A 57,671-nucleotide genomic window follows, 5' to 3' on the forward strand; every position below is an offset into this window, starting at 1 on the left:
ACAGGCAGTTTGGAGTACAAGTTCACAATACCGACTTCTTCAGTTTCACAAACAACCACTTCATAATGGTCTTTTTGCCATTGCATACACGTTTTTTTTGGTAAAAACCAATATGCGAAACCACCTAGGATTAAAATCAGAAGCATTGCGGGAATAATTTGCTGTGTCTGTAAAAATCGCATTCGTTTTTTCACCAAGAATGATGGTTGAATTATTCCATTATTCTCCATGTTGTCATTTATAGCCATTTTATCTTCTACGGTAACTTGGTGCACAACTGTGCTTTTAGGACTACCAATAAGACTAAACTCTTTTTTCAAAGATTCTGTTTTTGAAAATTTAAGGTAAGGTCTTGGATTAAAACTAACCAATATTGCCGCAATATTCACCGCTTCAATATCAGTTAAATCCGTTTCTCCTTTAAAAAAGGTTTCAATAGGCCTAAATCTATCTGTTTGATCTTTTAATTTGGTGGAGCAATTTGGCACAAAATCAAATTGAAAAAAAGCAGAAAAGTTTTTTAAATCATCAACATTTACATCATTTTTAAATAACTCGGCACACAATTTCCTCAATTTAGCGCGAGAAGGATTTAGCAAAAAACTGGAATGCCTTCCCATTTTTTCTATCTCGTACTTCAATTGAATAGCTGCTTTATAATCTTCTAAAGTATTTTTCACCATAAGCTTAAAGGAATTTTTAGGAATTTTCAGGAATCCTTCTTCATACTGGGAATCATAGGAATTCCGTATCAATTTTACTTCAGAAGCACCATTACTTTGCCTCAGAATTAGTTGTTGTTCTATTTCGCGATACGAACAAATGTACAAAACTACTTCTATAAAAGTGACGCTATACAGAACAGAATTTTTATTCCGGGAAGTATAATTAAACGGTTCTGTACCAGCTCACTTTACTTCCCGAAACAAAAACAAACTGTTCTCATTTTAATGGTTTAGCCAATACTAATTATTCGATTAAAGATATCGAACGGCCAAACCTATGTCCAATTTTTAACAATTACAATCATGAAAAAAATATTTTTTATAGCTGCTTTTGCAGTATCGGGCTTGGTTATAGTATCCTGTGATGCGGATGCTATTGATAGTACAACAGCTCAATCAAAGGAATTTGCAATTCAAAAAGAAAACCTAAAATCAATGGAAAATGACAGTATTTCTATTGTTAACACAAGCACGGTTAATGCGAGTAAAGGCCCTGGTGATGAAATAATTATTATAACACCTCCAAAAAATCCACAATAAAGAGCATTAATTTACAATTAAATACTAATTTCGGGGAAAGAAACTTTATATGTTGCGTTCCCCGTTTTTTATTTTACTGCTTTTGCTTTCAATTGTATCTTGTCAAAAGAGTGTAAATACAGTTATTGATACTTCTAAAAAACAAGAAAGCCTAAAATACACCCAAGCTAAGAGATTGTCGGAATTAGGTGATTCCTATAACAGGGATAGTAAATTAGATAGTGCTTTCTATTATTATAATAAGTCCAAAGAATTATTTGAAGCTGAGGGGAACAGTTCTTACATTGCCTATAATCTAATTGGAATGGCTCATATCCAACAAACCTATGGCGATTATTATAGCAGTGAAGAAACTTTAACCGAGGCTTTACCTTACATAAATAATGATTTACAATATCAGGTAGCCGCAAATAATTTATTCGGAATTGCAGCAAAAGAAGTAAAAAATTACGATGACGCCGTTCGCTATTATGCTACAATTTTAAAAACGGTTAACGATTCTGTAGCTAGAGTGGCATTATTCAATAATATCGCCACGGTTTATACGGAACAAAAAAAGTACAGAAAAGCCATTGCCCTTTTAGAGCCAATTTTAAAAACTGATATTTTAGATACACTACAGCATAAAAAAGCTAGAATTATTGACAATCTGGGATTTGCTTATTATAAAGACAATCATATTCAAAAGGGACTAGCATTAATGAACCAGGCTTTAGTAATCAGAACTAGCATTAATGATTCCTATGGAAGTATTGAAAGCTATTTGCATTTAGCTGATTTCTATCAAAATAGAGACTATCAAAAATCGAAGGAGAATGCATTGCAGGCTTATAAGGTAGCCACAAAGTATCAAAGTATCGATGAACGATTGGAGGCATTGGAATTCTTAATGTCTTACAATCTGGAAAAAGGGGTAAATAGTTATGCCGCATTGTTTGTAAATCTTAATGATAGCATTAAAACAGTACGAAACAATGCTAAAAATCAGTTTGCTAAAATTAAGTATGATTCCAGAGAAGCGACTTTGGAAAATATAAAATACAAGGGACAAAGAGCAGAAACCCTTTTGCAACTTGAAACGCAAAAAAACGAAAAGTATTTGCTCAGTTTTGGATTCGTTGTACTACTTGGAGGAATCGGTTTCCTTATCCACTATTTTAGAAATAAAAGTAAACGAGAGTTATTAGTAGCACGTTACAATACCGAAACTCGAATTTCTAAAAAACTTCATGATGAACTCGCTAATGATGTTTTTTATGCTATGACTTTTGCCGAAACGCAAGATTTGCAAAACCCTATAAAAAAAGAAACGCTGGTAGACAATCTTGATAAAATATATGTTAGAACACGAGATTTCTCTAAGGAGAATAGTACTATAGAAACGGGAGAAAGTTTTGAACACAACCTAAAACAGATGCTCAGCAACTATAAAAGTGACAGTGTCGAAGTCATTATAAAAAACGGAAATATAATAGATTGGTCAAAAATCGAAAACGAAAAAAAGATAGCATTGCAAAGAGTATTGCAAGAGCTCATGGTTAATATGAAAAAATACAGCCAAGCCAATTTTGTGATCATTGGGTTTGACAGCGATCAGAATAATGTGAAAATTGACTATTCCGATAATGGGGTGGGCTTCACGGAAAAACTAATTTTAAAAAATGGACTCCAAAATGCGGAAAACCGCATTCAGGCAGTAAAAGGAATACTTACATTTGATTCTCAAATCAATAAAGGTTTCAAAGCTAAAATTTTACTTCCAAAATAATACAACAAAAACATATTCACAAAAGTTTTAATTGCAGATGATATCGATTTTAATGATGTGGGTGAGGCTCAAACACTCAAGGAACTTGATGTTCCCGAAATTCAATATGCAAAATAGTGTGATGAAGCTTTGTTAAAAATAAAAAAGCACATATTGATGGCACTCCTTTTCAACTGCTTATTTCAGATTTATCTTTTAAAGAGGATCATCAGGTGAAGAAACTCAATTCAGGTGAAGAAATAATAGCTGCAGTAAAACAGCTGTTCCCTAACATTAAAATAATTGTGTTTTCGATTGAAAACCGAGCACACCGTATCAAAGTATTATTTGACGAGCTTAACATAAATGGTTATGTATTAAAAGGGAGAAACACCATATATCACCTCAAAAGAGCCATTCAAAAAACCTAAAAGAATGCGTCGGAAACTATTTCCCCGGAATTGTCATACCTGCTTCAAGACAAGACTACAAGTGAAATAGACCACTATGACGTGCAGTTGATTAAGCATCTCTCCATTGGACTATCACAAGAGAAGATAGAAACGGTATTGAAACAAGAGGGCACTACCCCCCAACAGTATAAGTTCTATTGAAAAGCGCATCAATAAGCTGAAAATTTATTTTAAGGCAAACAATACGGTACATCTTATCGCTATAGGTAAGGATTTAGGGATTATTTAATGAGCAAAACCGAGCTATTATCGGACTGGTTGTCATCATCAAATCCTTTTTATTATTTGCTAAGTTAGTATAAGATCCTCGCAAGAATGCTAGTTTTGCTTTTAAAGTACTATTTAGATCGAGCGTAGAACTAGTACTTACATTCTTATTTTACTGTTTAACAATTCTTCTATTTCAACAGCTGTAACGCAATATATTTGAAGTAGCTCCTTTTTTTTATAATCGTAGCTTTTGAGATTTCTCTTGCTTGCTATAGTTGATATTCTAGACCGTTAAAGTCAATTTATTCTGCGGCAAAACCACGGTTTTCTAATTGTAATATATGATACCCTAATTAATTTAAGGATGAACCAATACTTCTTAAAATGCGGTCTGCTTCAAAAAAAGTAGATTGACATTTGCATGAAGTTACTCCTATTTTAAAGGTACCATCCATTGTAATACATTCTATTTTTAAATCATACCAAGTTTGTAAATGTTCTTGATTCTTATAAAAAAATTCTCCGAAGTATCAACCTAAAAGGGAATTACTAGGATAACACGGTAGCGAAAAGCTTCTTTAAATCTTTAAAAACTGATTTTATTTATGGAAATAAACTCATTTCTAAAGAACAACTAAAACTAGAAATCTTTGAATATAATGAGATTTGGTGCAATAGAAAAAAAAGGCACTCAGCTGCGAACTGTGCAACTGTCGAAGAATTTAACTATCAAATTAATTATATAAATGGAGCTTAAATTAATGTGCCGTTTTTATTTGCCTATCCACTTTATATATACAAACAGTAAGAAGAACCTAAAAAACATACCCTTCCCATCCTATTCGTTTTCTTTGTCCCACCCCGTCCTTTGAAATCTAACTTTATTAGCCTGAAATCATAAAACCAAAGAGTTGTCCCTTCTAGATTAATTTAAGTTTAAATAGGTGTGCTAAGGCACAGGTTTAAGAAAGAGGGTTGTTTTTTGGTGGACATACAAAAAAAAAGACCTAAAAACTGATTGTCAGTTATTTAAGTCTTAGTGTTTGTGCGGATAATAGGACTCGAACCTACACGCCTTGCGGCACCAGATCCTAAGTCTGGCATGTCTACCAATTTCACCATATCCGCGCAATTAATTCACTTTGCTCTTATTAAAAAAGCGGTGTTCATTGAACTAGTGTTTGTGGGTGCAAAGATACACTTAACTTCCAATTTTCAAAACAATTTAGACAAAAAATATTCATACTCTTTTTTGTACTTTTGAAATATAAACAAAATTCAAATAATGGAAAATATTAAAGCATACGTTCAAGAACACAAAGATCGCTTTATCAATGAGTTAATCGAATTATTAAAAATCCCATCGGTAAGTGCCGACACCGCTTATTCGCATGATGTTTTTGAAACTGCTGATGCCGTAAAGGCCAGTTTAGAAAAAGCAGGCTGCGATTTTGTTGAAATTTGCGACACGCCAGGCTACCCAATCGTATATGGCGAGAAAATTATAGATCCTTCCTTGCCTACCGTTTTGGTATACGGGCATTATGATGTACAACCACCAGACCCTTTAGAACTTTGGACTTCGCCACCATTTGAACCCGTAATCAAAAAAACGGATATTCACCCGGAAGGCGCTATTTTTGCTCGTGGTGCTTGTGATGACAAAGGCCAAATGTACATGCACGTGAAAGCATTGGAGTATATGGTACAATCCAACACGCTACCTTGCAACGTAAAATTTATGATTGAAGGCGAAGAAGAAATTGGCTCCAAAAGTTTGAGTTGGTTTGTAGAACGCAACCAGGAAAAATTAAAAAATGATGTCATTTTAATTTCTGACACGGGAATGATCTCAAATCAGCAACCATCCATTACAACTGGATTACGAGGATTAAGTTATGTAGAAGTGGAAGTTACGGGTCCAAACCGCGACTTGCATTCTGGATTATATGGTGGTGCAGTTGCTAACCCGATAAACGTTTTGGCAAAAATGATTGCCTCGCTTCACGACGAAAACAACCACATTACCATTCCCGGTTTCTATGATAATGTCGAAGAATTGTCACTCGAAGAAAGAGCCGAAATGGCGAAAGCGCCTTTCAATCTTGAAAATTATAAAAAAGCAATCGACTTAAATGACGTATATGGCGAAAGCGGCTATGTCACTAACGAAAGAAACTCCATTCGTCCTACACTAGATGTAAATGGAATTTGGGGCGGATATACTGGAGAAGGTGCTAAAACCGTTATTGCGAGTAAGGCTTTCGCCAAAATCTCGATGCGACTAGTTCCAAATCAAGACTGGGAACACATCACGGAGCTTTTTACAAAACACTTCACTAGCATCGCTCCTGCCGGCGTAACGGTACTTGTAAAACCACATCATGGCGGGCAAGGATATGTAACCCCAATAGACAGCATTGGCTACAAAGCCGCCAACATGGCGTACACCGAAACCTTTGGCGTACCAGCCATTCCAGTGCGCTCCGGCGGAAGTATTCCTATTGTGGCGCTATTCGAAAAGGAGTTGAAAAGCAAAACAATTTTGATGGGATTTGGATTGGATAGCGATGCTATTCACTCTCCAAATGAGCACTTCGGAATATTCAATTACTTAAAAGGAATTGAAACTATTCCGTTGTTTTACAAATATTTTGTTGAATTATCTAAATAATTAGCATCGCTACCGTCAGTTCAAGTTTTTTTGTAAAGAGAAACGGAACAAAAAAGTATCGAGAACCTACCCCTACAATTTCCGTTCAGCAATGAGCGGATTTTTTTTTGGGCGTTCCCTTGTTGCAACAAAAACAACCACTATTCACGACCTTTCTAGCAACAAGGGCGGGCTTTCCGTTGCAATCTTTTTCTTTTTTAAAGAAAAAAGAAAAAGGATTTTCACTACTATCCCTAACGCAACTCACTGACAACCATACTATTTTTCAAAAAAGACTTGTTTATTTACATTTATACTCTACATTTGTAGAGTAATGTTTTATTCTGTAGAGTATGTTCAGTAACTATAAATTCAAAATACTTTTTCTTCTAATGTGTATAAGTATGCTTAGTTGCAAAATTAACCAAACGAAAAACGGTCTAAAAACAGGAAAATGGATCGAAGAAGAGGAATTTATGAAAATTAAATCAAGTGCAAATGGTCGTTACAATAAAGGGAAGAAAACTGGAACTTGGAAAGAATTCGTGAGTGATAAAATCACCACAAAAGAAAAGTACAAGAAAAACCGTTGCCACATCATTAAGTATCACAACACAGGGGAAATTCAACAAATAGGATATTCAAAAAAAGTGACAGTTGCTTCAAAAACAGAGTGGCTACCTACTGGCGAATGGAAATTCTATGATTCCGAGGGAATTTTACTTGGAACAAAAATTTACGAGAACGGCATACCGCTACAAGAATTTTATACCAACTAAAAGATAAAAATGCAACAACTTACAAACTCCGAAGAACAATTAATGCAACACCTTTGGAAACTAGAGAAAGCTTTCATGAAAGATTTATTGGAAGCGTTTCCGGAACCAAAACCGGCTACAACAACGGTTGCAACTTTGCTAAAAAGAATGATTGACAAACAATTTGTGGCTTACACTGAATTCGGAAACTCGCGAGAGTACTATCCCTTAGTTAAGAAAACCGATTATTTCTCAAAACACGTAAACGGACTGATCAGTAATTTTTTTAACAATTCGGCATCCCAATTTGCTTCTTTCTTTACCACCGAAACCAATTTGTCTCAAGTGGAACTGGAAGAACTCAAGAAAATAATAGACAGTGAAATTTTAAAAAAGAAAAAATGAGCGACTTTTTAATCAAATCAACCATTTCATTATTCGTATTATTGGCGGTGTATTATTTGTTTCTAGAAAAAGAAAAAATACACAGCTTCAATCGGTTTTACTTGCTTTTCAGCCTTGTTTTTTCGATGACGCTTCCCTTTATAACCATCGAAGTGATTCAGGAAATAACCTCGCGTCCAGTCAACCTAGGAAACATGCAATTGATGCAAGGAAGTGCTGTAGTGGCAGAAGAAACAAACTATACAGTTATAGGATTATGGAGTGTATATGCCGTGACAACGCTAATTCTGGCCCTCCGTTTTGCCTACAACATCATCAAGATTTCGGGCAAAATGAAGTCAAATTCTCCAATTACTTTTAAGAACGCCAAATTAATTCTAGTCCCTGAAAAAACACTACCGCACACGTTCCTAAATACTATTTTCATCAACGAAACTGAATACAAAAACCGCAAAATTGAAGCCGAACTCTATACGCATGAACTAACCCATGTACTCCAAAAACACACATTAGACATTCTATTTATCGAAATCTTAAAAACTGTTTTTTGGTTTAACCCGATCTTTATTTTTTATAAAAAAGCAATACAACTCAATCACGAATTTCTTGCTGACGAGAATGTAGTAAAATCTTATAATAACGTTCCGTTCTATCAATCTTTATTACTATCGAAAGCAAACGAGAACCACACTTTTTACTTGGCCAGTAATTTGAATTATTTTATAACTAAAAAACGATTACTCATGATGACAAAAACCACATCAAAAACGCTTTCACTTGTCAAGAAAATGACAATTATTCCTGTTCTATCGGTACTTTTATTTGCCTTTTGCATCAAAACGGTTGCCAAAGAAAAAAACAATCCTATCCTTGAACAGCAACCAATTTTAAATGAGAAGATTGCAACTGCCAAAAGTGTTTTACAACACATTGAAAAGTCGGTCAAGCAAAACGATACTGTAAAAAGAAAAAAACTAGCCGTCGTAAAAATTAAAAACGAAGAGTATACTAAAATTGGTAGTCTCTATTTTAATGATAAAGGTTCCATAGACATTTCCGGCAATCCTGCAAAAGAGGGATATATTTTTATCAACAATGAAGTTCATTTTTATGTAACAAAAGATAAAGAAAGAGAATACTACGATAGATCTGGATTAAGAGTAAACAGTAGTGGAGAAAAAATAAATAATAAATCCATAACTATTTTAGAAAAAGACTATCAGGCTGAAGCTTCAAAATTAACAGCCAGCGATGAATTTGGGGATATTTACAATACAGCTGGACTAACAGAAAAACCAGATTTTCCGGGAGGAATTATGGAATTTTACAAATTTGTCGGCAACAATTTTAAAACTCCAGAACAACCTAATTTAAAAGGAAAAATATACATCACGTTTATCATTGAAAAAGACGGCAGTATTAGCGACGTAAAAAACATTCGCGATATTGGCTACGGAACTGGTGATGAAGCCGTACGTGTTTTGAAATTATGTCCAAAATGGATACCAGGTAAAATGGACGGTGTTCCTGTTAGAGTGTTATACAGTTTACCAATAACGATACAATCTGGCAAGTCCTAATAAAACCAAAATCCGCTTCAAAAGAAGCGGATTTGGTTTTAAACTAACAATATGACTCTTTGAGATGGTATATGGTTTGTAACTATTTAATTTTAGGATTTGCAAAAAAAAGAGGCGTGATAACCTCCTAAAACTCCTTCTGATAATTTTACGATAACTCCATAGTGTTAGCGGACTCTTAACTGGTTCCAACCTGTCCGCCGTGGAGGATTCAACCGCGGCTTCATTGTTCGTGCTGCGCACGCAACGAAGCCTTTACTATTAGTGAAAGGTTATTTCGACGTTTCTACTGGAAGCTTAACTTTTTCAAGCATTTTATTAGCCAATTCAAGTTTTTCAGGAAACAATATTTTTCCTCTAAATTCTTCCAATTTCTTATTAATTTTCACTACAGGTATTTTTGCTTTATTTAAATCTTCAACTTTCATAATTTTTAATTTTTTCGTGTTATTAAAAAGCCTAAATAATCTTCTCCAACACTAAATGATTCAAATGATTCGTCAACTTTAAATCTATAAACATAAAAGTCATTTTTTAATTCTTCTAAATTATTTGTAATACCCATTCGGTATAATCTTGTTCTCGCTTCACTACTTCCTGTCGCAAAAATATGAGCGTCTGGATATCTTCCTGTAAAAGCGTAAACTGTAGAAACTACCGTTGCTAAAACTTTTGTTGCATCTCCATTATTAGTTATTACACCATCATTTATTTCTCTTGTTTTTAGATCTAAATCTCCAAAAGCTACATTGAAATAACCTTTAATATTCATTTCTTAATATTGTACTAATTTGAATATTTTACCTTTCGGTCCAATGCTTTCAAATTCAAAAATGTTTAATTCAGCTTCCGTTGAATATTCGTATCTTGGATATTTCATCAATTAATAAATGTTTCTATACAAAATGAATGGAATTCTTAGGTTAAAGGTCTTTTGTGCAGTTTTTTTAACTTTCTACGGACGTCAATCTGTGAAAAAACATCTGTTTTATTTGTATTAAATATAGTGCCTTATTTTTGATATAAAGAAGAATTATTGTACATTTAAAGATGCAACAGATCATACATATTTCGCGTGAACAATTGCAAATAAGTAGTTTAGAAGATAAAATTGCTTCCGACAATCCCGTACGTTTTATTGATGCATTTGTAGCCCACATATCCCTGAAAGCATTTGATTTTACGGCACAAACTATAAAATCCGAAGGATTTCCAAGTCTTGATACTAAACTGTTTCTTAAAATCTATTTGTACGGATACTTAAATGGACTGCTATTTTAGGGTTTCAATTTCTGTTTCCATTATATTTTCCCAATTTTTTCCGTTTCTTTTGTCTAAATATGGTTTTACAGTTTCTTTATATTTTTCTTGGGCTTGTATTTCTGTCAAATCTACTACACATCCAGTATTAACATATTTAACACCATATTTTTTTTGAATACTGTCAATTTTATTTTCATTTTCTTTTGTAAACAGTGGAAGTTTTAGTCCTCCCGCAAATTTATAAGTTACATTATCCTCTTTAATATCTTTCTTTGCTATTTCTATTAATTCATTTTCTCTTTTCGTTAATTCAGTTTTTGTATTCAAATAAAATTTTGTGAACTGAAAAACTAAAAACAATACTATTAGAGAATTAATAAAAAATAAAACTCTACTAATTTTAATTTTATAATTTAAATGTTTGATTTTTTTCAAACTTATTACAGCAGATAATATTGGAGACACTATGAAAATCATTACTAGAATTTCCCATTCAAAATTTTTAGTATTCCACCAATATTGAAATTTCATTTCAATAGGAGAGAAGTAATCACCAAAGATAAAAACAAGAATTATTAGTACTATTATTGTTGTATTTAAATATATGAATTTTTTATCCATCCGATTTTTTTTGGAGATTTCCGCCAACATTAATATACTCGCTGCGACGTAGCGTGTATACACACAAATTTAGGTAGATAAGCGCTACTGCTGGTCTCTTTTTATATTTTCAAATATATTAAAATTTTCTTACAATTTAGCAGAAAAAACATCTTACTTATCGCGGGTTGCGTGAGGGATAGCAGCGAAAATCCTTTGTGTTTTTTCTTTAAAAACACAAAGATTGCAGCGCATAGCCCGACCCGAAGTTTTTACGGAGGGACACGCCCAAAAGCATTCAAAAACAAAAGCGTCCTTAAAAACAAAATCCGCTCTGAAAACAGGAGCGGATTTGGCAAACTAAAATCTAAAAAAACTAATAACTAAACTCTTTATCGGGATTGTACCCTAAATACGGCATGGCGATTTCCTTGAAAACTACGCCATACTCCTCTAATTCTTTTAAAATAGGCTCGTACACTTCCTTACGAATCGGCAACTGCACTCCTGGGGTGGTAATTTTACCGTTCAAGATCAATAATGTTGCCATTGCAACGGGCAGTCCTACTGTTTTTGCCATAGCGGTATACGTTTGGTCATCACCAATGCAAACCATTTTGGAATCTATTTGTTCTTTTTTGCCTTTACGTTCATACCCAAATTTGTGGTACATGACGATCATATCTTTGTCATCTTCTTGCAGGGTCCAACTGTCTGTTAATATTTTTTCTAAAATTTGTGCGGGTGTTGCCTGCTTTAAACCTACAATTTTATTGCGATTGAATAAATCTAATTCTAATAACTTGTCCCACATGATGTCATCTTGGTCGATTTTTAGAATCAAACGGGTCTTGATTTCAACTGAATCTGTGGGGTGATAGGGCAAAAACGAATTCACAAACTCACGGTAACTCATGGTTTCAGAATTTTCCATGACGTAACTATCATCGGTCATCCCTAATTGAACAAACATGGTCCATGCTTTAGAAAATCCCACTCTTCTAATCGTTCCTCTATATAAAGTAAGCACATTGTCTAGACCATATACGCTGCGGTATTTTAACGAATCCCGATTCGAATATGCTTCAAAACGGCCATATCCTTCCACTTGTAAAAACTCAGTCCTGCGGAATAAATTGCAATACGGAATGTATTTATAAGTCCCTTCCTGAATAAACTTGGCAGCACCACCCTGACCAGCGAGCACTACATTTCGCGGCGCCCAAGTAAATTTATAATTCCAAAGATTGGTGTCTGATTCAGGAGCAACCAATCCACCACAAAAGGATTCAAAAAGGAGCATTTCTCCGCCTTTTTCTTTTATGGCATCAATTACTTTCATTGCACTCATGTGGTCAATGCCCGGATCTAGTCCAATTTCGTTCATGAAAATCAGATTATTTTCTGTAGCAGCTGCATCTAATTCCTGCATGGCCACGCTCACGTAAGAAGCAGTAACCAAATGTTTTTTGTAAATAATACAATCTTTAGCCACTTCAATATGCAAATGAGCGGGCAACATCGATATCACAATAGTGGCATTCTGAATCGCTGCTTTTCTTTGATTTTCATCAAAAATATCCAAAGCAATTGCCGTCGCATTCGTGTGATTGTTTGTTTTTTTTTGGGCTAATGCCAATGACAAATCACCAATAACAAGATGTAAGTTTTCTTTTTCAGATTTACTTAAAAGATACTGAATTAAAGAGGATGCTGATCTTCCTGCCCCAATGATTAAAATTGTTCTCATTTTTATACATTTATAACACAAACATACAAAAATGTTGTATTTATAACAAAATAACTGCAGCTAATTTAGAAATTAAAAAATAGGAAAGGGGTACTTTCGCGTTTCTACCGCTCAAATTGAAAGTATCTGTCCAATTACTTTTAAATTGAAGTGGTATGAAATACTTTTGCACTAAAATCACCAACTTCATGGACAAAAAGATACTTTCAACAGGAACAATTTTAGGAATAATTGCTATAATTCTGGGTGCTTTTGGCGCACATGCTCTAAAAAAAGTACTGACTATTGAACAATTAGCCACTTTTGAAACCGGCGTACGCTATCAGATGTACCACGCCATCTTTTTATTATTTCTTGGTCTAACGCAAGACCTCTCCCTAAAAACTAAAAAAGCAATCTACTTATTGATCGTTTTTGGTGTTCTATTATTCTCTGGCTCTATTTATTTATTAGCCACAAATGACCTGTCCGCTTTTGATTTTAAAATTATTGGATTCTTAACTCCCATTGGCGGACTGCTGCTAATTGTGGCTTGGGGCATTTTGTTACTACGTATCTTAAATAAAAAATCACAAAACTAGCAGAATCAAACGCTAACTGAAATATAATTTCTACTTTTGCAATCTATAAAAAGAAACCACACAACAATAGATTTATGGACAATAACACACTTTTCTCGCAATCGATTTCGTTAAAAGAATTAGGAATTGAAAATGCAAAAATTCATTACCAGTTATCCCCTGAAGAATTACACGACATTACAATACAATCAGGTCAAGGAATAGAGGTTTCATCAGAATCATTAGCGGTAAATACTGGCGAATACACGGGACGCTCTCCAAAGGATCGTTTTATCGTAAAAGACAGTATTACTGAAGATAAAGTTTGGTGGGGAAATGTAAATATTCCTTTTGCTCCAGAGGATTTTGATGCTTTGTATAACAAAGTGACCGCTTACTTATCGAATAAAGAGGTTTTCGTTAGAGATTCTTATGCATGTGCAGATCCCAATTACAGATTAAATATTAGAGCTGTTACAGAAAACGCATGGTCTAATTTATTTTGCTACAACATGTTTTTAAGACCTGAAGTAGAAGAATTAGCCACTTTCACTCCAGAATGGACTTTAGTATCTGCACCAGGTTTCTTCGCAGACCCTGAATTAGACGGAACACGTCAAAGCAATTTTGCGATTTTAAATTTTACTAGAAAAATAGTTCTTATTGGCGGCACTGGATATACTGGAGAAATGAAAAAAGGAATTTTTTCTGCTTTGAACTTTATAATGCCAGTTTTTAAAAATACAATGCCAATGCATTGCAGCGCAAACGTAGGGGAAAATGACGATGCAGCCATTTTCTTTGGTTTATCAGGAACTGGAAAAACCACTTTATCTGCAGATCCTAACCGTAAACTAATAGGAGATGATGAACACGGATGGACAAATGAAAATACTATCTTTAATTTTGAGGGAGGATGTTATGCTAAAGTGATCAATCTTACGGAAGAAAATGAACCGGATATTTTCAGAGCAATAAAAAAAGGATCGCTTTTAGAAAACGTCATTGTCAATCCAGACACCAAAGAAGTTGATTTTGAAGATGTCTCTATAACAGAAAACACTAGAGTAAGTTATCCAATATTCCATATAGACAACATCCAGCCAGGATCTATTGGAAAAAATCCAAAAAATATCTTTTTCCTAACAGCCGATTCTTTTGGTATTTTGCCCCCAATTTCTAAACTAACTCCTGGACAGGCTGCTTATCACTTTATTTCTGGATATACCGCTAAAGTAGCAGGAACCGAAGCAGGAATTACAGAACCACAACCTAATTTCTCTGCCTGTTTTGGTGCTCCTTTTATGCCTTTGCATCCAACAAAATATGCTGAGATGTTGAGTAAAAAAATCAAAGATGCTAACGTAAAAGTTTGGCTAGTCAATACCGGATGGACTGGCGGTCCTTACGGAATAGGAAGTAGAATGAAATTAAAGTACACGCGTGCTATGATTACAGCTGCTCTCAATGGAGAATTAGACGAAGTGGGGTATGAGAATCATGAAGTTTTTGGAATAGCAAAACCACAAACCTGTCCCAACGTACCTAGTGAAATATTAAATCCTAGAAATACTTGGGAAGATCCTGAGTTGTACGATAAAAAAGCCATTGAATTAGCTCAAAAATTTAAAGCAAACTTCGCCAAATTTGAAGAATTTGCAAATGACGAAATTATGGCGGGAGCTCCAAAAGCCTAAGCCACTACTACTCTAAAAACTATAGGGCCGTTCGTAAAGAGCGGCTCTTTTTTTGTATATAAAAAACAGTAATCAAAAACAAATCAACTATTTATACCAAGATTCATTTTTTGGCGTTAAATTTGAATCAATCAATCACCCGAGCTAGAATAGCGAACTGGCGAAGCAATCCAAAAATCAATCATGTTAAAACAATTTTTCATCCTTTGTTCTGGAGCAGACAAGGACCTTCTTGCAGGATGTTCCGAAGGCGAACAAACTAAATATGTGGGTATTGGCGCCACCGTTTTCTTTACCGCCGTAATGGCTTTTATTGCCAGTTCTTATGCGCTGTTCACGGTATTTGATAATGTGTATCCCGCACTACTCTTTGGACTAGTCTGGAGTTTACTTATTTTTAATTTAGATCGTTTTATTGTTTCTACCATCCGAAAAAGAGACCGCTTTGGGAGTGAATTTCTACAAGCAACACCTCGAATTATTTTGGCAGTAATTATCGCTATAGTAATTTCAAAACCATTGGAAATTAAAATCTTCGAGAAAGAGATAAATACCGTTTTACTAAAGGAGAAAAACGCCATGGCTTTGAACAACAAAAAGGAGGTAGCTACTTATTTTAAATCGGATTTGGATAAAAATAAAACTGAAATCGATACTTTGAGATCAGAGATCATGCAGAAAGAGAAAGAGGTAAATGCGCTATACGAAACTTATATTACCGAAGCAGAAGGAACAGCTGGCACCAAAAAGTTAGGTAAAGGCCCCGTTTTTAAGGAAAAAATAGCCAAACATAATTTGGCTTCCGCCCAATTGGATTCTATCAAAAAAGCCAACCTAGCTAAAATTATCACAATTGAAAAAAATTCACAAACACTTCAAACCGATTTAGACAAGAAAGTTACCGCAAGCCAACCTATAATAGATAGTTTTGATGGTTTGATGGCTCGAATCAACGCACTAGATAAGTTACCTTGGCTCCCTTCCTTTTTTATCATGCTTTTATTTCTAGCCATTGAGACGTCTCCAATTATCGCTAAATTGTTGTCCCCAAAAGGCGAATATGATTTTAAATTAGAAGATTTAGAAACCGCGCTAAAGGCAACTTTAGAGCAAGACAAATACCTACGTGGTTTATTGGTAAGCACAAGTGCTACTATGCACGACAAAGTTTATCAAGACATTACGCAGGATAAAAATTTGTATGACTTACAACGAAAAAACGCGGCTAATTTACTAGAGCTACAATCGAATAATTTTGTAGAAAAACAGAAAAGAACACTTTAGTATGGTAGTTTTAAAGTCAAAATTCTTAAAATAAGTACAAAATTTGCGTTCCTAAGACTTTTGACTCTAAGACTTTCGAATAAGTTACATATAACTCAAAATTTCTTTTTTGAAAGCATCGTATTCTCCCTGCAAAATCAAACCATTATCTAGTAATTTTTTATAATTCTGTAATTTTTCAAAAAGTGCATCCTGCGACAAATTCTGTAAACCATTTTCTTTTTGAAGGTCAGTAGGAGCATGTAACTCTTCGGATTTCAAATTAAAAGGCGGAGGTGTAATGGTCATTATTTCAGCAAAGCTAATTACTTCTTCCGTCTCCATTTCTTCAATAATTTCCTCTTCTTGTACTGCAACCACTGGAACTTCATCAAATGTTGATGCATTAAAAACAGCACCACTTTTTAATAGGTCCAATTGTTCTTTAGCATAAGTAAATATCTTTCTCGCTTGAATTTTTGGAATATAATCAATCGAAACCTCCATATTAGTTCGCGTTGTAAAAGAAAACTCGGAACCCAAAATATTTTCTTTTACAAAAGTTCCTTCTATCTCATCCCAAGTATAGTCAATAAAATTCATCGACAAACCTAGATTTTTGGGCTGACAAATGATAATTCTTTTATTAGTCATCACGATACTATCCGGTAAAACAGTAATCGCTGGTTTTTTTTGAACAGCTATATATCCTATTTCCTCATTCTTCATCAGTAAATCACTCAGTTTTGAGGCTATTTTTTCAATGGCTTTTGGATCTTGTTCTTCGTTTAAAAACTTCTTAAATTGTTCTTTCATTTTTATGCTGAATTTATTTCAGTACCTGTTTATTTTTTATATCGAAATTCCACATCAAAAGTAATACCTAATTTTCTAATTCTAAAATTTCGTTTTGCAATTTCTTTGTTAAACTTTTGAAAACCAAATCATAGGAGTGGTTGATCAACTCTTTGACCAACGCATCCGAAACTGACTTATTTATAGCTATTGTGTTCCAATGGGTTTTATTGGCATGAAAACCCGGTTGAATTGAATCATATTCCGCCCGCAATTCCTGAGCGCGTTCTGGGTCACATTTTAAATTCACGGAGGGTTCGCCTTTTTCCCACTGGCTTAAAGAGGTCAATGCAAACAGCTTACCGCCCACTTTAAAAACTAAAGTATCTTCATCAAAAGGAAAATGTTCTGTGACTCCTTTTTTCGCAAGACAATATTCGTAATAGCTTTCTAAATTCATACGGTCCAGATTAGTTATTGCGTATAGAGTACAAAATGGGTTTGCTTGGACTTGCATCATTTTCGAAAGAAGCAATTTGCAGGTTCAGTAAATAACTCCCGTCCGGGATAGCATCTGGGACGTAAATCATTTCGGTAATCGTCGCCTCTACTCGGGCATCCGAGTTTAAAGTATGCACGTCAGTCACATTCCAAAAAGCTTTGTGTGCCAAAAGTTTTCCTTCATCCTTTTCCTTATCTACACTTGGCAAATCAATCAGCAAGTGTTGGATCCCGCTTTCTCGAAGATATAACGCAGCACCTTCAGTCATAAAAGGAGGGTCCGTATGAGAATATTTTCTAGACAATTTACTTGTGTCATTTGGCAACGTCCTAATAACAATTGCTTCAGGTGATTTCCCTTCTAAGGCACTAAAAAGCGCTTCTTTAGTAACAATAAAATCTCCTTGATGGTCCTCCAGTTCTATCGAAACCAATTCAGCAGTAAAAAAAAATTGTTTTAAAGATTGATTGACACTGTAAAAATCACGGGTGATGTGACCAAGGCATTCCGTGTGTGTTCCATGTCCATGTGGATTAAAAAGTATCGAATTGAAATTAGTAGATGACATTCCCGAGGACACCTTGCCAATCCATTCTCCAAAACGAACGGGTTCAATTTCTGGCTTATCGATATACCAAGCAATAGGGTTTGCATCTGTGTTAGATAACGGAATCGAAATATCAATGGGTTTTGATAAATCTACTTGATAATTATTTATAGTTGCTATCATAGTTATTAACCGCTAAGGGCGCGATGATTTAGTTCAAATTTTTAGTAATTCTTTTTTACTCCATTTTTTATTAAAACAACATTGCAGTTGATTAGTAAACCTAATTTACAATTAGTCAACTTCAAATACGTCACTAATGGAACAACAGGATTATCGTTTAATGCTTCTACTGAATTTATTTCCAAAATAAATATTTTCTCAACAATACTAGCAGTTCTGTGTCCAACATCTAAATTAACCTCTTCATAAACCAAGAGCAGGGACTTTGGGTTTTCAATATCTACACTAGATTTTTTCAGTCTATTGGAAGAGCATGCTTCGTAGGCACTGGCGCACAGTATAAGATTAATTGCTTTTTTAAATTTTAAAGCGCAATCAAACACAAGTCTGCTGCTTCATTTTTAATGCTAAAGGCAACTTTTTGAACCTTGCACAAATCTTTGCGTATTGTACGGTTAAGTTAATATTCCAAATTTAAGTAAAACAAATCACTCGCTATCCCATCTGTCAGAAATTTTCCTTTTTTTGTTGGTTTCAAAACATTATTCTCGATAGAAACCAACCCATCATTTCGGAATTTCTGAGTTTGTTTCATCAAATAATCCAAATAGGTTTGTCCAAATTCAGCCTGAATTCGATCCAATGAAACACCCCAAATAGTTCGCAATCCGGTCATAATATATTCATTATAACGATCCGCTTCTGATAAAGTTTCCGTTTCGTTTGGTAATTTTACTTCCTGTATTGCTCTTAAATATAGCGAATTATTTGCAATATTCCAGCTTCTAGCAACACCGTCATAACTGTGCGCCGAAGGACCAATACCCATGTATTTTTTTCCCAACCAATAAGCCGAATTGTTTTTTGAGAAATAATTCTCTTTTCCGAAGTTTGATAATTCATAGTGAATAAACCCTTTCGATTCAAGCATCTCAACCAATATCATAAAATGTTCCTGAGCCACTTCGTCTTTTGGCGCTTCCATTTTTCCGGTTTGAATCATTTTATTCATTGCTGTTTTGGGTTCGACCGTCAAAGCATAACTCGAAATGTGTGGCACCCCAAAAGAAAGTGCCTTTTCAATATTCATCTTCCATTTTTCATTGCTCATCCCCGGAACGCCATAGATCAAATCAAGAGAAATATTATCAAAATACTTGGTGGCTACTTCTAAACATTTTTGGGCTTCCGGCGAATTATGCGCCCGATTCATCAACTGTAAATCGTCCTCAAAAAAAGACTGGATTCCGATACTCAAACGGTTGATTTTACTGTTCGACAGTTCCATAATCCGCTCATGAGATAAATCATCTGGATTGGCTTCCAGCGTGATTTCAGGATCTTCTATCACCGCATAATTTTCATAAACTTCGGCAATTAAAAAATCAATTTCGGTTGAAGTCAATACCGAAGGCGTTCCTCCGCCAAAATAAATAGTCGCTATTTTATCGTTTTCAAATTCACTCTTGCGCATTTGGATTTCTTTGGCCAAAGCCAAAACCATATCCTCTTTCTTATTCATAGAAGTCGAGAAATGAAAGTCACAATAATGACAGGCTTGCTTGCAAAAAGGGATATGTATGTAGATTCCGGACATTTTTAAATTAGATAATTTGGAAATTAGAAGAGGAGACAATTTATACAATTATGCGATGGACACCTTTTCTAACTATCACATTACTTTTTCACTCTCTCTTCATTTTGTTTGACAAAAGCATCCCAACCGGTATAGCTTTTCGTTCCAAGCACTTTTCCAGAATTGAAAAAGTGACAAACAGCCGCTGCCAAACCATCAGTACTATCAAGATTTTTGGGTAATTCCTTCAGCCCTAAAAGTTGTTGTAGCATCTTAGCGACTTGTTCCTTGCTGGCGTTTCCGTTTCCGGTAATGGCCATTTTTATTTTCTTAGGCTCGTACTCGGTAATGGGAATATCTCTCGAAAGTCCCGCTGCCATTGCTACACCTTGAGCGCGTCCCAACTTCAACATCGATTGTACATTCTTTCCAAAAAAAGGAGCTTCAATTGCAATTTCATCTGGATTGTGCGTATCAATTAACTCGATTGTGCGTTCGAAAATAATTTTCAGCTTTTGGTAATGATTGTCGTATTTGGACAATTGCAATTCATTCAGCTGCAAAAACTCCATTTTTTTATTGACAATTTTTATCAATCCAAAACCCATAATAGTTGTTCCTGGGTCAATTCCTAATATGATGTGTTCGTTTGCCATTTTTATTTTAGTGCGTTTTTTTGCCATGAAGGCGCAAATACACAAAGTTTTTTTGTTAAGCTTAGGGTGCAAATTAATTTAAAATCTTAGCAAGCCTTTGCAAAATATTTCTTTTCAGTACACTGAGACTCGCTCAGAAGACGCAGAGATATGCAAAACTACTTTAAAATCTTGGCACAGCTTTGCTTTCGTCTTGTAAATCTTTGCGAAATACTATTTTTAACACACCGAATCTGGTGAAATAAACTTAAAAATTGGTGAAACTAATTCAAATTCTTTGCACAACCTTTCCTTCTATTTGTGACCCTTTACGAAGTGATTTTTCATTTTACCACTACGCGTAAACCTTTGCGAAATAGCATTTTCACAATAGTTTTCCTTTCTTTGCCTTAATGATATCAATTGCACACAAAACTAAGCAATTCCTCGTACTTCTAATCAAACTTTTGATTGTAAGCTTCGCCTTTTATTTTATTTACAACCAGTTGGCAAGTAATGACAAGCTTGATTGGGCGCAGTTTTTGGTTCTGTTCAAAAAAAATCACTCGGTAATTGGAATTAGTTTTATTCTATTATTAAGTGTACTCAATAGGTATTTTGAAATTTTAAAATGGCAAAACTTAGTTTCTAATCTCAAATCTATCACCATAGGCGAAGCTACAAAACAAGTTCTAGCCGCGCTAACAGCAGGGATTTTTACTCCAAATGGAATAGGCGAATATGCTGGAAAAGCACTGTTTTTTGATAAATCAGAAACTAGAAAAGTTATTTTCCTAAACTTAATTTGCAACGAAATCCAAATGATTTTAACCGTAATCATCGGGATAGTTGGTTTGTTGTACTTTAACACGCAATATCATGTAATTACGACGAGAACAGTTGCAATTCTTTTTGCAATTCTGACGCTTGTCTTCATTGTTTTATTTTCGGTTAAAAAAATAAAAATCAAAGGCTATTCTATTGAAAAACTGATTCAAAAAATCAATGAAATTCCAAAACACATCCACCAAAAAAATATCTTTCTAGGCGTTTGTCGCTATTTGGTTTTTTCACATCAATACTATTTTTTGTTCCTCGCTTTTGATGTAGATTTACCCTATCTAATATTAATGTCGGCAGTAACTAGCGTTTATTTTCTAGCATCCTCCCTACCATCTTTTCAATTTTTAGACTTTGCTGTAAAAGGAAGTGTAGCAGTTTATTTCTTTGGAATCCTTGAAGTAAATGAATGGATTGTTATTTTCATTTCTACGTTGATGTGGTTTTTGAATGTAGTTTTACCTGTTATAATTGGCAGCTACTATGTACTAAATTTTAAAATTCTCACCCTATCCGTCTTCGATGCAGAGAGAGAAGCAATTTTATAAAGTAATTATGATTACAGTTGTTTTATTTATGATCCTTGCGATTTATTCCATTTCAATTGGAATTTTAATTTATGGCTTTACCAAAGTAAATACAATTAATTATACTGGCTTAAAGCCAAAAACAAAATTCTCGATTATTGTACCGTTTCGGAATGAAGCCGAAAATTTGCCTATTTTGTTGAACAGTATATCCCAATTAGATTATCCAACAGAAATGTTTAAAGTGATTTTAGTCGATGATGAATCTGAGGAAGAGTACCAAGTTCAGGACACGAAATACGAAGTTTGTATTGTAAAAAACATCCGGATTTCAAATTCTCCAAAAAAAGATGCAATAGTAACCGCCATGCAAATCGTAAATACTCCCTGGATTGTCACCACTGATGCAGATTGTACGGTTACTAAAAATTGGTTGTTGACCTTGGACAATTACATTCAGCTTCATGACACAAGCATGATTGCTGGGGCCGTTACCTATAATTGTACTAATTCGTTCTTACATCATTTTCAGCAATTGGATTTAACGAGTTTACAGGGTGCAACCATTGGCAGTTTTGGTATCAAGAAAGGTTTTATGTGCAATGGCGCTAATTTTGCCTATACCAAATCTTTTTTTCAAAAACTAAATGGATTTCAAGGAAATGATTCAATCGCTAGTGGAGATGATGTGTTCCTGCTGCAAAAAGCGATAGCACAATTTCCCGAAAAAGTGCATTATTTGAAGTCGGAAAACACCATTGTACACACAAAACCGCTGGATAACTGGGACTCTTTATTTGATCAAAGAGTGCGTTGGGCTTCAAAAACAAGTTCGTATCAAAGTAGTTTTGGTAAGGCTTTAGGATTAATTGTTTTTGGAGGGAATTCGGTTATTGTTGTGGGTTGTGGGTTGTGGGTTGTGGGTTGTGTTCCATATAAAAACTTGCTTTTTCTTTTTTTGGTAAAATTCAGTATCGACACTATTTTGCTGTACAAATCGAATCAATTTTTGACAACAAACAAAATGCGTTTCTTAGTACTGAGCAGTTTACTGTATCCGTTTTTCAGTACTGCCGTGGCTTTGTATTCGTTATTTGGAAAATACGAATGGAAAGGGAGAAAATTTTAGATCGCAGATTTTTGATTTCAGATGTACTGACAACTACACTGATAGTTTTCACTAAACCCTAGCCCAGATGGAAACGGCATCCTTTTTCTTTTTTTCTTTAAAAAAGGAAAAGATACAGTGAACAGCTGGAAATAGCTCCAAAAAACTACTACTCTACTTTAAGAATCACCGGAAGAATAAATTGGGTTTTTACTGGAATTCCACGTTTGATGGCTGGATTAACTTTTGGAAAATCGACTAAACGCACTTTTAAGATACTGTCAATTTTGATTCTGTCATAAGCAACCGAATCCTTTGGAAACTGAGGCTCAAATTGCATGGTGGCGTTAGGAAAAATAGTGACTTTTACTTCAATCGTATCCAATTCCGGATAGAGAACCGAAAGAGTGTCAACGCTTAATTTTTCTTGAATTAGTTGCGTTAGAACCTCAAAAAAGCATTGCTGACGTTGCGCTTTATTGTCTATTTTTTCGCAATCTACAACGGATGGGTATTCATCAACTTCTTTCCAGTTGATGGATTTCAGTTCCTTTTGCAACAATTCCTTTTCCGAGGGAATTTGCTTGTCAAAGTACTGACAGGAATTGAAAAGTAAAAATACTAAAAAAAGGTAATATTGCTTCAAGGTTAAGTTTTTGAATTGGACTAATAGTGCATAAAAATACAATTATTTTTTTTGAGATGCTTTAGAAAGCAAATAATCTTCGTAAGATTCAGCGAACCATTTCTTTTTATTTTTATCAGCGATTTCCATTTGATCTGGATATAAAGCTGCAAGTCGATCTGAAAAAATTGCAATTTGAATGGTATATTTATAGAACTCCTGCTTTGTCAAAACTAAATTAGAATTGGATTTTTTGTCAAAAAATTCAAAAAAAAGTGCATCAAACTCTTTCAATGAAAAATTTAATACTTTTACTCTATTTTCATTGTAAATGGTCTCTTTTAAAAGCACGTCATTGCTATATACAATTTTTTCCTGGGCATTCACGGTCAAATAAGAAAAAGTAAAAAAGAAAATGATCAAAACTAAAGAACTAAATTTTATCCGTTTCATAAGCTAGTTACGTGTTGCTTTTATGTTTTCAAAATTACTAAAAATAAATTTATGGATATCTTACTTTTAATTCTAGGTTTCGCGTGCATTATAATGGGCTTATTAGGTAGTTTTTTACCGGTTTTGCCCGGGCCAAGCATGAGCTGGATTGGTTTAGCACTACTCTATTTTACAAATGCTGTTCCTGCTAATTATTGGATTCTTGGGATTACTTTAGTGATTACTATAATTGTATCTGTTTTAGATTACGTGATTCCGGCTAAAGGCACTAAAAAATTTGGAGGCAGTTCTTACGGTATTTGGGGGACAAACATTGGCTTAGTTATTGGGATTATTGCTCCCGTTCCTTTTGGCTTCCTTATAGGTCCGTTTGTGGGTGCTTTGATCGGAGAACTTATTTTTGATTACAAAGACCACAACAGAGCGTTGAAAGCCGCTACAGGTTCCTTTGTTGGGTTTCTAGCTTCTACTTTTATGAAGTTTTTGATTTGCGTACTGTTTCTGGGATTATATGGATCGATTGTTTGGCACTATAAATCTGAATTATTTTAACAGCTTCTAAAAAGGTTTGTATTCCTATTTATAAGGCGACAAAAATTTTCCTTAAATATTTTATTGCGAGTCTACTTCTGATAAAAACAAATTGAAGGTTACTATTTTAACCTTCCAAAATATTATTTTATCAAAAAAATAGCAGGCGAAATCACCAATTACGATGGAATGATTTCCTTTTTAGAAAGCAAGATTGAATTTAATGCTAATTTAGATGAATATTAAATTGTCTTTAACAACTAAAATAACGAAGTTTATATTTGAACTTTGACCAATGTAACGTGCTATTCTATGCTTTTTTAAATTTCAACAATAAAAAAAGATTTAATTTATCTGTAAAATGATACTTTTAACAAGCTAAGATAAAAATTTTTTTATCCAAAAAATTTAAACTATCGTACGATACGATTTTAAATATTCAAAAACATCAATTAAATTTATAAAAAAATACGGACGATATTATGCATCAACTTCACAATTGCCCAATTTGCAACTCGCAGACTATCAATTCTTATATTCAAACAACAGCTCAAATGCATTCAAGCAAAGAATTGTTTAATTTTGATCAGTGTGCCGAATGTCAACTGGTTTTCTTAAACCCAAGAGTTGAATTAGACGAATTAAAAAACTACTACACTTCTCATTACCTGCCTTACAGAGGTTCTGAAGCGTGGGGAAAATTTGAGAAATTAGTTGAAGGAAGCCAGCAAAAGTTAGATTTAAAACGAGTGCAGCGGGTAAGAGATACTCATTTAATTTCGTCAGAGTCGTTAATTTTAGATGTTGGTTGTGGTAAACCATCTTTTTTGAAAGCTTGTCAGCAAAAGTTACATTGCCAAGCAATGGGGATTGACTTTAGTAACGAAGGATGGAAAGAGCAAGAGGCCAGTTTTGAAGGATTAGATTTGCGAGTAGCAGAAATTAAAGAGTTATCAAGTAATTTGCAACCCGATGTTATCACGATGTGGCATTATCTGGAGCACGACTACACTCCATTAGAAAATCTTACCTATTTAAAATCTATTGCGAAACCATCAACAACACTTGTTATTGAAGTTCCCAATTTTGATTCTACCAGTAGAAAAAAATACAACGAAAATTGGGCCGGCTGGCACACACCGCGTCATATTTCATTATTTTCTCCTAACAACATAGAAATGTTACTTAATAAAAGCGGATGGAAAGTCACCAAACTATTAACTCATGGCACCATGGATCCTTACCTACTCTATTGGATGAGCGAAATGGAAAAAAAGGGAATACAATGGGATAAAAACATGGAAGACGAATTTTGGAATTTTATGGTTGGAATGGTACAGTTCATGCCCAAAAAATGGATGGAAAAGAAATCATCTCTCGGCATCATGACCGTAATTGCAACGCCAAATTAACGAATTTTATAAACTTAACAGATCTTTACCTTCCCAAGTTCCGGATGATTTATAGGGTTGAAACCTAGAAAAAAGTTCTTCTGAATACCATTCATATTTGCGTGTTTTCTTAATGGCTTCTTTATGTTGCTTGCTTTTATATGCAAATTGTTTTACCGAGTCAAAATCCTTCCACAAACTGAAAGTCGCCATTTGAATAATGGGAACCTCGCCAACACCTTTAGTGTAGATCAAGCCTTCATTTCCGTTTAAACCCTCTTCAGAAGTGGGAACGTATTTCCAAAACTTTATAAGCCAGTTCCATTTTATGGTTGCTCGAGTAATAATTGCAATCGGTGAATTTTGTTCTAGTTCCGCACCTGTTTCAAAAGGATTTTTGCCAACCCAAGTCCCAACTGCTGAAATATTTTTCATGTAAAGTGTATATATTTCCGCTGTATGTTTCTCATACTGTTTCATCAAATCAGAAGATGAAAAAAAGGTTTGGGCTGCTTCTTCTGATTCCCAAACTTGTAGTAAACAATATACAGACCAATCAGGCATAGGGTTGAAACCTCTTTCTTTTCCACTGCCCATCAATCTGTAAAAAGTCAAACCCTTTACTTTTTTTAAATCTTTATTAGCGAATTGCATCATGCCAAAGCCCCAAGCTTTATCGCTAAATGAAGCATATCTAAAAAAGGTAATTGTACTAATTTGTTTGCTCATGATCAAATAGGTTCTAATTAATTATAGTTGGAAGTTAGGGATATATGGTGCCACTAATTTTTGAATCGACACGTAGATTTAAGTGATTAAAAAATATAATGCAACAAAAAAAACAAATTGTGCAAGGAGAATGACAAAACTAATTTTAGGATTTATTTTAGGACGAAAAAAGTAAATCAACCCATGAATAAAACTACTGGTTGCAAACCACATCACGTAGTTTTGAAATGGAACTATACTGTTTTCCCAACCCCAAAAGCCCAATTTCATAGCAACCGGTTCAATAAAAAAGTCCAAGGCAGTCATTATCATAGAAGGGAAAATGACTAATAAAAGTGGCCTTTTAGTAAAATACTGAACGACACCATGAGAACTTAATGATAAAAATAGCCAATTGACACCAATCACTAACGGTGTTTCAAAAACTTTAATTCCAAATAAATTACCATACGAATAGCTTCCAAATAGCACACCTGTGGCCACTCCAACTGCCTCAACTGTATATCCTATCAAAAAAATTAGCAACGATAACATTAAAAACTTTTTACTAAAATCATTATTTACTTTGTAAAAAACAAATAGCGTTAGCACTAAATTAAGAGGTGTAAGTGGCAAAAAGAAATTTTTATATTCATGCAGCGCTATTCCGAGTGTTCCAAAAAAATAGAACAACAGCAAAATCCCAATCCAACGATTTTCTATTGATATGTTTTTTATCATTTTACGAGTTTATCAATAATTTTTGCAGATAATAAAGCCAAAGGAATCCCACCACCTGGATGCACACTACCACCACAAAAAAACAGATTCTTGTACTGGGAAGAAAAATTCTTGTGGCGAAAAAAAGCTGCAAACCTATTGTTGCTTGACGTTCCGTATAGAGATCCTTTATACGAATACGTTTTATCTTGTATGAGTTGTGGGGTTAATTGTTGCTCAAATTGGATTAGATCCTCTATACTTTCACCCAAATTTCTTGAAATTTTGCTTAAAATATTTTTTCTAGCTTCGGCAATTAAACTATCCCAATCTTGACCGTAAACGGATGGGACATTAATCATTACAAACCAGTTTTCTTTTCCTTTGGGAGCATCTCCTTCATTTTTTTTACTGGTAATGTTGATATAGATGGTTGGATCCTCGTAGATTGTTTTGGTTTCAAAAATATGATCAAATTCCGCTTTATAATCCTCAGTGAACATAATGTTATGCACATCCAATTGCGAAAATTCTTTATTGACTCCCCAATAAAAAATAAGCGCAGAACTCGATCTTTCTTGTTTATCTACCTCTTTTAATTTTTTTGCAGAAGGAATTAATTTTTCATAAACGGTATGAATGTCAGCATTACATACGATAAGATCAGCAGCGTAATTACAAGATGCTGTAGTAACGCTTTTTGCCAAATTATTTTCAGTTCCAATCGCAATAACTTCTTGATTAAAATGAAATTCAACACCAATTTCTTTGGCTAGTTTCACCAAACTATTAGTGATCTCGTGCATACCGCCTCGAGGTAAGTAAGCACCAAGACCAAACTCTAGATGTGGAATTATATTCAATATTCCTGGCGCTTTATACGGATTAGATCCATTATAGGTGGCATATCTGTTAAACAACCGAATCGTTTTTGAATCGGTAAAGGTATTTTCATTGACCTGATTCATTGAATTAAAAATATTCAAAAACGGCATTTTGAATACTGCGACCAAAGTCGAAAAAGAAAGGAACGAATTTATTTTATGCAGTGATTTATTAAGAAATTGATCTTTAGTAGCGCCATAAATGAAGGCACTTTTATTTAAATGCTTTTTCACTTTTTCGGCAGAATCAGTTGTTTTCCGTTCGATTTCTGCTGCAAAAGCTTCGATATCTGAACTTGCTATGATCTGTGTTCCATCCTCATAAAAATAATTACATAACACATCGAGTTGATCAAAATTGAAATAATCAGAAGACTTTTTTCCAGAAAGATCAAAAAGTTCGGTAACTAAATTAGGCATTGTAAAAAGAGACGGTCCAGCATCAAACCTAAAACCATTCCCACTAATTTGGGTTAGTTTTCCACCAGGATAGGAGTTTTTTTCAAGAACTTGAACAGCGTAACCCTTGTTTTGCAATCGAATTGCCGCGGCAAGTCCCGCAATTCCAGAACCAACAATAATTGCCTGCTTCATAAAGGTTTTACTATTAAAAAAATGTCGTTGCAAAAGATAGCTTTAACGATTAGTTTTCGAAACTACGAACTGTGGTGCTGTTGAAAATATTTGTGATTTAAAAGATAAGCTAAGAAAATTTGTTGAACAATATTTTATAAACTTCTCGTTTTAAACATTTACTTTTTTAAGTTCCTGTCTTAAAAACTTCCATGGAACAATCAACATTCCAAAACACTCGCCTTCCTCTTTTCCCCTATGTTTGTGATGCACTTTGTGCGCTCTACGAATCGCTTTTAAATAAACATTTTCAGTATTTCTAAACCATTTAAATCTTTGATGAATAAAGACTTCGTGAACTAAAAAATAAGCTAGTCCATAAGCTAATATGCCAAAACCAATATACATCACTGTCCAGTACCCATACATTGAACCTAACATAATGCACAGCCAAGATGGAATCGCATAAATTAGAAAAAAAGCATCATTTTTTTCAAAAAAGACTTCCTTATTGGGGGTATGATGATCAAAATGTAAATTCCATAAAAAACCATGCATTACATATTTATGTGTAAGCCAAGCCATAAATTCCATTCCCCAAAAAGTTAAAAAAATAATTATAAAACCCATACCTATTAATTTTAAAATCAAACAAAGATTAAATGTATTTTTTAGATTGAACAATCAATAAAACAGGAACTGTTGTTATGATTGTCGTTTTTTTATAATAAAGCTGTAAGTATAAAAATGGATTGTAAAGGTAAGAATTTAAAAAGATAATCTTTACTTATTTAATCTAGTATATTTGGATGAAAGCTAAAAGTTTTGGGGAAATATTAAAATGTTAATTTTTGCATTTTAGATTGATATACAAATGCAAAAGTTTTGTTCTTGATCCGTTTTTGTTATCATTCCCGTTTATTAAAGTTATCAAAATCAAAAAAGCCTTTCGGTTACGAAAGACTTCTTTTCTTACTAGCGGTCTGGACGGGACTCGAACCCGCGACCCCATGCGTGACAGGCATGTATTCTAACCAACTGAACTACCAAACCAGTATTTTTTTAACCTGTAACTACCTAACTCTCTATCCTAAAGACTCTTCGAAACCGTCTCGTCCTAAAAGCGAGAAGACAGGCATGTATTCTAACCAACATCCTTTATTTTAAATCAAAAAAGCTATTCGCCGAGGCGAAAAGCTTTTCATTGGTCTAACTACTAAACCCGCTACGAGTTACAAATTCGTAGCAAACAACACAACTAACGTTAAAAACCTTAAGGGGCAAAAAAGCCTTTCTGTTACGAAAGGCTTTCCCCAATATTGCGGTCTGGACGGGACTCGAACCCGCGACCCCATGCGTGACAGGCATGTATTCTAACCAACTGAACTACCAAACCTCTGCGTTATTGCGGTGGCAAAGATACAATAGATTTCCGTTTGCACAAGCATTTTTTGAAAAAATATTTGACAAATCTTCGACGTATTATCCAAAGTTTTGTTTTTCAACCAAGTATGTCATTAATATTTTTTCAAAACTTTCATCCACACTCACCGGAATGTACTTTATTCTGTTTTGAGAACAAGTTAGGGCCACCTTTTTAAAGTAACTTTCTATCTGTTTTTCATATTCTTCTTTTACATTATCGGCAAAAACAGCCACTATTTCTCCCGTTTCTACATCAACAAACTTCTTTGGAGCGTTGTCAAAGTCAAAGTTCAACTCCGTTTTCTTGTCGACTACATGAAATAGAACTACTTTATGTTTGTTGTGTTTCAAATGTTGCAACGCTCGAAACAGCGCTTCCTCTCCCGATGCTTCGGGACCGGACTGAAACATATCCGTAAATAAGATAATCATAGAGCGCCGATGAATTTTTTCTGCTATTTGATGCAAAAATGTAATCGTATCGGTACTTTTTTTGACCACAGGTTTTACTAGCAGGCCTTCAAGTGCATTTAAAATCATTCGATGGTGGCGATCACTGCCTTTTTCAGGCGCGTAGTACTCGTATGTATCCGAAAACACACTCATGCCTATAGCGTCACGTTGTTTCTTCAGCAAGGTCATTAAAACTGCTGAAGCCAAGACCGAAAACCCTATCTTATTCTCAAAAAACTGCTGACTTTTCTTTAATACCGGATAGTGCATTGATGACGAATTATCGATAATAATATGACAGCGCAAATTAGTTTCTTCGTCAAATCGTTTGGTATACAAACGATCCGTTTTGGCAAACAACTTCCAATCAATGTGTTTGGTGCTTTCGCCAACATTGTACACTTTATGTTCAGCAAATTCTGCTGAAAACCCATGAAAAGGACTTTTGTGCATTCCTGAAATAAAACCTTCCACAACCTGATTGGCCAATAACTCCAGATGCTGGAAACTAGAAATTTTCTCTATTTGCGATTCGATCTTCATCTACCAAATATATTAAAAGAAAGCACGATTCAAAAATTAAAAGATTGAAAAGGAGTTAGCACTCCAATAAGCTTGCTAAGTTTTAAAAAGACGACACAGCAACCCAAAACGAACCAAGACCTCACCAAAATGAAATGAATCAGTTTTAAAAGCAAAAAAAAGGTTTGACTTTCTCCAAACCTTCTCTCTGAACCCAAAAGGATTCTATATAAATCATAATCTTCCGATTACAACAACGCGTCTAAGCTATCTGCATAAGTTTGCTTTGGAGCTACTCCTACTTGTTTCCCTACAACTTCTCCATTATGAAAAACCAATACTGTCGGAATGTTTCTCACTCCGTACTTAGCTGCAAATTCTTGATTTGCATCAACATCTACTTTTCCTATAACCACTTTTCCTTCGTATTCATTGCTTAATTCGTCAATGATTGGACCTACCATTCTACAGGGTCCACACCAAGCTGCCCAAAAATCTACCATTACCGGTTTGTCTGATTTCAAAACTACTTCTTCAAAAGTAGCATCTGTTATTGCTAATGCCATAATATTTAATTTAAAGTTTATCGTTTGATTATTTTAAAGTTTCAAACTAGAATACAAATTTAGAAATTAAAAACAAATCAAACACTATTCACAAATTAGTTTTGACTATAAATATATTGTCAATTTCTATTTGTATTATTTAACAAATTATGCCTTTTGTTTTCAAAAGCGATCTTACCTGCCGATAAATAGGTTTCTTCTCCCTAAAAAATCGACAAGTGCTACTCCCGCTAAAAAGTGGATGAATTTCAATCCCAGTAGGCGAAGGCCATTTACCACCACAAGAAACTCAATTCAAAAAACAAAGTGCTTTTATATAAAATGAAAAAAGCTGCCTCTTCAGGCAGCTTTTCACTGTATACTTCAAAAATATTTTATTACAGACTGTATTTCATTCCAAGCGTAAATCCTAATCCACTAATTCCAACATAAGAACTCAACTCATCTGTTGGCTTTGTACTGTCAATCGTATTAAACTGTGAATTATTCGAATTACTATCCAAACGATCAGAATAATTAGAATGAATCTGTGCCGTGGTACGCGTATTCAATCGATCTGTTCCGTTAATAGTAAACTCAGTGGTTTCTTTATCTTTTCCATGAACCGTAAAGTTACGGTATTCTAATTCTGCAAATGCGGAAAGGTTTTTAGCCAATTTATAAGAAGTTCCTAATGCGGCTTGAAAACCTACAGTAGGATTTGGTTTGATAACATCTTTGCTAAACACATTTACGCCGGGTGCAACAACTGCATTTGTTTTAATGGTCAAATCACCATGCACAGGAACAATTACCCCAACTTTTGAATAAGTCTCGAATCCTTTCACCTCACCTAAAAATAACACAATAGCCGGAGCCAAATCAAAAGCTCTAATCTGACCCACAGATCTCAAGGTTACTGCCCCGTCATCTACTCTTTTTACCATGGTCTTGTCATTACTATTGTAATAATTGATTCCCATTTCTACACCCAAACGATCTGTAAAGCGATATCCCACTCCAGCTCCAGTTCTAAAACCTTCACCAAAAGAACCAGTAATACTTTCTTCTGAAATTAAATTTCCACCCACAAAAACCTTGCTTAATGCTGCTTGCCCGCCTACAGTAGGAAATTCAGTCGCAGCAGTCTGCATAAAATAAGATCCGCCCACTTTAAGATACCAACTTTCTTTTTTTTCGGTTTGCCCTATCATCGTCATGGAACAAATCATAAATCCTAGTAAAAATAACTGTTTTTTCATAATTTCGTTTATTATCATTTATACAAAAATAACTCATTTTGGCTTAAAATTTAACAACAAACGCCGTCAATAATATGTTAAAAATGATTAAAGTTTAATAGTCAAGCTGTTGCAAACGTTTAGAAATAAAAATAAAACTACCCACGTGAAGCATAAATAGTGATTGAATTGCCAGAATAACGCTCTAAAAAAAATCTCTAAAATCATTAAATTTGACATCCTTTAATTTTTTATCCTTTTTAAAATGATGACTTAATTTAATTTAAAGTTAATCTGCATTTTCTCTAACTCTACCAATAACTCATTTGAGATTTTAATTTTCAATTTCCTACTCGGCATGGTGAGCTTTGTTATTACTTTTATTTCTTCAACTTCATCTACTTTTGTTACCGTAGTTGCTTCCGTAGCCTCAAGACCTTCCATTTCAGCATCATCATTTTCTTCCGTAAAAGTTTCCTCATCACTATCGGCCACTATTGGCGTATTTTCGATAATTCGTTTGATTTTCTGTAGCTCCATGATTTCAAAAGAAACCGTGTTATCCCCTTTGTTTTCTTGAAAAAGATGACTCAATCTATGAATAAAATCAGCCTCTAAATCAGCAATATTCAAAAGCAAGATTAATTTCCTAGCAAAAATACCCAATACATCCTGTAATTGTTTGGCATCAGTAAACTGCATTCTTGGTTCTGATTTTTTTCCGGTTTCTCTATTTACCCATCCATCTTTAATCAGTATTTTAAAAAAAACAAAATTATTAGGTAGCAAGTAGCGATGAAAATTCAAGTATTCTTCATTGAATATTTTAAATTCAAAACTTTCATCATAACCTTCTAAGTTAAAAATTGCCCATTCCTTACCGTTTTTGGCTGTCCGTCTTTGCACATTAGAAACTATCCCTCCAAATGCAAGGGTTTTACCCACGTAAAGCTCCATATTTTTCAGCATTTCCAATTTTGAATTACAAAAATATTTCATTTCAAATTTAAAATCATCTAACGGATGTCCCGAAATATAAATACCGACAACCTCCTTCTCTTTGGCGAGTTTTTCCATTGTGCTCCAATCCTCACAAGGTGGCACAATAGGTTCCGCAATTTGTACTTCGCTCGCATCCCCAAATAAACTCACTTGCGACGAATTTTCATTCTCTTGATACTTTGAACCATACCGTATTGCTTTTTCATAAAACGTAATTCCATCCCCATCATCATGAAAATATTGCGCTCTCGTAGTTCCTAAAAACGAATCAAAACCTCCCGCCAAAGCTAAATTTTCAATCGCTTTCTTATTGGCCGCACGCAAATCAATTCGTTTGGCCAAATCAAAAATCGATTTGTATTTTCCGTCTTTTCTATTCTCTACAATCGTTGCCACGGCTCCGGAACCAACTCCTTTAATCGCTCCCATACCAAAACGAACGGCATAATCATCATTTACGGTAAACTTGTAAAAGGACTCATTGACATCTGGACCTAAAACTTGCAGTCCCATACGTTTACATTCCTCCATAAAGAAAGAAACTTGTTTAATATCACTCATATTATTAGACAAAACCGCCGCCATATATTCTGCTGGATAATTGGCTTTCAAAAAAGCGGTTTGGTAGGCAATCCAAGCATAACAAGTAGAGTGTGACTTGTTAAAAGCATATTCTGCAAAAGCTTCCCAGTCCTTCCAAATTTTTTCCAGTTTATCTTCGGCATGCCCTTTGGCGGCAGCTTGACTGATAAATTTAGGTTTCATTTTATCCAAAACATCTTTTTGCTTTTTTCCCATCGCTTTACGCAAAACATCGGCGTCCCCTTTGGAGAAATCTGCTAGTTTCTGGGACAGAAGCATAACTTGTTCTTGGTAAACGGTTATTCCGTAGGTATCTTTCAGCAATTCTTCACAAGCATCCAAGTCATAAATAATCTCCTCTTCCCCATTTTTTCGCTTGACGAAACTAGGAATATAAGCAATTGGACCTGGACGATACAATGCATTCATGGCAATCAAATCAGGGAAAACCGTCGGCTTCAATTCCTTCATATATTTCTGCATTCCAGCAGATTCATATTGAAAAATACCTACCGTTTCTCCACGCTGAAACAGCTCGTATGTCTTCAAATCATCAATAGGAAATGTATCTGGATCCAGATCAATACCCGTTCTGTATTTTACTAATTTAACCGTATCCTTGATTAAAGTAAGGGTTTTCAAACCCAAGAAGTCCATCTTTAACAATCCGGCACTTTCTACTACCGAGTTGTCAAATTGAGTCACATATAAATCGGAATCTTTGGCAGTTGCCACAGGTACAAAATCAGTAATATCACTTGGCGTAATAATCACTCCACAAGCGTGAATCCCTGTATTTCTTAAGTTTCCTTCTAAAACTTTAGCTTGCTGAATGGTTTCTCCACCCAAATCATCTTCATTAGCAAGACCTATTAATTCTTTAATTTTATCGTATTCTTCTGGACGAACTGCTTTTTTAATTACATCCTCTTTTTCATTCAAAAATCGAGCTAAATTCCATTTGGACGGCATCATTCCAGGAATTAATTTCGCAATTTTATCCGCTTCAAATAGCGGTAAATCCAGCACACGAGCCGTATCCCGAATAGCTGATTTGGTTGCCATTTTACCATACGTGATAATTTGCGCCACTTGTTTAGAACCGTATTTCCTGATCACATAATCCATGACACTGCTGCGTCCTTCATCATCAAAATCAATATCAATATCGGGTAATGACACCCGATCCGGATTTAAGAACCGTTCAAAAAGCAGGTTGTACATCAACGGATCGATATTGGTAATTTTCAAACAATAGGCCACCACAGAGCCCGCTGCTGAACCCCTTCCTGGTCCTACCGATACGCCCATGCTTCTAGCTTCAGCAATTAGATCTTGTACAATTAGGAAATATCCAGGATAACCCGAATTAGAAATAGTCAATAATTCAAAATCCAGTCGTTCTTGAATTTCTTCCGTAATTTCAGCATAGCGCCTTTTAGCTCCTTCAAAAGTAAGATGCCTTAAATAGGCATTTTCGCCTCGTACTCCGCCGTCTTTTTCATCCTCAGGATTATTAAACTCCACCGGGATTTCAAATTTTGGAAGCAAAACTTCACGAGCCAAATCAAAAATTTCGATCTTATCGACAATCTCTGAAATATTCGAAATCGCTTCTGGTAAATTGTTGAAGAGTTGCTTCATTTCGTCTCCCGACTTGAAATAATACTCTTGGTTGGGTAATCCGTAACGATAGCCTCGGCCGCGACCGATAGGCGTAGTTTGCTTTTCACCATCACGCACACAAAGTAAAATATCGTGTGCATTCGAGTTTTCTTTGTCTATGTAAAAGGTATTATTGGTTGCTATTATCTTAACAGCATGTTTTCTTGCCAATGAAATTAAAGAGGCGTTTACGCGATTTTCATCTTCTTGATTGTGACGCATCACCTCAATATAAAAATCTTCCTGGAACTCATTTTTCCACCAAATTAATGCTTCCTCAGCTTGATTTTCACCAATATTGAGAATCTTATTTGGAATTTCGCCATACAAGTTTCCAGACAAAACAATAATATCTTCTTTGTATTGCTGAATAACCTTCCGGTCGATTCTAGGCACATAATAAAACCCTTCTGTATAAGCAATCGAAGACATTTTAGCCAAATTATGATAGCCTTTTTTGGTCTTCGCCAAAAGTACGATTTGATAGCCATTGTCTTTAACCGACTTATTTTTATGATCTTCGCACACAAAAAATTCACAACCCACAATAGGCTTCATCACAACTTCAGTAGGCTTCTCACCATTTTCAATTGCCACTTTATTTTTGGCTTCAGCCGCCTTATTATGGTATAAAATATCCCGAACAAAATGGAAAGCTCCCATCAAATTGGCATGATCCGTCATGGCTACGGCAGGCATTTTCTGTTGAGCCGCCGCTTTTACCAATGCCGCAATACTAATAGTAGATTGCAAAACTGAAAATTGAGTATGGTTATGCAAATGGACAAAAGGCGTGTCCACCAGTACTTTTTTATTCTCAGAAAGTGCTGCCTTTGAAACCGCTGGATCTTGCTTCTCTCCAAATTGCTGCCGAATTTTATCGGAAGCTTCCTTGAGATTGATATGTTTTAACCCTATGAGTTTTATCTCACTTGGATTCTTATTTTTAAAATCTTGAAAATAGCTAGCAGGAACATCCAGCTCTTCTTTGGTAAAAACATCACGTCGAATTAACTCTAGAAAACAGCGTGTAGTCGCCTCGACATCGGCGGTTGCATTATGGGCTTCACCAAAAGGTTTGTTGAAAAGATAAGAATGCAATTCTGTTAATGTAGGCAATTTAAATTTTCCTCCTCGACCACCTGGCAATTTCAACAACGATGCGGTAACTTCAGTACAAGTATCAAGAATAGGCATCGCACTCATTTGACTTTCTACTCCCATTCGGTAAAATTCACAGCCCATAATATTGGTATCAAAACCTAAATTCTGACCCACAATAAACTTGGCTTTGCCCAAAGCGATATTAAATTTTTCTAAAACTTCTGCTAGCGAAATTCCATCGGCTTGCGCCAATTCTGTCGAAATTCCGTGAATTCGTTCCGCATCATACGGAATATTAAAACCCTCAGGCTTGACCAAATAATCTTGATGCTCGACGAGTTTTCCCATATCATCGTGCAACTGCCACGCGATTTGAATACAACGTGGCCAGTTGTCTGTATCAGAAATGGGAGCGCCCCAACGCTTTGGTAATCCTGTAGTTTCGGTATCGAATATTAAATACATAAATCCTCTCCCCAGCCCTCCCCGAAGGGAAGGGTGCCTAAACCTTTAGATTTAGACCGTGTATTTAACTGGTTTTAAACACTTTAAAATTAGTAGTAATCCTGAAAAATGAACTTCAAATTTAGTTTTTTTTAGAGTAGAATAGCAGCTAAGTTATCAACAAAAACAAATTTATTTTCGCGGACTGTTCTCCTATTAAAACCACAATCACTTTAAACAAATCATATTGATATTCCCTTGTTAAAAAGATAAAAAGAACACATATTCATTTTTGGATGTCGTAGTATTTCATCAAAAAAAAATACTGAAATACGATTAAAAAAAATCCAATTTACTTAGATATTAACGTGTGAAAACAGCTTTAATAAAAGTCAAATAGCGAATTGAAAATTGAAAAAAAGTCGATTTTAATTCTATTTAATTAAATATTCACAATTTTAACGGCTTTTACATAAGAGATACTGACTATTCTATAAATATCAAAAATTTAAAAAACTGATGCTACATTTTATCGAAATAAAAAATTACACTACTAAAAAAGCAGTCTAAAAGACAAAATTTAGTTAAGAAATATCCGAATGAGATTTTGGGTATCGTATATAATGAAATATTAATAAATAGAGACTTGATTGTTTTTTTAGTTTTGCTTCCATAGTTATCATCTTAGCCAACTTGGCTATAAGAAAATACATTAAAATATATCAAAATGAGTACTACATTATTCGACAAAGTATGGGATTCGCACGTGGTGCGTAAAATTGAAGATGGACCAGATGTGTTTTTTATTGACCGTCATTTTATTCATGAAGTCACAAGTCCTGTTGCTTTTTTAGGTTTAAAAGAAAGAGGAATCTCGGTATTATACCCCGAGCGCACTTTTGCTACTGCCGATCACAATACGCCAACTATAAACCAACATTTACCTGTTGAAGACCCATTATCTGCTAACCAACTAAAAGCTTTAGAAGAAAACTCCAAAGAATACGGAATTAGCCACTGGGGATTAGGAAACTTAAAAAATGGAATCGTTCACGTCGTGGGTCCTGAAAACGGAATCACATTGCCAGGCGCAACCATTGTCTGTGGCGATTCACATACTTCGACTCACGGTGCCTTTGGCGCTATTGCTTTCGGAATCGGCACTTCTGAGGTAGAAATGGTACTTTCTACCCAATGCATCATGCAACCCAAACCTAAAAAAATGCGCGTCAACGTCACCGGCAATCTTGGGTTAGGAGTTACGCCTAAAGATGTTGCTCTTTACATCATCTCAAAACTATCCACTTCAGGTGCTACTGGTTATTTTGTAGAATACGCAGGAAAAGTTTTTGAAGACATGACTATGGAAGGTCGCATGACCGTATGTAATTTAAGTATCGAAATGGGAGCACGTGGCGGAATGATTGCTCCAGATCAAACGACATTTGATTACTTAGAAGGCCGTTTATATGCTCCAAAGGGCGATGCTTGGGAAACCGCAGTAGCCTATTGGAAAACCTTAAAAACAGATCCAGATGCAAAATTTGACGAAGAAATCAATTTTAAAGCTTCTGATATTGAACCAATGATTACGTATGGAACTAATCCAGGCATGGGATTGGGAATTTCAAAAAATATTCCAAAAGCTAAAGATGTTGTTGAGGGAGAAGAAACCTACGCCAAATCCTTAGGATACATGGGATTCCAACAAGGAGAAGCCATGATAGGAAAACAAATTGATTACGTTTTCTTAGGCAGTTGCACCAATGGTCGTATTGAAGATTTTAGAGCTTTTGCGTCGATTGTAAAAGGGCGACAAAAAGCAGCTAACGTTACAGCATGGCTTGTCCCAGGATCACATGTTGTAGAAGCACAAATAAAAGAGGAGGGAATTCTTGACATATTAAACGATTCCGGTTTTGTCTTGCGTCAACCTGGATGCTCTGCTTGTCTAGCAATGAACGACGACAAAGTTCCAGCAGGAAAATATGCAGTCAGTACTTCAAACAGGAATTTTGAAGGACGCCAAGGACCTGGTTCAAGAACGTTATTAGCCAGTCCATTTATGGCCGCCGCCGCCGCAGTGACTGGTGCTATAACAGACCCAAGAGAATTACTATAAAAGATTGCTGTATGTAGATTAACGATTTTTGATTTCAATTTTCGAAAATCTACTCCCTTTCAATTTATTTTTTTTTAAATACCTATAAAATAGTGGCGACTGCGATTAATTTTTTTCATCGAAAATCAAAAATCAAAAATCGTTAATCAAAAATCAAAAAACACGATGGCTTACGATAAATTTACTACTCTTACCAGCACCGCAGTTCCTCTTTCTATAGAAAATGTAGACACGGATCAAATTATTCCTGCTCGTTTTCTTAAAGCAACAGAACGTGTTGGCTTTGGCGACAACCTTTTTCGCGATTGGAGATACAATAATGATGATTCTCCAAAAACAGATTTCGTCCTAAACAATCCTATTTATGGTGGTAAAATCCTTGTGGGAGGTAGAAACTTTGGTTCGGGATCCTCCAGAGAACATGCAGCTTGGGCAGTTTATGATTATGGCTTCAGAGCCGTAGTCTCTAGTTTTTTCGCTGATATTTTCAGGAACAATTGTCTAAATATTGGCGTTTTACCAGTACAAATTAGCACTGAATTTGCCAATAAAATTTTTATAGCTATTGAAAAAGATCCTACATCCGAAATAGAAATAAATCTACCCGCACAAACTATTACACTTTTAGCAAGTGGAGAAAAAGAATATTTTGATATTTCTGGATATAAGAAGGATAATATGATCAACGGTTTTGATGATATCGATTATTTACAAAACATCAAAACTGAAGTGGTAGAATTCGCTAATAAACTTCCTTATTAATGCAAATCAAAAATGCAGTTGTTAAGAAAATCTTTTAAATTCATCCCAAACCAGCTGCTTTAATTCTTTTTTTAAACAAAAAACTCCCGATTTTTAACGCATCAAAATCGAAATAGCATCCCATTTATAATGAAAAAAAGAAAAATTGAAATAATGGATACGACGCTTCGCGATGGGGAACAAACCTCAGGAGTATCCTTTTCTGCTGCAGAAAAACTAACCATTGCCCAATTACTACTAGAAGAATTAAATGTTGATCGAATCGAAATTGCCTCTGCACGTGTAAGCGAAGGAGAATTTCAAGGTGTAAAAGGTGTTATGGCTTGGGCCAAAGAAAAAGGATATACATATCGTATTGAAGTTTTAACTTTCGTAGACGGCGGACTTTCTATAGAATGGATGAAAAATACTGGAGCAAAAGTTCAGAATTTATTGACCAAAGGTTCCATGAATCATTTGACGCATCAATTAAAGAAAACACCCGAACAGCATTTTTCCGAAATTGCCCATAGCATTGCACTCGCTCAAGAAAATAATATTGACACCAACGTTTATTTAGAAGATTGGAGTAATGGCATGCGCAATTCCCCTGAATATGTGTATCAATATTTGGATTTTCTCACCAAGCAGCCTGTCAAAAGAATTTTATTACCCGACACTTTAGGCGTTCTTATTCCAGCAGAAACATTTGAATTTATTTCGAAAATTACGGCAAAATATCCGCACATCCATTTTGACTTTCACGCCCACAATGATTATGATTTAAGTATTGCCAATGTTATGGAAGCGGTAAAAGCTGGTATTCAGGGGCTTCATGTTACCGTAAATGGAATGGGAGAACGTGCTGGAAACGCACCTCTTGAAAGCACAGTTGCTGTAATCAATGACTTTTTACCAGAAATAGAAATCAACGTAAAAGAATCCTCGTTATACTCTGTCAGTAAGTTAATTGAAACTTTTACAGGCTACAGAATTCCTGCTAACAAACCTATAGTTGGCGATAACGTCTTTACGCAAACAGCAGGAATTCATGCGGATGGCGATAATAAAAATAACCTGTATTTTAATAATTTACTTCCAGAGCGTTTTGGGAGACAACGAAAATATGCCCTTGGAAAAACATCGGGTAAAGCCAATATTGAGAAAAACCTACAGGAACTGGGATTACAATTGAATCAAGAGGATCTAAAATTAGTTACCCAAAGAATTATCGAATTAGGTGACAAAAAAGAAACGGTCACTAAGGAAGATTTACCCTACATCATATCGGATGTTCTAGACAGCCAGACTTATGAGGAGAAAATAGTAGTGGAATCATATATTTTATCCCATGCAAAAGGAATGCGCCCATCCACCACGCTCTCTTTAAAAATGGACGGAGAAGTTATTGAAGAGCATGCGCAAGGGGACGGACAATTTGATGCTTTTATGAATGCATTGGCAAAAATCTACAAAAGCAAAAATTTAGAATTGCCTAAATTGATCGATTATGCGGTACGAATACCTCCTGGAAGTAGTTCAGATGCTTTATGTGAAACTATAATTACCTGGATCAACAACGGAAAAGAATTCAAAACAAGAGGATTAGATTCAGATCAGACAGTAGCGGCAATTATAGCCACGCAAAAAATGTTGAATATCATCCCCTCCCCAACCATACTCGAAGGGCAGGGAAACGAAACTGAAAAAGAACTGAAGCATTAAAAAGAAAAAAAAACATTTCTCCTGCATCTCAGCTTTCTTTCCTTCGGAAAGGGCTAAGGAGGAGAAAAATTAAACTTTAAAACATGAAATATACAATCGCACTTTTAGCTGGAGACGGAATTGGACCCGAAGTAATCAATGAGGCCGTCAAAGTTTCCGATGCTATTGCAAAAAAATTCAATCACGAAATTATTTGGACACCAGCACTTACAGGTGCTTGTGCCATAGATGCCGTTGGAGTTCCTTATCCAGACGAAACGCATGAAATTTGTATGAAAGCAGACGCAGTATTGTTCGGAGCCGTTGGACATCCTAAATTCGATAATGACCCAAGTGCTCCTGTGCGTCCAGAACAAGGACTATTATTAATGAGAAAAAAATTGGGCTTATTTGCTAATGTGCGTCCAACTTTTACATTTCCTTCGCTCATTGACAATTCCCCCCTAAAAAGGGAACGTATCGAAGGAACAGACTTGGTTTTCCTGAGAGAGTTAACTGGTGGAATTTATTTTGGAGAAAAAGGAAGACTAGATGGAGGCGAAACCGCTTATGACACGTGTACTTATACAAGAGTTGAGGTACAACGCTTAGCCAAAAAAGGGTTTGAATTAGCAATGACCCGAACTAAAAAACTCTGCTGTGTTGACAAAGCAAATGTTTTAGAAACCTCTCGATTATGGCGAGAAACGGTACAAGCTATGGAAAAAGACTATCCTGAAGTAACGGTAAGTTATGAATTTGTAGATGCTGTCGCTATGCGATTAGTACAATGGCCTAATTCGTATGACGTATTAATTACTGAAAACCTATTTGGAGATATTTTAACGGATGAAGCATCCGTGATTTCAGGATCGATGGGACTGATGCCATCTGCATCTGTGGGAGAACATACTTCATTATATGAACCCATTCACGGCTCCTATCCGCAAGCAACTGGATTAAATATTGCCAATCCATTGGCAACAATATTATCAGCAGCAATGATGTTTGAAGATGCTTTTGGTTTAAAGGAAGAAGCAGCAACCATAAGAGCGGCGGTCAATAAATCATTGGAACAAGGAATCATAACTGAAGATTTGGCCACCAAAGATGCTAAAACCTATAAAACTAGCGAAGTTGGTGATTGGTTAGTTGCTAATTTATAAAAATAAAATTTTCTTTCTGCTCCCTCTCCATCGGAGAGGACATACTAGGAATGGGAAACAAAAAAGGTGTCAATTTACATTGACACCTTTTTTTATAGTTGTAGAAAAAAATATTAATATCCTCCTCTGTTTCCACCACCACGGTTTTCTCCACCACGGCTGTTTCCACCACCATAACCACCGCGTGAATCTCCACCACGACTGTTATTGTTAAAACTTCTTCTTTCGCCTTCTGGTTTAGGCTCAGATTTGTTTACTACAATTGCACGTCCTTGAACAGTTGCACCGTTCAATTCATCAATAGCTTTTTGAGCTTCGTCATCATTTGGCATCTCAACAAAACCAAATCCTTTACTTCTTCCAGTAAATTTATCAGTAATAATTTTAACTGAATCAACTGCTCCGTAAGCCTCGAAAGACTCTCTTAAATCTGCTTCCTCAATACTGAATGGAAGGCTTCCAACAAAAATATTCATATGTCCTTATTTAAATAATACAACAAATGTAGTACATTTTTTTTCTAATCTACTATATATTAGCTTATTTATGATTTTATTTTAAATTAAAAATGAAAGTAGTCTGGATACAACAGTAAGCACCCGTGATTGGAAAACCATAAACCCTATATTTTAAGGAACAAGGACACTTACCGGAACCTTATAAAAAACACCTTGATGAAAATTTAATACCGGATCCGATGAGGAATTGTCATCGATATTTTTAGCATTAAATTTAAAAGTTCCTGATATTGTTCTATTTAGATCATCATATTCGGTTAGTATTATTTCACCACTCCCAATACCAATGCCTGTTGTATATTTGATTTCGCTATTTCCTTGATTTATCACGTAAACAGCAGTTTTTGAATTACTTGTGCCCAAAGGGTATTTCTGCGTTGTGGTAGAAGTCATTTTCAAGGACATTACTTCGGTTCCAGTGTAGGCTTCGATTAATAAAGATCCATCGGACGCTAAGGTCGCTTTAGCCTGAACGGCTCTCCAAAACACATTGTTTTTCATACCTTGAAAAGAAGGATTATTAAACCTAACGTCTTCCTCACACGAAACTACTACAAAAAGCACCACAAGAAACGAGATATATTTTTTCATAAAACCTATTTTGAAGTAACAAAAATAGAGTATTAAAGTTTAAAAAATTAAACTACGCAGAAAAAAATAGCCGTCAAAATCATACGCAACACCATACCATCGATTAAAACACGACTTGGATTAGCGATTATCAATAAAAAATGTATCTTTGCACCCTTAATTAATCGAGGTCGAGTACCTCAAAATTTAATCACAAGATTATGTCAGTAAAAATTAGATTACAAAGACACGGTAAAAAAGGAAAACCTTTTTACTGGGTTGTAGCAGCAGATGCACGCTCAAAAAGAGATGGTAAATACTTAGAGAAAATAGGTACTTACAATCCAAACACAAACCCAGCAACTATCGACTTGAACCTTGATAGCGCAGTAAAATGGTTGCACAATGGTGCTCAACCAACTGATACCGCAAAAGCAATTCTTTCTTACAAAGGAGCTTTATTGAAACATCACCTTGATGGTGGTATCCGTAAAGGAGCTTTAACTCAAGAACAAGCTGACGCAAAATTAGCGACTTGGTTAGAAGCAAAAACAGGAACAGTTGATGCTAAAAAAGATGGTTTAACTAAGGCGCAAGCTGATGTTAAAGCTAAAGCTTTCAAAGCAGAACAAGATGTAAATGCAAAACGTTTAGCTGCAGCTGCACAAGCTGAAGCAGATGCGATTGCCGCTGCAAATCCAGCTGTAGAGGAAGAAGTTGAAGCTTCGGCTGAAGAGACTCCTGCTGCAGAAGAAAATAACGAAACTACTGAAGCATAATTTTAAAAGCGAAGATGCGTAAAGAAGATTGTTTCTACTTAGGTAAGATCGCTAAAAAATTTAGTTTCAAAGGGGAAGTTCTTGCCTATTTAGACACGGACGAACCAGAGTTATACGAAAACTTGGAATCAGTGTTTGTTGAATGCAACAAACACTTGGTTCCTTTTTTTATTGAAAGCAGTTCCCTGCATAAAAACGATTTCCTCCGAATTCGTTTTGAAGACATGAATACTGAAGAAGATGCAGATGCTATACTAGGGAACGCAATCTACCTTCCTTTAAAAATGTTACCAAAACTTACTGGTAACAAATTCTATTTCCACGAAGTAATAGGATTTGAAGTTGAAGACACACGCTTAGGAGTTGTTGGAAAAATTCAATCCATAAATGACACTACTGCCCAACCTCTTTTTGAAGTACTTAATGGCGAAGTAGAAATCCTCATTCCTATGATTGACCATTTTCTTATGAAAATTGACAGAGAAAATAAGAAAGTCATCATGGATTTACCAGAAGGATTGATTGAGATGTACTTATAAAAAAAGTGCTCAGTCTAACAAATACGCAATCACCAATCGCTAATCATCTAGAAAAGTGATCCGTATTCAGTTTTTAGTATTCTATTAAAAAATCTGCAATCTGCAATCGTTAATCCTCAATCTAAAATCATTTTGTTCCAATTCAAACAATTTACTATCGAACAGGATCGTTGTGCCATGAAAGTTGGTACTGATGGTGTATTGCTAGGTGCTTGGACGCCAATAACGAACAATCCTTTCGGCATATTAGATATTGGTACAGGAACAGGTATCATAGCCTTAATGTTGGCACAAAGAACCAATGCGGAGCAAATTGACGCGCTAGAAATTGACGGAGAAGCTTATGAACAATCCGTAGATAATTTTGAAAATTCCCCTTGGAGTGACCGCTTATTTTGTTTCCATGCCGGTTTAGATGAGTTTGTAGAAGAACCAGAAGATGAGTATGATTTAATTATTTCTAATCCGCCTTTTTACAGCGAAGATTACAAAACAGAAAACGAACAACGCGATTTAGCCCGTTTTCAAGATGCGATGCCTTTTGAGGATTTAATTGAAGCTGCTGATTTATTATTGTCTGAAAATGGTATTTTTTCAGTAATCATTCCGTTCAAAGAGGAAGATCGATTTTTGGCTATAGCCAAAGAATATGAACTTTATCCAATGAAAATTACACGAGTAAAAGGAACTCCAACTACCGAAATAAAGAGAAGTTTATTGGCCTTTAGCCGAAAAAAAGAAGTTGATTTCTCTGTTGATGAACTCTTTATTGAAACCGCCAGACATGTCTATACTCCAGAATACATTGGCTTGACTAAGGATTTTTATTTGAAGATGTAATTGTCAGCAAACTCAAAAATCAAATTTATTAAAATGAATATGATGCAAAACCAAAAACTATTTGGCTATGATTTTACCAATCAATCCTAAAGACAAAGAGTCTCCTGCACCAACAAAAGTAATTTGACCTTTTTTATCTATCAAAACGATTGTTGGATATGCTTGTATATTAAGCTGTTTTATAAATGTATTACTATCATTTAATTTCATAAACACTTGTTGCCATTTTACATTATTTTTCTTTACATATTCTAATACTTCTTCATTCGAATTATCAACAGCGACACCAAGAATATTTATTTTTTTTTCGTTTGTATCATAAAATTCTCTGATATGTGGATAAAATTTAACACAAGGACCACACCAAGTGCCCCAAAATTCCAAAAGCAAAAAATCCTTATCTTTTAACGCATCTTTAAGAACAAAATTATTATTGTACAAATCTCTAAAAGTATAATTTAAAGGTATCATATTCCCAATTGTAAATCGTTCGACATACCCTTTTTTGACCGGATTTAGAAACAATGAATCCATTTTCAATTGTCTTTTAATTGTGTAATTTGAATTATTTATAGCAATTGTATCATTGAAAGAATACTTAAACTGCTTATTAAAAACAAAATCTTTCGAAAAATTAGTGTTTTTATCTTTAACATAGAATTTACTTTTAGCATAGAAATCAGAAAAATAAAACTCATAACCAGCCGCTTTCCCTACCCAAGCATCTACAAATTTAAGAAAGGATAAGTAGGGAATATCTTTTTTATCGATCTTTTGGGATACTTCATTCTCCTTATCAGGAATTAAAACAAACTTTCGTTCAAATTTTATAATTTTTTTATTTTCAAAATATTCGAATTTATAAATTGAAGGCAAATAATTTTTAATCAAAGCCTGGTCAGCATTTGGTAATATGTTGTATTCATATTTAATTTCGTCACTAAAATCCTTATTCTTGTTGGTATCAGCAATTAGTACTTGCTTATTTTTCTTAAAACCAATAAGCACGATTAGCTCTTGATTAATTTTCTTATGCGATAGTGCAAGTGTGTCTATTTTTAATCTTTTGAAGTAGGCAAGTGCTTTAGTCTTCTCCAGTTTATTATCTTTATACATGTCATACGCATATTGCACATAATCCATTGCTACGAAATGAAATTTTAAGGAATCAAGTTCAGGAATCCCTATAAAATTATCAGTATAGGACAACGGTCTTAAATCCGACTGATATTCGTTTAAATTAAAAGTATCTGGATTACTCGTTAACTTTAATTTTATTTGCTTTGTTTGACTTGCAGCAAGATTTAAGAAAAAACAAAATAACACTAGGGCAATTCTCTGAAGGCTTGTCGTCATGGTTAAAAAGCAACTTTTTAGTTAACAAAATTTTAATTTTAAATCCCCACAAGGTAGAGATAAATAGCAAAATTTGCACTACTCAATTACTCGAAAAATCTATATCTGAATAACATTAAGCTGAAAAACCTCAAGGTCGAACGAATCGTTGAAAAACTGTGATTACAGAAAGTACAGATTTTTTAACTGACGAATTAATAATCGAAACCTCAAGACATATTTACACTCCAGAATATGTAGAAGTGACTCAGGAGTTTTATTTGAATATGTAAAAAAAATCTTTTAAACAAAACCTAAATTCCCTCAGTTTCCCATTTAATTTAAACTTTCGTTGTACTTTAGAACTAAATTGCATGAGTAAGCAAATCAAATATAGAAAAATATAACAATTGTTAATGCTTTTGTTATATTTCTTTATGTAAATTTGTGCTCTATAAAATTCATAAAACCATGAAACCAGACTTATTTCAATCTCCAGATTACTATAACCTAGACGATTTACTAACAGAAGAGCACAAACTAGTTCGCGACTCCGCCCGTGCGTGGGTCAAGAAAGAAGTGTCACCAATTATAGAAGACTATGCACAACGTGCTGAATTCCCAAAACAAATCATAAAAGGGCTGGGTGAAATTGGTGGTTTTGGCCCTTATATTCCAGAAGAATATGGCGGTGCAGGTTTAGACCAAATATCATACGGTTTAATAATGCAAGAAATTGAACGTGGCGATTCTGGTGTTCGCTCCACTTCATCTGTGCAGTCTTCTCTCGTGATGTATCCTATTTGGAAATACGGAAACGAGGAACAACGTGTTAAATACCTGCCTAAGTTAGCTACCGGTGAATTTATGGGATGTTTCGGATTGACAGAGCCTAATTACGGTTCAGATCCAGGAAGTATGATTACCAATTTTAAAGACATGGGGGACCATTATTTATTGAATGGTGCTAAAATGTGGATTTCAAATGCTCCCTTTGCAGATATAGCTGTAGTTTGGGCAAAAAATGAAGCAGGAAGAATTCACGGTTTAATTGTAGAACGTGGCATGGAAGGTTTTTCTACTCCTGAGACACACAACAAATGGTCACTTCGAGCGTCCTCAACAGGGGAACTTATTTTTGATAATGTCAAAGTACCAAAAGAAAATTTATTGCCTAATAAATCAGGATTAGGAGCGCCACTTGGTTGTCTTGATTCAGCGCGATACGGAATTGCATGGGGTGCTATCGGTGCCGCGATGGATTGTTACGATACCGCTTTACGCTACGCAAAAGAGAGAATACAGTTTGACAAACCCATTGCAGGAACGCAATTACAACAAAAGAAATTGGCCGAAATGATTACCGAAATCACCAAAGCACAATTGTTAACTTGGAGATTGGGTGTTTTAAGAAATGAAGGACGTGCAACAACCGCTCAAATTTCGATGGCAAAAAGAAATAATGTGGACATGGCCATAAACATTGCTCGAGAGGCCAGACAAATATTAGGAGGAATGGGAATAACTGGAGAATATTCTATTATGCGACACATGATGAATTTAGAATCGGTAATCACCTATGAAGGAACACATGACATACACCTACTAATTACTGGTATGGATATCACAGGAATTCCAGCTTTTAAATAGTAGTAAACGACTATTAAAGTATTTATAAAATTGATAGTAAAAGCTTCTTGGAAACAAGAAGCTTTTTTATATTTACATAAAAAATACCACCTATGAATATTGCAACAATCAACAATAGTATTCAGCCCCAAAAAGAACTATTGTTACAACATACTTTATACAAAAAAGTAAAAACCGTTGAGGATTTACAGTGTTTTTTAGAAAATCATGTTTATGCGGTTTGGGACTTTATGTCTTTGTTAAAAGCTTTACAGTCTAAATTAACGTGTACAACAACTCCGTGGTTCGCAACAGAAAACCCACAAACTAGGTATTTAATTAACGAAATTGTGGTTGCGGAGGAATCTGATTTAACATTAGACGGAAAGCGCTCCAGTCATTATGAGATGTATATTGAAGCGATGAAAGCCTGTGATGCGAACACCAGTGGAATCGAACATTTTTTAACTGAGGTAGATTCGCTTAAAAACATATTTGTTGCAATCAAAAAAAGCAATTTGCATCCTAATATCAAAGCTTTTTTAGATTTTACATTCCGAGTTATAGAAGAAGGAAAATCACATGAAATTGCTGCTGCATTCACTTTTGGTCGCGAGGATTTAATTCCGAGTATGTTTACCGAAATCCTAAGAAATTTTCAAGCCAATTTTCCCGAGACGGATTTAACTAAACTTATTTATTATTTCGAAAGACATATTGAATTAGACGCTGATGAACATGGTCCTATGGCCATGAAAATGATCACGGAATTATGCGGAACAGATGCACAAAAATGGTCCGATGTAGAGGAAGTTTCCAAGCTAGCTTTAGAAAAACGAATTGGACTTTGGGATGCTATCGAAGAGACCATTATGATGAATGTTGAATTGGCTTAATATTAATTTACTAAAAAACCCAACTCTTTTTTTTTACAAATTATAACGCCTGCAGCAGTACAACTTTCAAAACTGGTTCTCAAACAACTATTCAAAGGCTTGTCGCCAGAAGTTTCTGAACTTACTATTGGGTACAACTGGGAATATACAAATTCATAAAGGCGAGAATTTTATCTCGCCTTTTTTTAATTCTCTGGAGCCAATTCTAATTCTAATCCTTCAAGGCTTTCCGTTATTGGAATTTGGCAGCCTAAGCGGCTATTTGGCTTGACATAAAACGCTTCTGACAACATGGCTTCCTCATCATCACCCATTTCTGGCAAGACCACATCGTTTAAAACATAACATTGACAAGAAGCACACATGGCCATTCCGCCACAAGTACCTTCTACAGGAAGTTCATAAGCTTTGCATAATTCCATGATATTCATCGCCATATCTGTAGGAGCTTGCAATTCATGTACTATTCCTTCTCTGTCTTTAATCTTTATTAATACATCCATTTTTTTAAATTTGGAATTGTTTAGTTATCAATTTATAGCTTACTGGACGTGGTGGAAGATTTGAGCACAATAGTTAGCAAAGCCATTGGAAATCAGCAATTTTAACAATGCAAAAAAACCACAAAAAAATCACTAAAAAAGCATCCCTCTTAAAAAAAACCAATACCTTTTAAAGCAGGTATATTTTCTTAAAAGGGATGCTTTTAATGAATTTACATGATATTCACAACAGTTTCTATTTGCGGAGCAAATTTTTTGATGGTTGTTTCCACACCAGCTCTCAGTGTCATTTGGTTAACACTGCAACTGGTGCAGGCTCCTTCAAGGCGCACCTTTACGTGTTTCCCCTCCTCGATGGAAATCAATGTGATGTCCCCTCCGTCAGAATTCAAAAAGGGTCTGATTTCTTCCAGTGCTTTTTGAACTTCTATTGTTAATTCTTCTGTTGTCATTTTCTTTATTTAAAGATTGAAAGATTAGAAAATTGATAGATTAAAAATCATTTCAAAAATTCTAATTTCTATTTTTTGTTGACTGCTGAACAACCGGCCATCGTTGTGATTTTGACAGCTTCAGTAGCAGGTAAACTTTCATTTCTGCTGATAACTTCTCGTACTACATTTCTTGTAATTTCTTCAAAAACAGTTTCAATTATAGAACCTGATTGCATTGCTGCAGGTCGACCGTAATCTCCTGCTTCTCGAATAGATTGTACAATAGGCACTTCGCCTAAAAACGGAACTTCTAAATCATCTGCTAGATTTCTGGCTCCCTCTTTCCCAAAGATGTAGTATTTGTTTTCGGGTAGTTCTTCAGGTGTGAAATAGGCCATGTTTTCTATAATTCCTAAAACTGGAACATTTATCGCTTCAGACATAAACATAGAAACTCCCTTTTTTGCATCAGCCAAAGCAACTGCTTGCGGAGTACTTACAATTACAACACCCGTGATAGGCAATGATTGTACAATCGAAAGATGAATATCACCTGTTCCCGGTGGTAAATCTACCAACATGAAGTCTAATTCTCCCCAATCAGCATCAAATATCATTTGGTTCAATGCTTTAGAAGCCATAGGTCCTCTCCAGATCACCGCTTGACTTGGCGCTGTGAAAAATCCAATAGAAAGAATTTTAACTTCGTAACTTTCAACAGGTTTCATTTTTGATTTCCCATCAACGGTCACGGAGATTGGTTTCTCGCTTTCCACATCAAACATAATAGGCATCGACGGCCCATAAATATCAGCATCAAGGATCCCCACTGAGAATCCCATTTTTGCTAAAGACACCGCTAGATTAGCAGTAACAGTAGATTTCCCCACTCCTCCTTTACCAGAAGCTACTCCTATAATATTTTTTATTCCGGGAATTTGTTTTCCTTTAATTTCTGGTTTGTCCGGAACCTCTACTTTACTATTGATTTTTATTTTTGCAGCAGCAGATACTAATTCAAGAATTGCTTTTTTAATATCGTCTTCTGCTCGTTTCTTAATGTGCATGGCTGGTGTATGCAAAACTAAATCAACCACCACCTCATCGCCAAAAGTAATTACATTTGCTATTGCTCCACTCTCCACCATGTTTTTTCCTTCTCCAGCTATAGTAATCGTTTCTAAAGCTTTAAGAATATCTTTTCTATCTAATTTCATTTTTAGTCAACTGTTTTCTATTGGCACTATAGCGCCAGAATATTATCTTTATTTAAACTGATTTCAGATTACAAAGATAGCGGATTAAGTTCTTAAAATAAAGGAATTGGATTGGATTTATTGATGAAGAAATTGGTGTAAATTATCAGGATACAATTGATTATTTTGATCATGGCACACTTAAGTAGTGCTCCATTATCGATTACTCAGTCCTTACGTCCGGCTGCCAAAAATGTTTCTCGAAATCCATAACCTGGTTTTCAACCACAACTATCCCTTCATTTTCTAATAATTGCTGCATGAGATTCGTGCCGTCAAAATGTAATTTCCCTGTCAACAATCCCTTTCTGTTGACTACCCGATGTGCAGGTACATCGTCCAGGTTATGCGAAGCATTCATCGCCCAACCCACCATTCTAGCTGAACGAGCGGTTCCTAAGGCTTTAGCAATTGCCCCGTACGACGTGACTTTCCCATATGGAATTTGCCTCGCGATTGCATATACTCTGTCGAAAAAATTGTCGTTTGTCATGCTTCCAAAAGGATAATAAGGGTGCCTAATTTAAGTAGTAATTTACGGAAATTACTTTAGATAATACCTTATGATATTGATCAAGGTAATTAACGATATTAATCCCGTGATGCTTCCAATAATACTATTCATATTGCGCATCAAATAATCTGTTTTATCTTGTATTTTTTGAAAGAAGGTAATGTAGAAATAGAATACCAAAAAAGAACCCAATACCACCCCTGAAACAAAAATCAAAACGTGCGTAGTATCAAAGTAAAAGAGATTGTACGACGCTAAAGTGACACTTACAAAGACGTAATAAGGAATAGGAAAAAAATTCAGTGCTGAGAGCAGCATTCCAAGAAAAAATCGGGTGGAGGTACTCTTTTTTTTAATTTTACCTTTTTTCTTTTTTGGCTTTTTAGCGATCAACAAAAAATAGATTGTTAGTGCGGAAAAGATCCCAAAACCTACTTCCCGCAATAAAACAACTACATCTGGGCGACCCTTAATAAACTGGGCGAAAAATATGGCTAGTGTAGCTTGAAAAAAAATTACAATTACGGCCCCTAAAACAAACCAAAAAGCACTTCTTTTTCCTTCTTTAAGATTCACTTTGGCTGCTGTCATATTAATCAATCCCGGAGGTGTGATCCCTACGAAGGCAGTAACGAAACCCAAAAACAAGGAAGTAATTAAATTCATAGGCCAAGTGCAAAATCAAAAAAATCTATTTCAAATATAAAACTATTCTTTAATTTTGAATCGAATATACGTAATTGCTTTGTTAACTTGCAAATATTGTTTCTCGTAAAAAGTTTGAAAAGCAGTCACTTCCTCAGGACTTCCTTCATTTACATATACATTATGATTGGCGTAAAGTACTTCATGTCCTTCCCCGTGCAACAATCCTAAAGTGTAACCATGCATAAACTCACTATCGGTTTTTAAGTTCACAACACCGTCTTTCTTGAGCACTTTTTTATACAACTGCAAAAATTCAGAATTAGTCATTCTGTGTTTCGTCCGTTTGTATTTGATTTGTGGATCTGGAAAAGTAATCCAGATTTCGTCCACTTCGTTTTCGGCAAAAATATGATTGATTAATTCAATTTGAGTTCGAATAAACGCCACATTGTGAAGTCCTGTTTCAACAGCAGTTTTGGCACCACGCCAAAAACGGGCTCCCTTAATATCTATTCCAACAAAGTTTTTATTGGGATATCTTTCGGCAAGACCTACCGCATACTCCCCTTTTCCACAACCTAATTCTAGCACTAGAGGATTATCATTTCTGAAAAATTCAGAATTCCATTTTCCTCTAAGGGGAAATAAATCTCCTACTACTTCTTCTCGCGTTGGTTGAAAAACATTTGTGAATGTTTCGTTTTCCTTGAACCTTTTTAATTTATTTTTGCTTCCCACTTTTTTACAATATTTCGGCAAAATTAAGGAATTATATAAGACCGAATGCCATCGCGGTAAAAAAATGAAAAAACGTTTTCCACAAGCATCCTATTTACATCATTTCAACTTATGCCCTTATTGTTAATTCGCTTTCTATCAAGGAAATATTTGCTTACCTTTAGCTAAATAATCAGGCCATGAAAAACCTTATTTTATTTATTATGTTGTTGCTATTTAGTTTTTTACCTGTTAGCGCTTACAGTGTAAAAAACACAACAACTAACAAAACTTCTTTCAGCCTACCGCTCCCCAAAAAGAAAAACAACATCTCTTTTATCAAAGTGGACAGTTTAGTCATTACTAGATTTTTTAAAGTATATCCTAATTTAAAAAAACACAAATCGGATGTCTTGGCTTTATACAAAAAACGAAGCTACAATTCCGTGTGGTTTGACAAGGAAGGAATTATAGAGTTTGCCCATTTACTCCATTCCAAAGTAAATTTACTGGAGCAAGAAGGCTTAAGGTCCAGCTTTGCTTACAAAGATAAAGTGGACCTCATCTTTAACAAGCAACTCACGCCAACCATTACTAGTACTGAAACCGAATTACTGCTGTCCACAATGTTTGTTTTTTATGCCAAAAAAGTTTACAAAGGCATTGATCCTGAAAAAATAAGGGAAACTGGATGGTTTTTACCAACAAAAAACCTTTCCTACTCCAGCCTATTACAGTCTTTACTAAGTGATCCCCAATCAATAGATAAAGATGATAAATTACTATTTGGACAGTATTACAAACTCCGTGATGTGTTAAAAAAATACCAACAAATGGAACAAAATGGAGTCTGGAACTTGATTGTGAAAGACTCGTCAATACTGGAATACAAACCAGGTGACACCTCAAAAACCATTGCTCAAATCAGGCAACGACTTGCTATCACTGGTGATTTAAAACAAGACACTAAAAGCAATCGCTACGATGAAGAGCTATTGACTGGTATTCTAAATTTCAAAAAAAGAAATGGCTACAAATCAGATCCAATCATTACCTCAAGCCACATTCAAAGGCTAAACATTCCCATTGAAAATTATATTAAAACAATTATGGTAAATATGGAACGCTGCCGGTGGATTGCGCCAGAACTTACTAAAGCACCGGAATACATTATTGTGAACATCCCTTCTTTTAAACTATTTTTTAAAAGAGACGGCAAAACCGTATTAGAATCAAATATTTTTGTTGGTAGTACCCTGAATGAAACCGTTATTTTTAGCAGTATGATTAGTCATCTGGTATTTAGTCCCTACTGGAATATCCCAACAAGTATTGTTCAAAGCGAAATAAAAACAGCGATGGATGGAGATAAAAACTACTTAATTACTAATGACATGGAGTGGAATAAGGGTCGGGTAAGACAAAAACCAGGTCCAAAAAACCCTCTAGGAAAAGTGAAATTTATCTTTCCAAGTTCTAATGACATTTACTTACACGACTCACCGTCTACACTTTTGTTTGAGTCTGAGTACCGAGCCTATAGCCATGGATGTATCAACATAAATAAAGCACAAGAATTGGCTTATTTAATTTTAAACAACAATCCAGATTGGCCCGTGGAACGCATTAAAAAAGCGATGGATGGTGGCAAGGAAACCACTTGCTATCTAAAAAATAAAATTCCGGTTCACTTGGGTTATTTCACCACTTGGGTCAATGATTCTGGCGAAATTAGTTTTTTTAATGATATCTATCAACGAGATGATCGCTTAGCAGAACTCCTTTTTGACAATGACTCGAAATAAATTTTTTGTCCCGCTATTATTTCTATAATAAAAGACCCATTACTAAACTTTTTACCCTCTTTGTTACAGAACTTCAATAAGGATGATACAATGTGTTTGTATAAACTTGTGACAACTACAAGCATGATAAAAAATAGGAGCTTTGTTATTATTAAACAATCAAACCACTACTAAATGGTGAATGGAGTACGAACTTGTCCATTGGGTTAAAAGCGCCACAATTTTGAATAAAAAAACTTCAAAAAACGAGCAATATTTATAATTTTTCATCTTAGAACTACAATTAATAATACTTCAACTTACTAATAATCAATTTATTATACCTATATCACTTTTTTTATTTACATTTGATTCTCTAAAAAATCAAAATCATGAAATCCAAACCAAACCCTTTTAAAATTCTGCTTTTAGCACTAGTTCCCATTGTTTCGTTAGTCGCTTTTACTACATTGGAAAAAATCGAAAAAGTCCTTTCCGGTATCAATACAGGAAACATGGATACATCAGTTCAGCCTGGAGATAATTTTAATGCTTATGTCAATGGCAATTGGATGAAAAAAACCAAAATACCGGAAGACAAGGCCTCTTATGGTATTGGCTATATGGTTCATGAAAAAGCACAAGAAGATGTGAAAGCAATTATCGAGGCTTCTGCCAAGGGCAATTTTGCAGCAGGTTCTGATGAACAAAAAATTGGTGACTTCTACGAATCGTTTATGGATATTAAAAGTAGAGATCAAAAAGGAGTTAAACCTTTACTTCCAGAATACAAAAAAATTGATGCGATAAACAATTATACTGATTTGGCCGCTTATTTTGGAAACGCAAATAAGGATGGAAGCAACATTCCATTTTCTGTAGGCGTTATAGAAGATTTAAAAGATCCTACCCAATACATGCTCCTTACTTGGCAGGGTGGATTAGGGCTACCCGACAGAGAATATTACGCGCTAGAAGATGTAAAATCTCAAGAAATAAGAAAAAAATATGTAGCCCATATTGAAAAGATGCTGCAACTAGGCGGCGTGGTTGCTCCAAAAGAACTCGCCCCAAAAATCATGGCATTAGAAACTGCTCTAGCTGCCCAACACATGAAAAAAGAACAAACCAGAGATATTGTAAAACTCTATAACAAATATGCAATTACCGA

General features: G+C 35.0%; 55 protein-coding genes, 3 tRNA genes and 2 pseudogenes (2 of these 60 only partly in view). 27 read left to right on the forward strand and 33 right to left on the reverse strand.

What is annotated here, in order from left to right; all coding sequences use genetic code 11:
• Positions 1 to 683, reverse strand: partial view of a hypothetical protein gene (locus BUA03_RS00720; protein ID WP_139255590.1) — the 5' portion only. The gene continues 196 nt to the left of window position 1, outside the view; only the first 683 of its 879 coding nucleotides appear in the window; the start codon lies at positions 681 to 683; the stop codon falls past the left edge of the window.
• Positions 684 to 1,028: 345 nt separating this feature from the next.
• Here BUA03_RS00720 and BUA03_RS00725 point away from each other — a divergent pair, with 345 nt between their 5' ends.
• The 4 genes and pseudogenes from BUA03_RS00725 to BUA03_RS17145 all read left to right on the forward strand — a co-directional run.
• Positions 1,029 to 1,265, forward strand: coding sequence for a hypothetical protein (locus BUA03_RS00725; RefSeq protein ID WP_066083120.1), 237 nt, complete (start codon positions 1,029 to 1,031; stop codon positions 1,263 to 1,265).
• 82 nt (positions 1,266 to 1,347) lie between these two features.
• Positions 1,348 to 3,033: a tetratricopeptide repeat-containing sensor histidine kinase gene (locus BUA03_RS00730; RefSeq protein ID WP_245792540.1), complete on the forward strand. Its 1,686-nt coding sequence runs from the start codon at positions 1,348 to 1,350 to the stop codon at positions 3,031 to 3,033.
• Between the two features lie 212 nt (positions 3,034 to 3,245).
• Positions 3,246 to 3,443: a hypothetical protein gene (locus BUA03_RS17125; protein WP_317041079.1), complete on the forward strand. Its 198-nt coding sequence runs from the start codon at positions 3,246 to 3,248 to the stop codon at positions 3,441 to 3,443.
• An 835-nt stretch (positions 3,444 to 4,278) separates the two neighbouring features.
• Positions 4,279 to 4,452, forward strand: a pseudogene (locus BUA03_RS17145) (IS3 family transposase); the annotation flags it as partial.
• A 289-nt stretch (positions 4,453 to 4,741) separates the two neighbouring features.
• On the opposite strand, the gene BUA03_RS00745 reads toward BUA03_RS17145, so the two are convergent.
• Positions 4,742 to 4,823: transfer RNA gene (locus tag BUA03_RS00745), tRNA-Leu, on the reverse strand.
• 157 nt (positions 4,824 to 4,980) lie between these two features.
• On the opposite strand from BUA03_RS00745, the gene BUA03_RS00750 reads away from it, so the two are divergent.
• From BUA03_RS00750 to BUA03_RS16815, 4 genes are all read left to right on the forward strand, one after another.
• Complete coding sequence (locus BUA03_RS00750; protein WP_066083123.1) at positions 4,981 to 6,369, forward strand: dipeptidase; 1,389 nt, start codon at positions 4,981 to 4,983, stop codon at positions 6,367 to 6,369.
• A 383-nt stretch (positions 6,370 to 6,752) separates the two neighbouring features.
• Positions 6,753 to 7,127, forward strand: a complete 375-nt coding sequence (locus BUA03_RS00755) for a hypothetical protein (RefSeq protein ID WP_066083124.1) — start codon at positions 6,753 to 6,755, stop codon at positions 7,125 to 7,127.
• A gap of 9 nt (positions 7,128 to 7,136) precedes the next feature.
• Complete coding sequence (locus tag BUA03_RS00760) at positions 7,137 to 7,511, forward strand: BlaI/MecI/CopY family transcriptional regulator (RefSeq protein ID WP_066083126.1); 375 nt, start codon at positions 7,137 to 7,139, stop codon at positions 7,509 to 7,511.
• Entirely contained in the window at positions 7,508 to 9,091 is a 1,584-nt protein-coding gene (locus BUA03_RS16815) for a M56 family metallopeptidase (protein ID WP_066083128.1), read from the forward strand. Before BUA03_RS00760 ends, BUA03_RS16815 begins: the two co-directional genes overlap by 4 nt.
• Positions 9,092 to 9,363: 272 nt before the next feature.
• On the opposite strand, the gene BUA03_RS16575 is transcribed toward BUA03_RS16815, so the two are convergent.
• Together BUA03_RS16575 and BUA03_RS00770 are read right to left on the reverse strand one after the other, a co-directional pair.
• Positions 9,364 to 9,519 carry a hypothetical protein gene (locus BUA03_RS16575; protein ID WP_169807458.1) on the reverse strand — a complete coding sequence of 52 codons (156 nt, stop codon included), beginning with the start codon at positions 9,517 to 9,519 and terminating at the stop codon, positions 9,364 to 9,366.
• A gap of 5 nt (positions 9,520 to 9,524) precedes the next feature.
• A pseudogene (locus BUA03_RS00770) lies at positions 9,525 to 9,971 on the reverse strand (DUF6934 family protein).
• Positions 9,972 to 10,141: 170 nt separating this feature from the next.
• Between BUA03_RS00770 and BUA03_RS00775 the strand changes: the two are divergent.
• The gene (locus BUA03_RS00775) at positions 10,142 to 10,372 is read left to right on the forward strand and encodes a transposase (protein ID WP_066083130.1); all 231 of its coding nucleotides are present in this window, start codon (positions 10,142 to 10,144) and stop codon (positions 10,370 to 10,372) included.
• Here the strand turns inward: BUA03_RS00775 and BUA03_RS00780 are convergent.
• The gene (locus tag BUA03_RS00780) at positions 10,364 to 10,975 is read right to left on the reverse strand and encodes an FEKKY domain-containing protein (RefSeq protein WP_139255591.1); all 612 of its coding nucleotides are present in this window, start codon (positions 10,973 to 10,975) and stop codon (positions 10,364 to 10,366) included. The two genes, BUA03_RS00775 and BUA03_RS00780, sit on opposite strands and share 9 nt — an antisense overlap.
• A 355-nt stretch (positions 10,976 to 11,330) precedes the next feature.
• Positions 11,331 to 12,704 carry a saccharopine dehydrogenase family protein gene (locus tag BUA03_RS00785; protein WP_066083134.1) on the reverse strand — a complete coding sequence of 458 codons (1,374 nt, stop codon included), beginning with the start codon at positions 12,702 to 12,704 and terminating at the stop codon, positions 11,331 to 11,333.
• A gap of 188 nt (positions 12,705 to 12,892) precedes the next feature.
• Between BUA03_RS00785 and BUA03_RS00790 the strand changes: the two genes are divergently transcribed.
• The 3 genes from BUA03_RS00790 (at position 12,893) to BUA03_RS00800 (ending at position 16,245) form a co-directional block, all read left to right on the forward strand.
• Positions 12,893 to 13,285 carry a DUF423 domain-containing protein gene (locus BUA03_RS00790; protein WP_066083136.1) on the forward strand — a complete coding sequence of 131 codons (393 nt, stop codon included), beginning with the start codon at positions 12,893 to 12,895 and terminating at the stop codon, positions 13,283 to 13,285.
• Positions 13,286 to 13,359: 74 nt separating this feature from the next.
• Positions 13,360 to 14,961 carry a phosphoenolpyruvate carboxykinase (ATP) gene (pckA, locus tag BUA03_RS00795; protein WP_066083138.1) on the forward strand — a complete coding sequence of 534 codons (1,602 nt, stop codon included), beginning with the start codon at positions 13,360 to 13,362 and terminating at the stop codon, positions 14,959 to 14,961.
• Between the two features lie 183 nt (positions 14,962 to 15,144).
• The gene (locus tag BUA03_RS00800) at positions 15,145 to 16,245 is read left to right on the forward strand and encodes a DUF4407 domain-containing protein (protein ID WP_066083140.1); all 1,101 of its coding nucleotides are present in this window, start codon (positions 15,145 to 15,147) and stop codon (positions 16,243 to 16,245) included.
• 84 nt (positions 16,246 to 16,329) lie between these two features.
• On the opposite strand, the gene BUA03_RS00805 is transcribed toward BUA03_RS00800, so the two are convergent.
• The 6 genes from BUA03_RS00805 to ruvC all read right to left on the reverse strand — a co-directional run bounded on the left by BUA03_RS00805 (position 16,330) and on the right by ruvC (position 20,483).
• Positions 16,330 to 17,040: a PH domain-containing protein gene (locus BUA03_RS00805; RefSeq protein ID WP_066083142.1), complete on the reverse strand. Its 711-nt coding sequence runs from the start codon at positions 17,038 to 17,040 to the stop codon at positions 16,330 to 16,332.
• Between the two features lie 67 nt (positions 17,041 to 17,107).
• Positions 17,108 to 17,479 (reverse strand): MmcQ/YjbR family DNA-binding protein, encoded by a 372-nt coding sequence (locus BUA03_RS00810; RefSeq protein ID WP_066083144.1) that lies wholly within the window; start codon positions 17,477 to 17,479, stop codon positions 17,108 to 17,110.
• Between the two features lie 10 nt (positions 17,480 to 17,489).
• Positions 17,490 to 18,251, reverse strand: coding sequence for a cyclase family protein (locus BUA03_RS00815; RefSeq protein ID WP_066083146.1), 762 nt, complete (start codon positions 18,249 to 18,251; stop codon positions 17,490 to 17,492).
• 41 nt (positions 18,252 to 18,292) lie between these two features.
• A complete protein-coding gene (locus BUA03_RS00820; protein ID WP_066083148.1) occupies positions 18,293 to 18,634 on the reverse strand; it encodes a GxxExxY protein in 342 nt (113 codons plus the stop codon).
• A gap of 77 nt (positions 18,635 to 18,711) precedes the next feature.
• On the reverse strand, positions 18,712 to 19,848 hold the full coding sequence (hemW, locus tag BUA03_RS00825; RefSeq protein WP_066083149.1) for a radical SAM family heme chaperone HemW: 1,137 nt from the start codon (positions 19,846 to 19,848) through the stop codon (positions 18,712 to 18,714).
• An 80-nt stretch (positions 19,849 to 19,928) separates the two neighbouring features.
• Positions 19,929 to 20,483: a crossover junction endodeoxyribonuclease RuvC gene (gene ruvC / locus BUA03_RS00830; RefSeq protein ID WP_066083194.1), complete on the reverse strand. Its 555-nt coding sequence runs from the start codon at positions 20,481 to 20,483 to the stop codon at positions 19,929 to 19,931.
• Positions 20,484 to 20,875: 392 nt separating this feature from the next.
• Between ruvC and BUA03_RS00835 the strand changes: the two genes are divergently transcribed.
• Entirely contained in the window at positions 20,876 to 21,850 is a 975-nt protein-coding gene (locus BUA03_RS00835; RefSeq protein ID WP_066083150.1) for a lysylphosphatidylglycerol synthase domain-containing protein, read from the forward strand.
• Between the two features lie 10 nt (positions 21,851 to 21,860).
• Complete coding sequence (locus tag BUA03_RS00840) at positions 21,861 to 22,958, forward strand: glycosyltransferase family 2 protein (protein WP_139255603.1); 1,098 nt, start codon at positions 21,861 to 21,863, stop codon at positions 22,956 to 22,958.
• Positions 22,959 to 23,106: 148 nt separating this feature from the next.
• Here the strand turns inward: BUA03_RS00840 and BUA03_RS00845 are convergent, their stop codons facing one another.
• Both BUA03_RS00845 and BUA03_RS00850 read right to left on the reverse strand, forming a co-directional pair.
• On the reverse strand, positions 23,107 to 23,583 hold the full coding sequence (locus BUA03_RS00845) for a hypothetical protein (protein ID WP_066083198.1): 477 nt from the start codon (positions 23,581 to 23,583) through the stop codon (positions 23,107 to 23,109).
• 42 nt (positions 23,584 to 23,625) lie between these two features.
• Positions 23,626 to 24,015: a hypothetical protein gene (locus BUA03_RS00850; protein WP_066083153.1), complete on the reverse strand. Its 390-nt coding sequence runs from the start codon at positions 24,013 to 24,015 to the stop codon at positions 23,626 to 23,628.
• A gap of 51 nt (positions 24,016 to 24,066) precedes the next feature.
• On the opposite strand from BUA03_RS00850, the gene BUA03_RS00855 reads away from it, so the two are divergent.
• Both BUA03_RS00855 and BUA03_RS00860 read left to right on the forward strand, forming a co-directional pair.
• Positions 24,067 to 24,567, forward strand: a complete 501-nt coding sequence (locus BUA03_RS00855; RefSeq protein ID WP_066083155.1) for a DUF456 domain-containing protein — start codon at positions 24,067 to 24,069, stop codon at positions 24,565 to 24,567.
• Positions 24,568 to 25,100: 533 nt separating this feature from the next.
• A complete protein-coding gene (locus tag BUA03_RS00860; RefSeq protein ID WP_245792542.1) occupies positions 25,101 to 25,958 on the forward strand; it encodes a class I SAM-dependent methyltransferase in 858 nt (285 codons plus the stop codon).
• A gap of 6 nt (positions 25,959 to 25,964) precedes the next feature.
• On the opposite strand, the gene BUA03_RS00865 is transcribed toward BUA03_RS00860, so the two are convergent.
• The 10 genes from BUA03_RS00865 to dnaE all read right to left on the reverse strand — a co-directional run bounded on the left by BUA03_RS00865 (position 25,965) and on the right by dnaE (position 37,826).
• Positions 25,965 to 26,666 carry a DUF3291 domain-containing protein gene (locus tag BUA03_RS00865; protein WP_066083159.1) on the reverse strand — a complete coding sequence of 234 codons (702 nt, stop codon included), beginning with the start codon at positions 26,664 to 26,666 and terminating at the stop codon, positions 25,965 to 25,967.
• Between the two features lie 78 nt (positions 26,667 to 26,744).
• Entirely contained in the window at positions 26,745 to 27,386 is a 642-nt protein-coding gene (locus BUA03_RS00870; protein WP_066083161.1) for a carotenoid biosynthesis protein, read from the reverse strand.
• Positions 27,383 to 28,843, reverse strand: coding sequence for a 1-hydroxycarotenoid 3,4-desaturase CrtD (gene crtD, locus BUA03_RS00875; protein WP_066083163.1), 1,461 nt, complete (start codon positions 28,841 to 28,843; stop codon positions 27,383 to 27,385). The genes BUA03_RS00870 and crtD overlap by 4 nt, the downstream gene beginning before the upstream one ends.
• A 150-nt stretch (positions 28,844 to 28,993) precedes the next feature.
• On the reverse strand, positions 28,994 to 29,452 hold the full coding sequence (locus BUA03_RS00880) for a sterol desaturase family protein (protein ID WP_066083164.1): 459 nt from the start codon (positions 29,450 to 29,452) through the stop codon (positions 28,994 to 28,996).
• 349 nt (positions 29,453 to 29,801) lie between these two features.
• Positions 29,802 to 29,875 (reverse strand) — tRNA-Asp (locus BUA03_RS00885).
• A 269-nt stretch (positions 29,876 to 30,144) separates the two neighbouring features.
• A tRNA-Asp gene (locus BUA03_RS00890) sits at positions 30,145 to 30,218 on the reverse strand.
• Between the two features lie 86 nt (positions 30,219 to 30,304).
• Entirely contained in the window at positions 30,305 to 31,243 is a 939-nt protein-coding gene (locus BUA03_RS00895; RefSeq protein ID WP_066083166.1) for a DUF58 domain-containing protein, read from the reverse strand.
• A 227-nt stretch (positions 31,244 to 31,470) separates the two neighbouring features.
• Positions 31,471 to 31,788 (reverse strand): thioredoxin, encoded by a 318-nt coding sequence (gene trxA / locus BUA03_RS00900; protein WP_066083169.1) that lies wholly within the window; start codon positions 31,786 to 31,788, stop codon positions 31,471 to 31,473.
• A 377-nt stretch (positions 31,789 to 32,165) separates the two neighbouring features.
• Positions 32,166 to 33,029 (reverse strand): outer membrane beta-barrel protein, encoded by an 864-nt coding sequence (locus BUA03_RS00905; protein ID WP_066083172.1) that lies wholly within the window; start codon positions 33,027 to 33,029, stop codon positions 32,166 to 32,168.
• A 252-nt stretch (positions 33,030 to 33,281) separates the two neighbouring features.
• Positions 33,282 to 37,826 (reverse strand): DNA polymerase III subunit alpha, encoded by a 4,545-nt coding sequence (gene dnaE / locus BUA03_RS00910; RefSeq protein ID WP_066083174.1) that lies wholly within the window; start codon positions 37,824 to 37,826, stop codon positions 33,282 to 33,284.
• Positions 37,827 to 38,532: 706 nt separating this feature from the next.
• Between dnaE and leuC the strand changes: the two genes are divergently transcribed.
• The 4 genes from leuC (at position 38,533) to leuB (ending at position 43,538) form a co-directional block, all read left to right on the forward strand.
• Positions 38,533 to 39,927: a 3-isopropylmalate dehydratase large subunit gene (gene leuC, locus BUA03_RS00915; RefSeq protein WP_066083177.1), complete on the forward strand. Its 1,395-nt coding sequence runs from the start codon at positions 38,533 to 38,535 to the stop codon at positions 39,925 to 39,927.
• Positions 39,928 to 40,092: 165 nt separating this feature from the next.
• Positions 40,093 to 40,689, forward strand: a complete 597-nt coding sequence (gene leuD, locus BUA03_RS00920) for a 3-isopropylmalate dehydratase small subunit (RefSeq protein WP_066079559.1) — start codon at positions 40,093 to 40,095, stop codon at positions 40,687 to 40,689.
• Positions 40,690 to 40,818: 129 nt separating this feature from the next.
• The gene (locus tag BUA03_RS00925; protein ID WP_066079556.1) at positions 40,819 to 42,393 is read left to right on the forward strand and encodes an alpha-isopropylmalate synthase regulatory domain-containing protein; all 1,575 of its coding nucleotides are present in this window, start codon (positions 40,819 to 40,821) and stop codon (positions 42,391 to 42,393) included.
• A gap of 83 nt (positions 42,394 to 42,476) precedes the next feature.
• Positions 42,477 to 43,538 (forward strand): 3-isopropylmalate dehydrogenase, encoded by a 1,062-nt coding sequence (leuB, locus tag BUA03_RS00930; protein WP_066079553.1) that lies wholly within the window; start codon positions 42,477 to 42,479, stop codon positions 43,536 to 43,538.
• A gap of 113 nt (positions 43,539 to 43,651) precedes the next feature.
• On the opposite strand, the gene BUA03_RS00935 is transcribed toward leuB, so the two are convergent.
• Together BUA03_RS00935 and BUA03_RS00940 are read right to left on the reverse strand one after the other, a co-directional pair.
• Positions 43,652 to 44,014, reverse strand: coding sequence for an RNA recognition motif domain-containing protein (locus tag BUA03_RS00935; protein ID WP_066079550.1), 363 nt, complete (start codon positions 44,012 to 44,014; stop codon positions 43,652 to 43,654).
• A 153-nt stretch (positions 44,015 to 44,167) separates the two neighbouring features.
• Positions 44,168 to 44,647: a DUF6252 domain-containing protein gene (locus BUA03_RS00940; RefSeq protein WP_066079547.1), complete on the reverse strand. Its 480-nt coding sequence runs from the start codon at positions 44,645 to 44,647 to the stop codon at positions 44,168 to 44,170.
• Positions 44,648 to 44,847: 200 nt separating this feature from the next.
• On the opposite strand from BUA03_RS00940, the gene BUA03_RS00945 reads away from it, so the two are divergent.
• From BUA03_RS00945 to BUA03_RS00955, 3 genes are all read left to right on the forward strand, one after another.
• Positions 44,848 to 45,405, forward strand: coding sequence for a 30S ribosomal protein S16 (locus BUA03_RS00945; RefSeq protein ID WP_066079544.1), 558 nt, complete (start codon positions 44,848 to 44,850; stop codon positions 45,403 to 45,405).
• Positions 45,406 to 45,419: 14 nt separating this feature from the next.
• Positions 45,420 to 45,944 (forward strand): ribosome maturation factor RimM, encoded by a 525-nt coding sequence (gene rimM, locus BUA03_RS00950; RefSeq protein WP_066079541.1) that lies wholly within the window; start codon positions 45,420 to 45,422, stop codon positions 45,942 to 45,944.
• A 132-nt stretch (positions 45,945 to 46,076) separates the two neighbouring features.
• Entirely contained in the window at positions 46,077 to 46,784 is a 708-nt protein-coding gene (locus tag BUA03_RS00955) for a tRNA1(Val) (adenine(37)-N6)-methyltransferase (RefSeq protein WP_066079538.1), read from the forward strand.
• Positions 46,785 to 46,841: 57 nt separating this feature from the next.
• On the opposite strand, the gene BUA03_RS00960 is transcribed toward BUA03_RS00955, so the two are convergent.
• Positions 46,842 to 48,140, reverse strand: coding sequence for a TlpA family protein disulfide reductase (locus tag BUA03_RS00960; protein ID WP_066079534.1), 1,299 nt, complete (start codon positions 48,138 to 48,140; stop codon positions 46,842 to 46,844).
• A gap of 450 nt (positions 48,141 to 48,590) precedes the next feature.
• Here BUA03_RS00960 and BUA03_RS00965 point away from each other — a divergent pair, with 450 nt between their 5' ends.
• Together BUA03_RS00965 and BUA03_RS00970 are read left to right on the forward strand one after the other, a co-directional pair.
• Entirely contained in the window at positions 48,591 to 49,769 is a 1,179-nt protein-coding gene (locus BUA03_RS00965; protein WP_066079531.1) for an acyl-CoA dehydrogenase family protein, read from the forward strand.
• Positions 49,770 to 49,861: 92 nt separating this feature from the next.
• Positions 49,862 to 50,644 carry a DUF3050 domain-containing protein gene (locus BUA03_RS00970; RefSeq protein ID WP_066079528.1) on the forward strand — a complete coding sequence of 261 codons (783 nt, stop codon included), beginning with the start codon at positions 49,862 to 49,864 and terminating at the stop codon, positions 50,642 to 50,644.
• Between the two features lie 185 nt (positions 50,645 to 50,829).
• On the opposite strand, the gene BUA03_RS00975 is transcribed toward BUA03_RS00970, so the two are convergent.
• From BUA03_RS00975 to trmB, 6 genes are all read right to left on the reverse strand, one after another.
• Complete coding sequence (locus tag BUA03_RS00975; protein ID WP_066079526.1) at positions 50,830 to 51,147, reverse strand: 2Fe-2S iron-sulfur cluster-binding protein; 318 nt, start codon at positions 51,145 to 51,147, stop codon at positions 50,830 to 50,832.
• 212 nt (positions 51,148 to 51,359) lie between these two features.
• Complete coding sequence (locus tag BUA03_RS00980; protein WP_066079523.1) at positions 51,360 to 51,599, reverse strand: NifU family protein; 240 nt, start codon at positions 51,597 to 51,599, stop codon at positions 51,360 to 51,362.
• Positions 51,600 to 51,667: 68 nt separating this feature from the next.
• Positions 51,668 to 52,798: an Mrp/NBP35 family ATP-binding protein gene (locus BUA03_RS00985; RefSeq protein ID WP_066079520.1), complete on the reverse strand. Its 1,131-nt coding sequence runs from the start codon at positions 52,796 to 52,798 to the stop codon at positions 51,668 to 51,670.
• Positions 52,799 to 53,000: 202 nt separating this feature from the next.
• The gene (locus BUA03_RS00990; RefSeq protein ID WP_066079517.1) at positions 53,001 to 53,330 is read right to left on the reverse strand and encodes an MGMT family protein; all 330 of its coding nucleotides are present in this window, start codon (positions 53,328 to 53,330) and stop codon (positions 53,001 to 53,003) included.
• A gap of 51 nt (positions 53,331 to 53,381) precedes the next feature.
• On the reverse strand, positions 53,382 to 54,017 hold the full coding sequence (locus BUA03_RS00995) for a LysE family transporter (RefSeq protein WP_066079514.1): 636 nt from the start codon (positions 54,015 to 54,017) through the stop codon (positions 53,382 to 53,384).
• A gap of 42 nt (positions 54,018 to 54,059) precedes the next feature.
• Entirely contained in the window at positions 54,060 to 54,737 is a 678-nt protein-coding gene (gene trmB / locus BUA03_RS01000; protein ID WP_066079511.1) for a tRNA (guanosine(46)-N7)-methyltransferase TrmB, read from the reverse strand.
• Positions 54,738 to 54,916: 179 nt separating this feature from the next.
• On the opposite strand from trmB, the gene BUA03_RS01005 reads away from it, so the two are divergent.
• On the forward strand, positions 54,917 to 56,521 hold the full coding sequence (locus tag BUA03_RS01005; protein ID WP_066079508.1) for a L,D-transpeptidase family protein: 1,605 nt from the start codon (positions 54,917 to 54,919) through the stop codon (positions 56,519 to 56,521).
• Between the two features lie 371 nt (positions 56,522 to 56,892).
• A protein-coding gene (locus tag BUA03_RS01010) for a M13 family metallopeptidase (protein ID WP_082854317.1) crosses the window boundary here: on the forward strand, positions 56,893 to 57,671 show its start. It continues 1,267 nt past the right edge of the window; 779 of the gene's 2,046 nt are visible here — the first part of the coding sequence; it begins with the start codon at positions 56,893 to 56,895; the stop codon falls past the right edge of the window.

The sequence above is a fragment of the Flavobacterium fryxellicola genome, from assembly GCF_900143245.1.
GTDB classification, from domain to species: Bacteria; Bacteroidota; Bacteroidia; order Flavobacteriales; family Flavobacteriaceae; genus Flavobacterium; species Flavobacterium fryxellicola.

Coding starts and splice junctions, on each gene's coding strand:
- BUA03_RS00995 (WP_066079514.1), bottom strand. CDS start 54,017: ATGAATTTAATTACTTCCTTGTTTTTGGGTTTCGTTACTGCCTTCGTA.
- BUA03_RS00855 (WP_066083155.1), top strand. CDS start 24,067: ATGGATATCTTACTTTTAATTCTAGGTTTCGCGTGCATTATAATGGGC.
- BUA03_RS00970 (WP_066079528.1), top strand. CDS start 49,862: ATGAATATTGCAACAATCAACAATAGTATTCAGCCCCAAAAAGAACTA.
- BUA03_RS00810 (WP_066083144.1), bottom strand. CDS start 17,479: ATGAATTTAGAAAGCTATTACGAATATTGTCTTGCGAAAAAAGGAGTC.
- BUA03_RS16815 (WP_066083128.1), top strand. CDS start 7,508: ATGAGCGACTTTTTAATCAAATCAACCATTTCATTATTCGTATTATTG.
- BUA03_RS00925 (WP_066079556.1), top strand. CDS start 40,819: ATGAAAAAAAGAAAAATTGAAATAATGGATACGACGCTTCGCGATGGG.
- BUA03_RS00835 (WP_066083150.1), top strand. CDS start 20,876: ATGATATCAATTGCACACAAAACTAAGCAATTCCTCGTACTTCTAATC.
- BUA03_RS00860 (WP_245792542.1), top strand. CDS start 25,101: ATGCATTCAAGCAAAGAATTGTTTAATTTTGATCAGTGTGCCGAATGT.
- leuC (WP_066083177.1), top strand. CDS start 38,533: ATGAGTACTACATTATTCGACAAAGTATGGGATTCGCACGTGGTGCGT.
- BUA03_RS00725 (WP_066083120.1), top strand. CDS start 1,029: ATGAAAAAAATATTTTTTATAGCTGCTTTTGCAGTATCGGGCTTGGTT.
- BUA03_RS00805 (WP_066083142.1), bottom strand. CDS start 17,040: ATGAAAGAACAATTTAAGAAGTTTTTAAACGAAGAACAAGATCCAAAA.
- BUA03_RS00935 (WP_066079550.1), bottom strand. CDS start 44,014: ATGAATATTTTTGTTGGAAGCCTTCCATTCAGTATTGAGGAAGCAGAT.
- crtD (WP_066083163.1), bottom strand. CDS start 28,843: ATGAAGCAGGCAATTATTGTTGGTTCTGGAATTGCGGGACTTGCCGCG.
- BUA03_RS00965 (WP_066079531.1), top strand. CDS start 48,591: ATGAAACCAGACTTATTTCAATCTCCAGATTACTATAACCTAGACGAT.
- BUA03_RS00865 (WP_066083159.1), bottom strand. CDS start 26,666: ATGAGCAAACAAATTAGTACAATTACCTTTTTTAGATATGCTTCATTT.
- trxA (WP_066083169.1), bottom strand. CDS start 31,788: ATGGCATTAGCAATAACAGATGCTACTTTTGAAGAAGTAGTTTTGAAA.
- BUA03_RS00755 (WP_066083124.1), top strand. CDS start 6,753: ATGCTTAGTTGCAAAATTAACCAAACGAAAAACGGTCTAAAAACAGGA.
- BUA03_RS00790 (WP_066083136.1), top strand. CDS start 12,893: ATGGACAAAAAGATACTTTCAACAGGAACAATTTTAGGAATAATTGCT.
- BUA03_RS00870 (WP_066083161.1), bottom strand. CDS start 27,386: ATGATAAAAAACATATCAATAGAAAATCGTTGGATTGGGATTTTGCTG.
- BUA03_RS00980 (WP_066079523.1), bottom strand. CDS start 51,599: ATGACAACAGAAGAATTAACAATAGAAGTTCAAAAAGCACTGGAAGAA.
- BUA03_RS01005 (WP_066079508.1), top strand. CDS start 54,917: ATGAAAAACCTTATTTTATTTATTATGTTGTTGCTATTTAGTTTTTTA.
- BUA03_RS00905 (WP_066083172.1), bottom strand. CDS start 33,029: ATGAAAAAACAGTTATTTTTACTAGGATTTATGATTTGTTCCATGACG.
- BUA03_RS00785 (WP_066083134.1), bottom strand. CDS start 12,704: ATGAGAACAATTTTAATCATTGGGGCAGGAAGATCAGCATCCTCTTTA.
- ruvC (WP_066083194.1), bottom strand. CDS start 20,483: ATGGCAAACGAACACATCATATTAGGAATTGACCCAGGAACAACTATT.
- leuD (WP_066079559.1), top strand. CDS start 40,093: ATGGCTTACGATAAATTTACTACTCTTACCAGCACCGCAGTTCCTCTT.
- BUA03_RS00815 (WP_066083146.1), bottom strand. CDS start 18,251: ATGATAGCAACTATAAATAATTATCAAGTAGATTTATCAAAACCCATT.
- BUA03_RS00975 (WP_066079526.1), bottom strand. CDS start 51,147: ATGGATGTATTAATAAAGATTAAAGACAGAGAAGGAATAGTACATGAA.
- BUA03_RS00990 (WP_066079517.1), bottom strand. CDS start 53,330: ATGACAAACGACAATTTTTTCGACAGAGTATATGCAATCGCGAGGCAA.
- BUA03_RS00945 (WP_066079544.1), top strand. CDS start 44,848: ATGTCAGTAAAAATTAGATTACAAAGACACGGTAAAAAAGGAAAACCT.
- rimM (WP_066079541.1), top strand. CDS start 45,420: ATGCGTAAAGAAGATTGTTTCTACTTAGGTAAGATCGCTAAAAAATTT.
- pckA (WP_066083138.1), top strand. CDS start 13,360: ATGGACAATAACACACTTTTCTCGCAATCGATTTCGTTAAAAGAATTA.
- BUA03_RS00850 (WP_066083153.1), bottom strand. CDS start 24,015: ATGAAACGGATAAAATTTAGTTCTTTAGTTTTGATCATTTTCTTTTTT.
- BUA03_RS00960 (WP_066079534.1), bottom strand. CDS start 48,140: ATGACGACAAGCCTTCAGAGAATTGCCCTAGTGTTATTTTGTTTTTTC.
- BUA03_RS00940 (WP_066079547.1), bottom strand. CDS start 44,647: ATGAAAAAATATATCTCGTTTCTTGTGGTGCTTTTTGTAGTAGTTTCG.
- BUA03_RS00750 (WP_066083123.1), top strand. CDS start 4,981: ATGGAAAATATTAAAGCATACGTTCAAGAACACAAAGATCGCTTTATC.
- dnaE (WP_066083174.1), bottom strand. CDS start 37,826: ATGTATTTAATATTCGATACCGAAACTACAGGATTACCAAAGCGTTGG.
- BUA03_RS00880 (WP_066083164.1), bottom strand. CDS start 29,452: ATGGGTTTTATAATTATTTTTTTAACTTTTTGGGGAATGGAATTTATG.
- leuB (WP_066079553.1), top strand. CDS start 42,477: ATGAAATATACAATCGCACTTTTAGCTGGAGACGGAATTGGACCCGAA.
- hemW (WP_066083149.1), bottom strand. CDS start 19,848: ATGTCCGGAATCTACATACATATCCCTTTTTGCAAGCAAGCCTGTCAT.
- BUA03_RS00760 (WP_066083126.1), top strand. CDS start 7,137: ATGCAACAACTTACAAACTCCGAAGAACAATTAATGCAACACCTTTGG.
- BUA03_RS00775 (WP_066083130.1), top strand. CDS start 10,142: ATGCAACAGATCATACATATTTCGCGTGAACAATTGCAAATAAGTAGT.
- BUA03_RS00985 (WP_066079520.1), bottom strand. CDS start 52,798: ATGAAATTAGATAGAAAAGATATTCTTAAAGCTTTAGAAACGATTACT.
- BUA03_RS00895 (WP_066083166.1), bottom strand. CDS start 31,243: ATGAAGATCGAATCGCAAATAGAGAAAATTTCTAGTTTCCAGCATCTG.
- BUA03_RS00800 (WP_066083140.1), top strand. CDS start 15,145: ATGTTAAAACAATTTTTCATCCTTTGTTCTGGAGCAGACAAGGACCTT.
- BUA03_RS16575 (WP_169807458.1), bottom strand. CDS start 9,519: ATGAAAGTTGAAGATTTAAATAAAGCAAAAATACCTGTAGTGAAAATT.
- BUA03_RS00780 (WP_139255591.1), bottom strand. CDS start 10,975: ATGGATAAAAAATTCATATATTTAAATACAACAATAATAGTACTAATA.